Below are 57,671 nucleotides of genomic sequence, written 5' to 3' on the forward strand. Positions count from 1 at the left end.
GATTTTAACTTTTATGTACCTGAATCCCCCTACGAACCGATTCAAAATCGTTGTGGAGTAGCGACAAGCGGCAGGTTTGAGCCTGAGCATGGAAAAGGAACGGTTGCAAGAGCGATGATGTACTTTCTCATTCGGTACCCAAGAGCGATTAAGAGAGGGTTTTTGAAGCAAATCGATATTCCCTTGCTGATCGAGTGGCATAAACGTTTCCCGGTCACCCTTTATGAAAAACACCGAAACCAAGCAATCTTTCACATTCAAGGAAATCGCAATCCACTCATTGATTTCCCGGACCTTGTTGAAAAGGTACAGCTTCCCATTGACAGATGAACCGAAGTCCTATATGTTAAAAATAATAAAATACGGAAGGGTGACCCAATCACATGAAGTTCTAATCCTATTTTTCGAAAGCAACGAATTGAAGACCATTCCTGAACAGGCACGTGCTCTGTTTATTTAGGCTGTCTTCAATCCGGTTTTCAGAATAGGATTGGACTCATCATGGTTGACACCATCAATGTCGGCTTTTTTTGCTGTACATGTGCAGCCTCCTATTCTGAATGTAGATAGGAGGCTTTTTATGTCTCCAACCCTTAATAAAATGGAGATGATAGGATGCTATTGTTAGATGCACAAAACGTAAAGCTCTATATAAAGGACCGCTTATTATTTGATTTGGAGCGGCTGCAAATCCACAGCGGAGCACGAATTGGCTTAGTGGGCAAGAACGGAAGTGGCAAAACATCATTATTAGAAGTGCTGACAGGGCAGCGGACATGTGACAGTGGAACCATTCATACGTACGGCATATGCGAGCTTCTCCCCCAGCTCAAAAAGAAGGATTCTACGAAAAGTGGCGGCGAAATTACGCAGGAATATATTGTCGACGCACTGACCCGCAATCCAGAGCTTTTACTGGCAGATGAGCCAACTACTCATCTTGATACAGCACATATCGAATGGCTCGAAAAAAAGCTAGGAAATTGGCAAGGGGCTCTTCTTATCGTTTCACACGATCGGGAGTTTTTGGATGCGCTTTGTACGACGATTTGGGAGCTTCAGGATGGTCGGATTAAGGAATATATCGGTAATTACTCCGATTACGTAAGGCAAAAGGAGCTAGAGACAAAAAGCCATGAGGCAGCCTACGAGAAATATGAAAAGAAGAAAAAACAACTCGAAGAGGCCCTCATCCTAAAGGAAAAGAAAGCAGCAAGAGCTACGAAAAGCCCTAAGAAGGTCAGCCCCTCAGAGGCAAGAATTACCGGTGCCAAGCCCTATTTTGCCAAGAAGCAAAAGAAGCTACAGAAAACAGTTAAGGCCATCGAAACAAGAATCGAAAAGCTAGAGAAGGTGGAAAAGATCAGGGACACCCCTGCTCTGCAAATGGACTTACCGAACGAAGAAACATTTAAAGGGAAAATCGTCCTTCGTGCCGAAAAGATTGAAGGCCACGTTGGTCAACGGACCCTATGGTCTAAGGTGAGCTTCCTCGTTCGGGGTGGGGATAAGCTTGCGATTATCGGCCCAAATGGTAGCGGCAAAACAACGCTCTTGAAGAAAATCATCCATCAAACGGAAGGCATTACACTCTCCCCTGCGATGAAGTTTGGCTATTTCAGTCAAACGATTGATCAACTTAATACTAGTAAATCAATATTGGAAAATGTCCAAGAGACATCAAAGCAAACGGAAACCTTTATTCGAATTGTGTTGGCCAGGCTTCATTTTTTCCGTGAGGATGTCTATAAAAAGGTAGGAGTATTAAGCGGTGGCGAACGGGTCAAGGTTGCCTTGGCTAAGCTCTTCGTAAGCGACATCAATACCCTCATCCTTGATGAGCCGACAAATTTCCTTGATATTGAGGCGGTCGAAGCATTGGAATCCTTGCTACTGGAGTATTCGGGAACAATCCTCTTTGTCTCCCATGACCGACGATTTATTAGCAATATCGCAACGCGAATCCTAATCATTGAGGATGAAAGGATTCACCTATTTGAGGGCACCTACAATGAGTATAAAAATTATACGCCTGCCATTGAACGCAATTCAGCCGAGGACGAGAAACTCCTTATAGAAACCAAAATTTCTGAGGTGCTTAGTCGTCTCAGCATCGAGCCAACCGAAGAGCTCGAAAAGGAATTCCAACAGCTTCTAAAGAAGAAAAGAGCGTTAGAAAACCGTAGCTAATGGCTACGGTTTCGCTCTTAAATGATTTGCTGCCTACATTTCTGACCCATAAAATTCTCAATCGGCAATGGTTTACTAAAAAGAAAGCCTTGGACAGAATGACAATTCATCCTTCTAAGTAAATCCAGCTGGGTTTCCTTTTCTACTCCTTCAGCAACTATATTGAGATTAAGCTGATGCCCAAGCATAATCAGCATTTCAACAATTTTTTGGCTATTTACATCCTTCTCTATGCTTGATATAAAACTCCTGTCAATCTTTAATTCATCCACTGATAGATCCCTTATATACTGGAGTGAGGAATAGGATACACCAAAATCATCAATAGAAATACGGATTCCTAAGTTCTTTAAACGGTTCAACACTCCGATTGTATACTTCTTAATGAGAAACCTTTCTGTTATTTCGAGGGTAAGCTTATCGGGAGAAAAAGACAGCTCCTGAAGAAGCTTCTCGATTCGATCAGGAAAATCTTCCTTTGCAAGTTGCTGGGCTGATATATTAACAGACAGCCTTAAGTTCTCCATTCCGCTGTTGTGCAGCTCTTTAATCTGTTTAATGGATTGGGCTAACACCCAATTCTCCATTTCAAGAATGAAGCCCGTTTCCTCAGCGATACTCAAAAATGAAGCGGGTGACAGCACCCCATCAGTTGGGTGATTCCAACGAATAAGAGCCTCCAACCCAATCATTTCTTTCCTTAACCCATAGTAGGGCTGATAATAGAGCTCAAATTCTGATCTTTCCAGTGCCTTTTTTAGTTCTGATAGCAACGGATGAACTGCCGACCCTTGCAACTGTTTCCCGTCCTGATCATCATGAGAATAGTCTTGCAGGGGGATTTCCTTCTTTTGAGATAATGAAAACTCAATTGCAATTGTAGCCAACTGTTTAAAGAATTCAACCATCTCCATCAGCTCTGATGAAGGCTGATAAATCTCCTGAAAATAAAGGGTAAAGGTTCCCAATAACTCTTTTCTCGATGACAAAATAGGGGAGGAATAGCATGAACGGAATCCTACCTGAGCAGCGTGATCTCTGTATTTATTGAAAAGAATATCACTTTCAATATCTGGGATGATGATTGATTCCTTCCGAAAAGCAGCCGTTCCGTTTGCCCCCTCATAAGGACCTATCTGGAGAGGCTCGATCATTCCCGAATAAATTTGTACTATGGAAGACCCCACTGACTGCTCCAATACATTTTTCTTTCGATTGTAAAGCATGATCATTCCATGAGCATGTATGGAGCAATGCTTCTCGATACTAGATACGATATAAGATAAGACTTTCTTTACAGGTGCTCCTGTAGAAATCATTTGAATAATGATTGTCTGATCTTGAAATAATTTAGGATCCTTTATCATCATCATTCTCCCCCTATCACAGAAATACTCTTTGCATTTGACAATTTTATGAACATTTAACTGCTTCCATTGACATTATGACAATGATTAGAAACTATCACTATCGGGGAAAACCCTATTTTATAAGTTGGAAAACCCCGAAAGAGGCAATCGCCTGTACGATTCCCATCATTTCCTCGGAAGACCTATTAAAACAATTCCATTAGCTCGAATTTCAATTATTTTGATTTGTCCACAGAATTTTCCAACCTCTTTCACCATGTTTCTAGTATAATAGTGCCAAAGTTCTATCATGGAGGGGTTGTTTTGATTACTGTTTTGTTAGCAGATGATCATAGTATTGTAAGATCAGGGTTAAAGCATATTATCAATAGTCAATCAGATATGTCCGTTATCGATGAGGCAGAAAATGGAGAAGTAGCCGTTATTAAGGCGTTGGATCTGAAGCCTGATGTTGTCGTGATGGATTTGAATATGCCTAAGAAAAGCGGTCTTGTCGCCACGAAGCAAATCACAGAAGCGAATCAAGACATAAAGATTATCATTTTAACGATGCATGAAAATAAAGAATACCTGTATCGCGTTCTTCAAGCAGGAGCTTCAAGCTACCTGTTAAAAAGCTATAACGAGGACGATTTAGTGGATGCAATCCGGACTGTGCATCGAGGTGAAGCCTACTTATATCCTGATGCTACTAGACTTTTACTCGAGGATTATATGAAAAGGTCGAATGCAGCGGTTGAAGACAACCATGCAAAGCTGAGTGGAAGAGAACAGGAGATCCTTTCCTATCTCGCAAAAGGATATACAAACAAAGAAATTGCCGAAATCCTATATCTATCTATCAAAACGATCGAGGCACATAAATCCAAAATTATGGACAAGCTCGACTTAAAAACCCGTGTGGACTTAGTAAAATTCGCGATGAAAAATGGATATTTAGATTTTGAATGAATGAGAGGTGAACAAAATGGCTACTTCCATAAAAAGGAAAGAAGTTCAATACATTGTGGTAGCGGTCATTGCGTTGCTATTGCTGTTTCTCTTTCGTCTTTCAGTCATCAACTCTGCCATTCATATTCCTAATTCAAGTTACCTATTCATCCATACACTATTAGAGCTATTTAGTGTTTTTGTTTCTTTATCCATTTTTGTACAAGCGAGGGTCACATTTTCCGTCCATCCTACTTATTTTTTTCTTGGACTCGTCTTTTTGGTTGTGGGCTGCTTCGACTTATTCCATACCCTTACCTATAAAGGAATGCCTTATCATAATGATGATTTCTCTGTAGCACGTGCCACCTGGTTTTGGATCAGTGCAAGAGCTACAGAGAGCATTGGGGTGGCCCTATTTATTTTGAAGCCTAATAAGCTTGTTGGTAAGAATACGAAGGTTGGCATTGCCCTTGCCCTTCTTTTTCTATGTATTTGTTCCAGCATCATCTATTTTGCACCTCAGAGACTTCCTATTTTATTCATTGAGGGGACCGGTATTACCTCTCTGAAAATCACTCTTGAATACATCATTACAATTATTAACCTAACGACCTTTATTGTTCTCTTTAGAATTTATCAAAAGAAGCCTGACATTGATTCCCTCCGTTTCTTATTCGGAATCTTCTTGATTATGGTGGGAGAATTGTTCTTCACCCTTTATCGGCAGGTATATGACATTGAAAATCTGATTGGCCATGTTTTCAAAGCAGGCGGTTATCTTTATTTATATCGCTCCGTTTTTTATCCGCATATTCTACAGATCATTTCTAGTAAGGAAGCTGCGGATAATAAACGGGAAGAAGCCGAAAAAAAACTTAATGAAATTGAAAAAAATATGTCGCGGCAAATATTTGAAGCGCATGAAGAAGAAAGAAAGCGAGTCTCTAGAGAGCTTCATGATGGAATTGGACAATCCCTATATAGTATCTTAATCACTCTAAATACCCTCCAACGAGAGAAATCTGAGGATAAAAGGGAACCGATTTTTTCCACTATTCGCATGATTACAGAAAACGCAATGAAGGAAGTTAAAGAAATCGCTCATTCTCTCAGACCTAGCAGCTTGGATGATCTTGGATTTGTTCCCACACTTAGATCCTATTTAGAATCCTATCAACAAATCCATCAAATCCCTGTGAAATTTGAGATAACTGGAGTTGTGGGAAGATTAGAATCCGAAATTGAAACCGCCCTCTATCGCATTTGTCAGGAGGCATTAACGAATTCTGCTAAATATGCTGAACCTAGTCAAATTGAAGTGAAAATTGAGGTAGACAATGACGAGGTTCGGTTAGATATTAGCGATAATGGCAAGGGGTTTGCCGTCGAGGATTACTTAAGAAATTCCGCCCGAAAAGGAATTGGATTATTTAGCATAAGAGAGCGTGCAGAGGGTCTTGGGGGCTCTGCAAACATAGATTCATACATAAATGAGGGGACAACGATAACCGTCCATATACCAAGAGCTTGAATATAGGGAGTTCAATCAAAAAAATAGGGATTTCCCCTATTTTTTTTTGTAGTCAAGCAATGGATAATTGGAAGAAAAGGCGGTGGCAGAGTCCTAATGAAGGAAAGTACAAACAATGCAACTCTTCAAAATCAAGACCTGCTAGATCAAACTATCGCTGAAAACAAACAGTTGATGGAAGTTATCAAGCACAAGAATTTAGTTATAGAAAATTTGCTAGAGACGTATGAAGAAATAAGAAGATATCTATCCGAGAAAAATTTAGATTCTCTCGAACAATTGCTTTATAGCTTATTATTACTGATTCGAGCACTTGAGGGGGAGCCCATTTCAAATTCAACAAAGGACTATATGAAGACGTTGAAAAGCACAGCAAATGAGCAATTAAAACAACTCCGGCAAACCTCCACCTTTTTATTTCCGACTTGTTTAGCCGACCTTGGACCAGCCGGGTCCATCAGAGCTTTTTACAGCAATCTATCAAAGGAGAATATTATAAGAGTAAAGATCGCATTTCAGGGCCAGCTGCAACGATTTCCAGATAGAATAGAAATTCAATTATTTCGTGTGCTTCAACGAATCATCCGTACACTTGATGAACTCACCATTCCTCAAGCGACCATTATTTTTGAAAGAGATCGATTGAAAATCCAGCTTGATCAAGAGTCGATGACGATACTCAAGCAGTCGTCTGAACTAATCTATGTTCACCATCTAGTTGATAGTATGCAGGGAATGACATTCTCAACCTTTGATGAAAACGAGCTCCTTATCCAATTAGGATAAAAAAGGAGAATAACTATAGAGAGCGCCTATAGTTATTCTCCTTTTTCTAATAGGTTAATTTGTCAAGGCTATGATCCCAAATGATCATGAACTGCTACAAAGGCTTTTTTCCTATCCACTTACCTCTTGGGAAAGGATCAGCTCTTGTTCCTCATTCCATCCCTTGCAAACATCAACCCAATCCTTCGCATAGGAATATTCCTTCATTTCATCGCAGGTGAGTTCAATCGCAGAATTCGTGCTCCCACAGGCTGGAAAAAGAGTGTTGAAGCGCTTCATCGAAACGTCAAGATACACTTCCAATTCATTTGCCAGCCCAAAAGGACAAACACCACCTATCACATGGCCGGTTTGTTCAAGCACTTCATCTGGAGAGAGCATGCGTGCTTTAAATCCAAAGGTTTGGCGGAACTTCTTATTGTCAATTTTGGCATCCCCTGCAGCCACTACTAAGATCGCCTTGTCTCCCTCTCCCCGAAAGGATAAGGTTTTTGCAATTCTTGCTGGTATCACGCCAATCGTCTCTGCTGCCATTTCAACCGTTGCGCTCGATTGCTCAAACTCCATCACATCATTCTCACGATTCCATTTTTTAAAATGAGCTTTTACACTTTCAATCGACATGGTTGTCCTCCCTTATTTTTAGGATTATTGAGAACATCTTACCACGCTTTAATACAGTGAAGCAAAAAAGATACCTTTAAAACCTATCTATTTCCCAAACAGCCTACTTAAGAACCCTTTTTTGGGCTTGCTTTCAATCTCTGCTGGGGCTTGCTTGGTTGGCGCTGACTCTTCGATTTTGGAAGCTTGTCTGGTTGGCGTTGGCACCTCTTTTTTGGTAGATTGCTTGATTGGCGTTGCCACCTCTTTTTGGGGAGCTAACTCTTTAATAACCCCCTTCTCTTTTGCTTCCTTTAGCCAGCTAGGAAATTCATTTAGGAGGGCATCATAAAGCTGTTCATCTGAAATTGCATCAATATCCTCGATATGAATAAAATTTGCATTGTCGACAAAGCGCCCTTCTAGTGTATCTATCTTCTGTAAAAATTCGAAATTTCCGTTGCCTATCCCAACAAATTGCCAAAATAATGGTTTTGTGGCGGATGCTTCGATAATGGATTTTATCGTTTTTTTGCAGCCTCCATCATTAATAAAGACAACAAAAGCTGGGTCTTGACTATCATCCTCTTGCATATATTTTTTTAGAACATCCTTCATAACAGGAGGTTCATCGTTTCTGCCAAATTTATGTATTAAGTCATTCTCAAGAATAATTCGATTCACATAGCCTTCAAAATCCCTCTCGCTAACAGGCTTCAATCGCGAAAACTCATTATCATACACCCACACATCTAGCAAGCCATCATCATCAAATTGTGAAGCTACCGCCAAAATCCGCTCCACCACCCTTTGAACCGTCCCATTTTTATACAAGGTTCTCATCGATCCTGTGATATCTAAAACCAATCCCACTCTTGCTTTTACATGGGTAATCTGCTTCTTTTCTAACACGATTTTGACACTTTTCTTTTGTAAATCAATCGTAGCCATCTATGTCCCCTCCTTTTTCTTTCATTTTATCATAGGCAGACTCCATTATTGTAAATATTAGGGATTGGATATATGATGGAAATGACCTATTTTACTAGAAAGGAAGGAAGGTATGTTTCTAAAACCTCGTTTGGAATCAGATGAATTAAGAACTTATTATTATTTGGATGCCCGAATGAAATTAGACAGTAAAGATAAACAGCAGTTTATTAATTTAGTAAGAGGGTTTGAGGGGGAATCAGAATTTGATGGTCTACTTGAGCAGCTGGGTAATGAATATTTGATTATGAATGATTTATTGCTCGCAAAGCATAATACCTTTTTTCAAATTGATTCTTTGGTAATTTCTCACGATACGATTTACTTATTTGAAATCAAAAATTACGAGGGAGATTACTACATTGAGGGTGATAAGTGGTATTTATGCTCAGGAACAGAAATACAGAGCCCCTTAATTCAACTAAAACGCAATGAGACACTCCTCCGAAGATTCCTTCAACCCTACCAGCTATCCCACATTACTAAGGCCTTCCTAGTATTCATTAATCCCGAGTTCACCTTATACAAAGCCCCACGAGATGAAATGATTATTTTCCCGTCCCAGCTTAAACGCTTTATGAAGGGGCTTTCGCTAGGTAAACCTCAATTGATGGAAAATCAGTTGCAGCTAGCTAAAAAGATTCTAGCAGAGCATCAGGATAAGTCACCCTATACCCGTTTGCCCACTTACAAATATGAGCAGTTGCAAAAAGGAATCATATGTTGGAAGTGTAGAGCCATTGAGACCAAGATCGATGGAGGCCAATTGCTATGTAGTATATGTTCGGCTGTGGAAAATGCAGATTCAGCAATATTACGTAGTGTCGAAGAACTTAGATTACTTTTTCCAGAAAGGAAACTTACCACGAATGCGATTTATGAATGGTGCGGGGCGATGGTATCGAAAAAAACGATCAGGAGAGTAATGAAAGCGAATTATGAATTAACAGGTCATGGTCGAACCGCCCATTTCATTAAAAAATGATAGATTGAGGGTGCATATCCATAGTTTAATGACCATTGGGAGACTTTTTCCGCTCTAGCGGGAATCATTCTACCTGTTTGATGACTGCCGGGTTCCTTTTCCTGCTCGGACGGGAATCATTCTGCTTGTTTGATTCCTGCCAGACACCTTTCTCCGCCTGGACGGGAACCATTCTGCCTGTTTAATTCCCACTGGCTACCTTTCTCCGCTCGGACGGGAACCATTCTGCCTGTTTGATTCCCACTGGCTACCTTTCTCCGCTCGGATGGGAATCATTCTGCCTGTTTGATGACCGCTGGCTACCTTTTTCCGCTCTAAAAGGAACCATTCTACTAGTTTGATGACCGTTGAGATATACATTCTGCCTCAACGGTCATCATACTCACACGAACCCTTTATACATCCAAGTAAAAAACCTTATACCCAGCTTTCTGGCGTCATAAACACGATAATTACTAAGAAGACAAAAACAATTCCCAGCAATCCCAGCAGTTTGTAGATACCCTTTTTGGAAAGACCACCATGTTCTTTTCCTTCTTTTCTTGTGATTCCTAACGCAATGAATAATGCAATGATCGTAACAGCCAATATTATATAGCCTTCCAACTATTTCACACACCTTACCTAATAAATTTTTGAATAGACAACAAATGATAGAAAAACGGTACAGATCATCAAGCTTATTAAAATATTCAGCAATTCTAACGTCGTTAAGGAGATAACCTCAAACTGAATGCCCGTAAGAAAAAGGATAAAATAAACCATCATAGCGATCAGGGAGAAGAACATCCCTTTTTCTCGAATAAGCTTCATTCGTTCATCCTTTTCTTTAAATTGAGGGTAGAGATAGCTCATGCAAAAGCTCATGACCCCCATTGAAAGCGATGAATAGGCCATTGGTGCGGGTGAAGATTTAGCCATGATCCCAACAAATATTATAAACCCGCCAATTACGAAAAAGAATATACCAAATATGACAAATAATAGTCGATATTCCTTCATTCCCATTTCCTCCCTTTAACCTTTCTTATTCCCTTCATATATGAACAATTCTTCAATCGTCGTTTGAAACACATTTGCTAATTCAAATGCCAGCGGAAGCGAAGGCGAATATTTGCCTTTTTCAATCGATATAATAGTTTGGCGGGATACTCCAAGTATCTCTGCTAACCTATCCTGTGAGTACCCGTGTTTTTTTCGATATTCGACCAAGCGATTCTTCAAAAGACCTTCACCTCCAATTAATTACATTTTATATGTAAAGCTTCCTTTACGTCAAGTTTGTTTTACATTTATCTTTGAAATACACATTTGTTCCGATAATTTATCCCCATTCAAAGCATACTACCATTTGAGGTGAAAACTTATGTATAAACTGTTATCCCATAATGACTTAGATGGGGTTGGCTGTGGAATCCTAGCGAAACTCGCCTTCGGAAAGGACGTGAAGGTTCGCTACAACTCTATTGGAAGTCTTGATCGAGAGGTGGAATGGTTCTTTGAGAACGACAACCAAGAAACATTTCTCTTTATTACCGATCTCTCTGTCAACAAGGAAAACGAGAAAAGGCTCGAGCAATTTTCCCAATCGGGTAGGAAGGTTCAGCTTATCGATCATCATAAAACTTCTCTTCACTTTAACGATTATGACTGGGGTCATGTCATCGTAGAAGATTCCGAAGGCAAACTAACATCTGCAACTTCATTATTATATGAGTACTTAACAGCTCAAGGCTTTCTTCAGCCAACAAAGGCGATAGATGAATTTGTCGAGCTCATTAGACAATATGATACATGGGAATGGGAAACGAATAACAACCAGCAAGCACAAAGGCTTAATGCCCTTTTCTTTCTCGTCTCAATCGAAGAGTTCGAGGAAAAGATGCTGGAACGTCTGAAAACAGAGGAGCATTTCCATTTTGATGATTTTGAGAAAAAAATCCTCGATATGGAAGAGGAGAAAATTGAGAGATATATACGTCGAAAAAGAAGAGAACTCGTTCAAACAAAGATAAAAGGGCTTTTCGTTGGTGTCGTCTATGCAGAGTCATACATCTCCGAGCTTGGTAATGAACTAGGCAAGGAATACCCTCACTTAGATTATATTGCGATCCTTAACATCGGGGGAAAACGCATTGGTTTTCGAACCATCCATGACGATGTCGATGTATCAGAGATTGCAGCACAATTTGGTGGAGGAGGTCATGCAAAAGCAGCTGGTGCCTCAATGAACGAAGAGGCCTATAAGCTATTTGTTACGAATACATTCCATCTAGAGCCTCTTCGCGAGGATGCTAAACATAATCGTTACAACTTAAAGGATACCTCCTTTGGTACCTTGTATCAAAACAACAGTGGGGATAAATTCCTTCTTCAGCCGCTCAATGACCATGAATGGGTAATTGAAAAAAATAGATTCAAGCAGGATCAAACATTTCCTAGCTTTGCGGAAGGTGAAAAATTCTTAAAAAGATCAGAAAATGCTTGGCTAGTTCGGGACGACTTATTTGTCAGCTACCTACAAGAAGAAATAAAATTACGAAAATAAGCGACCCTTCCATCAGGTCGCTTATTTTCTTTAAGTCCGCCTAATTAATAAATACATAAAATATGGCGCCCCAATTAATGCTACCATTATCCCTGCTGCCACGCCATCGGGCTCAATAATATTCCGACCAATCGTATCTGCAACAATAAGAAGCCAGCCGCCAAGTAAAATAGCAACAGGGATAAAGAGCTGATTTCTTGGTCCGACAAGAGCTTTAGCGATATGCGGGGCCATTAAACCGATAAAGGAAATACCACCCGTAACCGAAACAGCAGAAGCAGCTAAAGCAACGGCCGTCAAAAGTAAGATGATGCGCTCCCGTTCAACCGCAACGCCGACACCAATGGCTACAGACTCACTCATGGCCAAAAGATTTAAACGGTTTGCTTTGTATAAAGTAAATGGAACTAATACCACTAGCCAAGGAAGAAGCGCCCAAATAAACGGCCAATCCGTGCCCCATATATTCCCATTCAACCATTTGGCAATAAAATCGACCTTATAAGGATCGACAGATGAAAAAATGATAATCATCGCTCCTGAAAGAGCCAAGGAAAAGCCAACTCCCACAAGCACTAACCGAACAGGCTGGAGCCCTGTTTTGCGACTATAGGATAACAAATAGATGAAGATAGCCGTTAATAATGCACCCACAAAAGCTATTATTGGAAGCAAATACACAAATGACCCTGCATCAATTGGCATAAAAAGATAAAAAATAGCCACTCCAATTCCTGCTCCAGAATTGATCCCAATAATCCCAGGGTCAGCCAAATCATTTCTAGTAATTCCTTGTAAAATAGCCCCTGATAATGCGAGAGCCATTCCAGCTAAAAAAGTTACAATTATTCTAGGCATTCGAATAGAAAATAAGACAAATTCCTCTTTGAATGTTCCTTGACCAAAGATGGTCGGAATCAATCGATCATAGGTAAGAGAGGAATAGCCTAGACCAATTCCAAACACGATCGTAGCCACGATCAGAATAGATAGCATAACTAGAACGATACGTTGTTTTTTAACAGCACTTGGGTGGATCATGTGAATGCCTTCCCTCCCTTTCTTACAATGAAAAGAAAAAAGGGTAAGCCCATAATCGATACAATTGCCGCAACTGGTGTTTCATATGGCGCACTAATGGTTCTCCCAATTGTATCTGCTAAAAGCATGAAGCTCCCCCCAGCTATAACGGACATGGGGATAATATAACGATAGTCCGTTCCAACGATCGCCCGCACAATATGAGGAACCATCAATCCGATGAACGCCATATTACCGATAAGAGCAACAGCTGCACCAGCAAGAATAATAATGACAATAAATAGGACCGCTTTTATTTGTGTCGTTTTTTGTCCAAGCCCCACTGCTACCTCTTCACTTAAGCTTAAAATTGTTAACTGTCGAGATAGTAAAAAAGAGATAGCGATGCCGATCAAAATAAAAGGAACAATGACTTGAAGCTGTCCCCATGTTGTTCCTACTAGACCGCCAGCCGTCCACATGGAAACATCCTTGGAAATTTTGAAATAAAGTCCAATTCCTTCTGCAATTGCAGTCAAAAAAGCGGAAACGGCTGCACCGGCCAAAACAATTCCAAAAGGGCTAAATCCTCCCTTTTTCACAGAGCCAAGGCCCAGCACCATCGTAGTCCCAACCCCAGCTCCAATAAAACAAGCGACCATAATTCCGAAATAATTCGCAGTGGGAATAAAGGCTATTGTAACAGCAAGCGCAGCATTTGCCCCTGCAGATAAACCAAGCAAACCTGGATCTGCAAGCGGATTTCTTGTAAGCCCCTGCATTATCGCACCTGCTATAGCTAATGCCGCACCGACAAATATCGCTGCCACCTCACGCGGTAAGCGTATTTCGCGAAGCATCGAAAGCTTTTCACCTGTTTCATTTGTTGTAAGAGCACGCCAAACATCTGCTATGTTCGTATCAGCTGCTCCAAAAATAATAGCAACAACAAACATAGCGGCAAACACAATCATTCCAACTATCATTTTCATCATAAATGGAACCGTTGATCGTTCTATTTTCATAGCTTCTCTTCTTTCCTTCTTTTAAATAGGGAAAAGAATTCCTTAGACGACAAGTCACTTGCTATTTAGAAAACTGTCCAAAAAGAAATCCAATTGATAATCTAATGTAACGGGATCATTAAAGTAGAACTCAGCTGCGTTCGCTTCAAATACGCGATTATTCTTGACAGCAGGAATGTTTTTATAGGTCTCGGTCTCTTTGAAGGAATTATCTGCACCATTAGAGCTTAGAACGATATAGTCTCCCGCATACTCAGGTAATACTTCAGGAGACAGAGCATAATAACCTTCCTTTAACGCCATTTCCTTCACCTTCTCAGGCATGGACAATTTCATTTCCTGATAAAGAATTCGGTTCATCGAGAAAAATGATTTCTGTCTCTTGTGCTAACGCCATGGCAATCCATACCCTTTGTCGTTGTCCACCAGATAACGCATCTACAGGACGGTACTTAAAATCCTTCGTTCCAGTTACTTCTAGGGCCCAATCGATAGACTCATAATCATCTTTCGTTAATCGCCCAAACCCTTTTTGATAGGGAAAACGGCCATAAGAAACAAGCTCGCCTACTGTCAATCCACTCGCACTTTCTGGTGTTTGCGGAAGGATCGCCATTTTCTTAGCTAGCTCCTTAGTATGTTTCCTTGCAATATTTTCTCCATCTAGGATAACGGCTCCATATTGGTGAGGAATAATACGTGTAATAGCCTTTAAAAGCGTTGATTTCCCACACCCATTCGCTCCAATGATTGTGGTAATTTTATGATCTGGTATCTCAACACTGAATTCTTTCACGATAAGATGTTCATCGTAACCAACACTTAAATCCTTTGTTTGTAGGAGAGCCATCATCTACCTCCATTCTAAAAATCATTATTAGTTTTAATTGATAATGATTTTCAATATCATTTATGAGATTAATATAAGTGGCTTTTTGTTTTTTGTCAATATTAAAAATTTATGATGTTTATGAACATTGAAAAAAATGCTTATTGCAAAAGTTGAATTTTAAAGATATATTTTATTGAGAATGATAATCAATCACATTAGAGGTGATCGGGTTGAACAAGGAAGATTTGTTTGATGTGACCATTATTGGCGGAGGTCCTGCTGGACTTTACTCTGCTTTTTATAGTGGTTTAAGAGAAATGAAAACGAAGATTATTGAATTTCAAGCAGAGCTTGGCGGAAAGCTACATGTTTATCCAGAGAAAATGATATGGGATGTAGGTGGCCTCACTCCCATACCTAGTGCAAAGCTACTTGAACAGCTTGTCAAGCAAGGATTAACCTTTCACCCCACAGTTGTGCTGAACGAAAAAGTGGTAGCCCTTTCTCAAAATAATGACGGTTATTTTGTCATTCAAGCGGCATCTGGACAAGAACATTACTCAAAAACGGTGATTGTTGCTGTCGGTGGAGGAATTCTAAAGCCCCAGAAGCTAAGTATTGAAGGAGCAGAGCGGTTTGAAATATCCAATCTAAATTATACTGTCAAATCGTTACAACGCTTTAAAAATAAGACCGTGCTCATTTCTGGTGGTGGCAATTCAGCGATTGACTGGGCGAATGAACTAGAACCAATTGCGAGTAAGGTCTTTTTAACCTATCGAAAAGAAAATCTCTCTGGACATGAAGCACAAGTCACTCAGCTGTTAAGTAGTTCTGTCCAATGTTTCTTTAACACCGAAATTTCAAAATTAATTGCAAGCGACACTCATGATTCTATTAAACAGGTTGAGCTAAAAAATCATGAAACAGGAGACGTTTCATACTTATCAATCGATGAGGTCATCATTAATCACGGTTACGAAATGGATTCGTCCCTTCTAAATAATAGTAAATTAGACATAGAAATGGTAAACGATTACTTTGTTGCAGGTAACGCCATGTGTGAATCCTCCGTTGCAGGACTTTTTGCTGCCGGTGATATTATTAGCTATGATGGAAAAGTCCACCTAATTGCTGGTGCTTTCCAAGATGCTGTCAATGCCGTTAACAAAGCGAAGCAATATATCAACCCAGAAGCCTCCAAAAGTGGAATGGTTTCTTCACATAATGAGGTCTTCAAGAAAAGAAATCGAGAACTAATTAAGCAGATGTTATTATAAACATAAAAGGGAAAGCGGTGATAGGGCACTCGTATTTGTTGTACCTATTAGCGCTTTTTATTTTTAATTTTCTAACCTAACAAAAACTAATGGTATAATATTCTTACAAAAATTCAAACAAATCATACATAAGGGGGAATGTCAAATTGAGTGACATAACTATAGAACAACAGATTCGCAAGGAAGTTGTACATCGGAAATTGACAAAAGCAGCTCTTGCGAAAAGAATGTTCTTCATTGTCTTCGGTGCTGTTTTTATGGCCATCGGGATTGAAGTATTTCTTGTTCCCAACACAATTATGGACGGCGGTATTGTTGGAATCTCCATTATCCTCGCCCATCTATCAGGAATTAAGCTAGGCTTATTCCTGTTCTTCCTGAACGTTCCTTTTTTCTATATTGGCTATAAGCAAATTGGAAAGACCTTTGCTTTCTCTACCATTCTAGGGATTACCATTATGTCCATTTCGACCACCTATCTGCATAAGATACCAGCCTTTACAGATGATATGCTGCTTGCTACCGTTTTCGGTGGGATTATTCTTGGTAGCGGCGTAGGGTTAGTCATTCGCTATGGCGGATGTCTTGATGGAACAGAGGTATTAGCCATTCTTCTTAACAAAAAACTTCCCTTCTCTGTTGGTGAGTTTATTATGTTCTTCAACATATTTATTTTTGGTTGGGGAGGATTTGTCTTTGGTTGGGATCGGGCGATGTACTCGATTCTCGCCTATGCCATTACCTTTAAGACGATTGACATTGTCATAGAAGGGATCGACCAATCGAAATCCGCTTGGATCATAAGTGAAGATCATCAGGAAATTGGCGAAGCGATTCTTGCCCGCTTAGGACGTGGAGTTACCTACTTAAAAGGGGAAGGTGCTTTTACCGGCGATGATAAAAAAGTAATTTTTTGCGTCATTACTCGATTGGAGGAAGCAAAACTAAAGCTCATCGTCGAGGAAATCGATCCCTCTGCCTTTCTTGCTGTCGCGGATATCGCAGAGGTACGTGGTGGAAGATTTAAAAAACGAGACATCCATTAAATCGTTTCTTTGGTTTTTCTATGAAGGAACAGGCATAATAGAGTATGTAATTATATCCAATTTATGATAGGAGGAAACGAAATGCCAACAAGCTTACAGGACACAACTACCCTACATAACGGTGTGAAAATGCCATGGTTTGGACTTGGAGTTTTCAAGGTAAAAGAAGGCTCAGAAGTCGTTGAAGCCGTAAAAGCAGCGATTAAACACGGCTATAAAAGCATTGACACTGCTGCCATTTACCAAAATGAAGAGGGCGTGGGGCAAGCCATTAGAGAATCTGGAGCTGCCAGAGAGGACTTGTTCATTACTTCAAAGGTTTGGAACTCTGACCAAGGCTATGAGTCCACTCTTAAAGCCTTTGACACTAGTCTTAATAAGCTCGGGCTTGATTATTTAGACTTGTATTTAATCCATTGGCCTGGCAAGAACAAGTACAAGGAAACATGGAAAGCCCTAGAGAAGCTATATAAGGATGGGCGTGTACGTGCCATCGGTGTGAGCAATTTCCATATCCATCATTTAGAGGATTTGTTATCTGATTGCGAAATCAAGCCAATGGTCAATCAGGTGGAATATCATCCACACTTAACGCAGGAAGAGCTACGAAGCTTCTGTCAAAAAGAGGGCATCCAACTAGAAGCATGGTCCCCGCTTAAACAAGGACAACTTTTGAGCGAGCCAACCATTAATGAAATTGCCGAGAAATATCAGAAATCTGCCGCGCAGATTATTTTACGCTGGGATTTACAGAACAAGGTTGTCACTATTCCAAAATCAATTAAGGAACACCGCATTATCGAAAATTCGGATATCTTTGATTTCGAATTATCGAGCGAAGACATGGAAAAAATCAGCGCACTTAACAAAAATGAACGAGTAGGCTCTAACCCAGATGAGATGAGCGTTGGATTTGAGGACTAAATAATGAAAAGGATGGTTAGAACAATCTAGCCATCCTTTTTATCGCTTTCTTCACAGATAACGGGTGGTTTTTATTTACGCAGTTGCTTAACTACCGTAATCCTTAAAGTCCAACATTTTTATTTTAAGTCATCTATCGAATCAATTTCCACATACTTGGGTACAACAAGTCCATTTTTCGTTCCTTGAAGATTTGGTCCAAGATCAACGATATCCTTTTTATAGGTATTATAATATTCAAGATGGGTGCTCGGTAGCCAAGCTGCTACCATTGCATCAGCACTTCCGTTCGCAACCCCCGCAAACATCGGTCCAACTTCAACCTGGCTCAGAGTCACATCGTATCCATTTTGTCTAAGGACCGTTCCAATGACATTTGTACTTGCTAGTTCAGTATCCCAGGCAACATAGACTAGTTTGATTGGTTCACCATTTCCGGATTGAGCTCCATTTGTCCATTCTGCTACTTTGTCTGGGTTTGCCGCTACCCATTTTTCAGCTGCTTCAGCTGGATCCATCCCTTTATGCACTTCAACCATAACAGCTTCCATATCACTTATATTCCAGGAGAATTGATCGAAAATTGTATAGGCACCAGGAGCATCCTGCTCAAGTCCCTTTCTTACAATAGTATTAATATGTTCAGCCCCACCAAAGGTATTATTCGGATCGTCAAGATATTTTAAATCGAATGCTTGAAACATCCAGTGTGGTGACCATCCGGTAACAATAATGGGTTTTTGGTTATCAATAGCCTTTTTTAATTCAGCAACCATTGCAGCTGAGGAGCCTTCAACAATTTTCCAATCATCCAACCCGTAATCGGTTAGTGAATTCTTGGCCTGTGCCATGATTCCTGCACCAGGTTCAATACCGATAATTTTATAATCTGTCTGGGCACCAATCCCATTAGCATTCTCATTCCCAGTATTGTCTTTTAAAAATACCAATACGATTGCGGTCACAACTACAAGCACAGCTAAAATTGAAAAAACAATTTTTCTCTTTAAAATCCCCTCATAAGCTGGCTTACGCAGGTTTTGTGTAATACGGTCGAGTATAATTGCGATAAAGACAATCGATAACCCCGCCTCAAAGCCTTGACCAACATTAATTTGGCTGACAGCCCGGTAAACATCTGCTCCAAGTCCAGGTGCTCCAACGAGAGAGGCTGTTACAACCATAGATAAAGCAAGCATGATACTTTGGTTAATTCCCGCCATAATTGTTGGAGTTGCTAGAGGTAATTGGACTTTGAACAATTTTTGACTGTTACTTGAACCAAATGCATCCGCTGCTTCGATTAAATCTTCAGGCACTTCCTGAATACCGAGATTAGTCATGCGAATTGTTGGTGCTATCGCAAAAATAAAGGATGCGATAATCCCTGGAACAATGCCAATTCCAAAGAATAGAATGGATGGAATTAAATAAACAAATGCGGGCATAGTTTGCATGAAATCTAAAATAGGCGTTACAATGTTTTGTACAGTTTTTCTTTGTGCACACCATATTCCTATCGGGATCCCAATTGTGATTGTTAACAATCCAGATAATAAAACAATAGCGAGGGTTTGGATACTTGAATCCCAATAACCAAGATTATCAATCAGCAGTAAGCTAATTAACGCAAATATACCTAATGGCCATCGGCTGGTATATGTAACCAATAATCCTAGGATACAGATTAATACGATTGGGGGACCTACACTTAATACATCAATTATGATATTTAATAGACCTTCGATTAAGCTCGTTAAAAAGGAAAAAAAGGCGGAAAAAGTAACGGTTACCCATCCGACTAGAGAATCTATCCACTCTCCAAGTGGAATTTTTGGTATATTCATTTAATTAATCACTCTCCAAGTCGTTCAAAGAATCTTTATTTCCGGCTAAAGCACCAATGACGGCACCACGAATAACAACGCCTTTTATTCGGTTCTCTTCGTCAACAACTGATATCGGCAAGCTTGAGGTTGCCATCACATCCATTAAATCTGCAAGGAACGTATCTTCTGCAACAGTTGGAATGTCGGTCGTCATGACTTCCGAAATGGACTGGTTTGTACTTATTCCCTGTCGCGCTTGTTCTGCGGTCAATGCTCCCAATAACTTCAGTTTGCGATCTACCACAAATATGCTGGAATATCCTTGTTTCCTCATAATTTCCAGCGCGACTCTTGGTCCTCTGTCCACACCAATTCTTTCCGCTCGTTTCATCACATGTGATGCGGTTAATACTTTCGACAGATCGACGTCTTCAACAAACTTCTCAACAAATTCATTTGCAGGATTCATCATAATTTGCTCAGGGGTTCCTAGTTGAATGACACTGCCGTCTTTCATTAAGGCAATTCGATCCCCAATCCGCAATGCTTCATCTAGGTCATGGGTGATAAAAATAATTGTTTTCTTGTACTTTTCTTGAATTTCAATTAACTCATCCTGCATGTCTTTACGAATTAAAGGATCAAGGGCACTGAAAGCTTCATCCATTAATAAAATATCTGTTTCGCTTGCAAGAGCTCGAGCAAGGCCGACCCTCTGCTGCATTCCTCCGCTCAGCTGAGATGGCAATTGATTTTCGTAGCCTTTTAATCCGACAACTTCCAGGGCATTCATCGCTTTTTCTCTGCGCTCATCTGGAGACACATTCTTTATTTCGAGGCCAAACTCGGTGTTTTCTAAGATCGTTTTATGAGGAAATAGTGCAAAATTTTGAAAGACCATACTGATTTTATTTTGTCTGACTTCTCTTAGTCTGGAAGCGTTCATCTTAACAATATCCTCACCTTTTATCAAAATCTCTCCGATAGTAGGATCGATCAATCTGTTAAACATGCGGATTAAGGTTGATTTGCCACTTCCGGATAAGCCCATAATGACAAAAATTTCGCCAGGATAAATACTGAAATTTACATTATTAACTCCGACTGTCTGCCTAGTCTCTTTCAAAATTTCTCTTTTTGTTTTGCCCTGTTTCAATAAATTAATAGCAGATTTAGGAGATTTGCCAAAAATCTTTGAGACATTCCTGACTTCTACATATGGATTCATCAAGTCACCTCATTCAATAAATTGCCCTTAACACACTTAGTTTTCCCTGAATTCTATTTTTATATGATCATTAATGCCCATTCCTTATGAGCCTAGTGTTAATATCTTCTAAGGTCGCCTTATTCCCTTTCTGCTCTATAATGAAACTGAAAAAGACGTTTTGTCCCGGGACAAAACGTCTTTTATATTCTAGATTTCATACACCCTTGCTTCGTATGGGGCAAGCTCAAATGTTTCCACTTCCTCGTGATCACTCACTTCAAGGTTTGCTAGTTTTAGATTCGATCGTACATAACGAATACCATTTATCTTATCCACGATAACCGAATCAGACGAGAGGTTACAAAGAACGAGCATTCTCTGTTCTCCAAGTGTTCGAGTGTAAGCAAATAGAGAAGGATGATCCGCAAGAACGAGGTCATAGACACCGTATATGAATATGGTATTTTCCTTACGTAAGCGAATTAATTTTTTATAGTAGTTTAAGATCGAGTTTGGGTCCATTTCCTGGCTTTCTACATTGATCTCTTTGTAGTTTGGATTCACCCCTAACCAGGGTGTTCCTCTTGTAAAGCCCGCATTTTCTTCCGCCGACCATTGCATCGGTGTCCGAGAATTATCACGACTGGTCGACCAAATGATTTCCATTGCTTGCTCATGCGACTTCCCCTGAGCAAGCAGATCCCTATACAAGCCCTTCGTTGAAACATCATTGTAGTCTTCAATCGACGGATACTTTACATTTGTCATTCCAAGCTCTTGACCTTGATAAATAAAAGGAGTCCCTTGCATCAAGAAATACATGGTTGCCAAAGATGTCGCACTTTCACGCCAATACTGCCTATCATTTCCCCAAGTAGAAACAGAGCGAGCCTTATCATGATTCTCTATAAAAAGGGCATTCCAGCCACTTGCTTCCAATGCTTTTTGCCATCGTGTTAGCACGCGTTTGAGCTCAGGAATATCGAGCACTTTTGTTTCAGCATCCCATAATCCCAAATGCTCAAATTGAAAAATCATATTGAATTTTCCATAGTCTGCGTCCACCCATTCATGTATCTCATCGGTTCCAACCCCATTTGCTTCACCGACTGTCATAATGTCATACTTAGCAAAGCATTCCTGCTTTAATTCTTCTAAAAATGGCATAATGCCTTTGACATTCATATACTTTTCCCACGCAGGGATAAAGGTTAATCCAGTTGAATTATCTATGTTGGCAAAGGTTGTATCCTTTTTAATATGGCTGATCGCATCGACACGGAATCCATCGATCCCTTTGTCAAGCCACCAATTAACCATCTTGTATAATGCCTGTCGCACCTCTTTATTCTCCCAGTTCAAATCAGGCTGTTTCTTTGAGAATAGATGCAAATAATACTGTCCTGTCTTCTCATCAAACTCCCATGCAGAGCCACCAAAAATACTACCCCAATTATTCGGCTCTTGCCCATTCACACCATCCCGCCAAATATACCAATCTCGCTTTGCACTCATTTTGGAGGAACGGGATTCTACAAACCAAGGGTGCTCATCACTTGTGTGATTGATGACTAGATCAATGATCAGCTTCATTCCCCGAGAATGGACTTCTTCGAGCAGCTGATCAAATTCTTCCATTGTTCCAAATTCATCCATAATTTCCTGATAGTCGCTAATATCATACCCATTATCATCATTAGGCGACTTATATACAGGACTCAACCATACTACATCAATACCGATATCCTTTAAATAATCCAATCTAGATATCAACCCTCGTAAATCACCAATTCCATCGCCGTTCGAATCTTGAAAACTACGAGGATAGACTTGATATGCAACAGCTTCTTTCCACCAAACCTTCTCCATTTTATTCCCTCTTTTTCTTTGTTGTTATCCTTTTACACGATTCACGTTCTATGATTTTCGTTGGTACAAAATAGTGTTCAACCGCCGCTTCAGAATCCTGGATTTTTTCCAACAGAAGATTGGTTGCCTCAAGACCTAGCTCAACAATTGAGATATCAACTGAAGTAAGCGGTGGCTTCACATAAGCTGATAAAGCATGGTTATTAAAGCCTATGATGGAAACATCCCCTGGAACCTGCACGGAAAGCCCCTCTAAGTACCTTATCACTTCATAGGCAACTAAATCGTCGTGAGCGACAATAGCTGTCGGCGGTTCGTTAAGCTCCATTAACTGATGAACAGCCTTCATACCATTTGTCTTTATAACATCATTGCGAATAAAATAATCCTCTGAATAAGATAGTCCTAACTTTTCTAACGCCTTTTGATAACCATTCAAACGATCGATTGATACGACAAAGTCCAAGTTGCCTCCAATAAAAGCAATTTTTCGATGACCTAAGTTGTACAGATACTCTACAACCTCATGAGTGATTCTTTCATTATCATTATCGATATACGAAATTTCATCCTCATATTGATACGGACGTCCCACCATCGTAAATGGGAAATTCTCATCCTTTAAATATTTCATCGTCCGATCTCCAACACGGGAATATAGTAGAATAATTCCATCCACCTTTTTCCCTTGCACCATGGACACAACTTCTTGAAAGATTTCCTCTTCCGTACCACCTGTGGAAAAGTAAATACCATACTTACTAGCATGAGCACTCACACATATTCCCCGAATTACTTCTGGAAAGAACGGATTCTGGAAGGCCAATGAAGTAGAATCTGACATAATTACACCGATTGTTTGTGTGGTTTTTGCAGCAAGGTTCCTAGCTTGAAAGTTAGGATAGTACCCCAACTGATTCATTACTTCGCGAACCCTGCGCTTCGTCTGTTCACTAATCCTTGGGCTATCTGCAATAACACGCGAAACAGTTGACGGTGATACATTTGCTTCTCGTGCGACATCAATAATTGTAACCGCCACTGGGATTCCCCTTTCCTTGCAAGTTTATTTAACCGCACCCTCAGATACTCCCTTAATGATTTCTCGTTGGGCAAAGAAGTATAGGATGATAATCGGAATGATCGCTAATGTAAGTCCCGCTAAGGCAAGATGCCACTGTTTTGTATATTCTCCAAAGAAAAAGAACATTTTCAGAGGAATGGTCTCCATTCCTTGCTGATTAATCACTAAGGACGGAAGCAAGTAATCATTCCAAATCCAAATCGTATTCAAAATTCCAACAGTCACCGTGATCGGCTTAAGTATAGGGAAAATAATATGCCAAAAAATTTGAAACCTATTTGCCCCATCTATTGTAGCAGCTTCATCTAATGAACGTGGTATAGAATTTAAAGCACCATGGTATAAAAATATTGAAAGACTAGCTCCAAAACCAAGATACATAAAGATTAAACCAGTCCGGTTAAGCATTTCGATTTTACCAAAAATTGTAATAAGTGGAATCATAACCGATTGGAAAGGGATAAGCATTGCAGCAACAAATAAATAGAAAATAACGGAACTTAATTTGCTCTTGCTACGTGAAAGTGCGTAAGCTGCCATAGCCGAGAAAACAATGATGATCACGACACTCATTACAGTAATGAATATTGAGTTCGCGAATGTTTTAAGAAAATCAAGCTCTGTAAATGCCTGTACATAGTTATCAAATGTCAAAGAACTCGGTGGCTTTAATGTATCCTCGAAAATTTCCCGTTTTGATTTGAGGGAATTAACAATCATTAAATAAAATGGGGATAACCAAAGAAGGGCTAATAGGATCCCCAATATTTCAAGCGGAATTAAATACGGCTTTCGCATTACATTTCCACCTCACGTTTCTTGTTCACATAGACCTGTAGCAAAGCAATAACAGCCACGATAATGAAGAAAATGATCGCTTTTGCTTGTGCATACGCCATATCATAACGGCTAAAGGCTGTTCTAAATATATCCATTGCGACCATTTGTGTCGAGTCATATGGCCCCCCACCCGTTAACGATAGGTTCTGATCATAAAGCTTAAAAGTATTGGATAGTGTCAAAAACATGCTGACTGTAAAAGCAGGTGCGACGAGAGGAAATACAATATGACGAAATCTTTGGAATACGTTGGCCCCATCGATTTCAGCAGCTTCAATAAGCTCCTTTGAGACACCCTCTAAGTAAGCGATATAGATGACCATGATATATCCTGACATCTGCCAGCTCATTAAGATAACAAGACCCCAGAACCCTGTGCTTGAAGTAGATAACCAACCTTGTAGACTCTCAATCCCAAAGAGAGAGCCTATACCATCAAACGCCTTCGTAAAAATAAATTGCCAAATAAAACCCAGAATTAAGCCACCAATTAGATTTGGCATAAAGAAAATAGTTCGCATGAATTTATTTGTTTTTAATTTTGCGGTTACGAGTAGGGCAAGAGATAGTCCTATCACATTAATCAAGACAATGGAGACAATCGAGAACTTGGTTGTAAACCAAAGCGAATCTAGAAATCTTTCATCCTGGAACAGCGCAGTATAATTCTCAAATCCGACAAAGCCATTTGCTGAAATCCCATTCCAATCGGTAAAGGAGTAATAGACACCTAGCAGCAAAGGAGCTATCACAACTAATATAAGCGCAACCAACACAGGCATTAAGAAGAGCCAGTACGATAAATCCCGTATGCGCATGTTCAACCCTCCATACTTACAAAAAATGTACTTCCCACCTACGTCATTTTTACCCTTTTGATAAAACAAAGTAGCACGAATGCTACTTTGTTTTATCTACGTATTCTCTATTTCCGCCCTGCTTCCCAAGCCTTTTTCGATGCGTCAATAACTTCTTCCCATGTTGCTTCATCGCTTAAGTATTTCTGAATTTGAACACCAAGCTCATTTTCTCCCCATGAGGTTGGATAACCCATGAATGTCCAGCCGATTGTTTTTCCTTTTTCTGAATACTCATAAACATCCTTTGAAAGTGGATCTGATATTTTAGAAGAATCATATCCTTCATATGCAGGGATAAAGTTGAAATCACTTACTACTGCTTCTTTACCAGTTTCGGAGGTATATAACCAGTCTAAGAACGCTTTTGCTTCTTTTACTACTGCCTCATCAGCATTGCTGTTAACTCCCCAATACATTGGGATTCCTACAGGAATACGATCTCCTTCATAGCCTTCTACAGGAATTGGAAGGATACCAATGCCATTTTTAGCAAATTCTTCATCAATACCAGCAATAGAACCATATACCCAGTTCCCTTGTTGAATCATTGCAACCTTTTGAAGTGAGAATAATTCTTCTACTTGCTTAGAATAATCTAGACTTACAGTTGGCTGTACAGAGTATTTATTTTGAAGGTCTAATACCTTCTTGAACGCATCCCCATATTTAAATTCGACTGTTTTTGAATCAAATGCAGTTAGAACGTTTTGATCAAACTCTGGCGCTAAGAAAGCATTGGATAAATGCAAGCCAGTTACCCATTTTTCCTTCCCTGGTAAAGCAAATACTGCTTCAAGACCCAGTTCATCCTTCTTACTGTCTATTTCCTTTACAGCTGCTTCTAATGAAGCAAAATCTACGATCGATGCAGGGTCAATTCCTGCTTTTTCAAAAACATTCTTGTTATAGATCAAACCATAACCTTCTTGGTTGAATGGAAGACCTAATACTTCCCCATCAACTGTCACACCAGCTAATGTACCATCTAAAGCAAGACCTGCTGCTTCAGTATCTGATAAATCAGCTAATTTATCCTTCCAATCCGCCACATCCTGTGGTCCCCCGATATTATAAATTGCCGGCTCATTGCCAGATGCAAATTTGGAACGAAGAGCTGCACCGTAATCTTCCCCGCCCCCAACAGTAGTAATATTAATTTTCACACTGTCATGCTCTGCTTCATATGCTTTCGCAATTGCTTCAAACTGATCCTTAAACTCTACTTTAAATTGAAAAATATCAATTGTTACCTGTTCTCCCTTTGCTTCACCGCCTGTTTTGCCAGCTGATTCCTTTTCTTTCTTATCAGAGCTACAGCCAGCTAAAAACCCAGCCAAAACTAAAAACAAAGCTATTAACCCAACTTGCCACTTGCCTTTCATTGTTTTCCCTCCACCTTTAAAATATTTAAATAGTTTATTGCGAAAACGTTTGCGCAAATCTCAAAAAAGAAGAGCAAAGCTTGGGAAAGCGTTTGCACAACTTTAATGTACCCTCATCCTAGCATAGAGCATGGAAAATAACAAGTATTTATTTTATCCACAATTCTGTGTTTTTATCAAAAAAGTGAACACGTTCCAAATGGGATTTTTTTCACCAATTAGAAAGTCCCCTTCTGGAAAGCAAGCACGAATGCTTCATAGGGACGCACTCTTATCATATCCTTTTCCAAAATGGGTTCATCATAGTTTGCAATCTTGAGTGTCCACTGATTATTTTCTCCATCAACATGGCATTCGCTCCAATTAATATCATGAGATACCATCGAATAATTGGCTACAACTAGCCATTCTTCCTCATCCATTTGCCGTTTGTATACAAAGAGCTGGGGATGGTCAGGCAACAACAACTGGAAACGTCCCTCTGTAATAATGTCATATTTTTTTCTTAGCTGGATGAGCCTTTGATAAGTATAAAAAATAGATTGAGGATCAGATAAGGCTGCCTCTGCGTTGATATAAGATGTATTTTCATTCAGCTTAAGCCAAGGGGTCCCAGACGTAAATCCTCCATTCTTTGTCCATTGCATTGGGGTTCGTGCATTATCGCGACCCTTTGCATAAATGCTCGACATTATCGTCTCATGGGCAATGCCTTGCCCCCTTTTTTCTTTATACATATTGATAGTTTCGATATCCTGATAGTCATCGATATGTTGAAATTTAACATTGGTCATACCCAATTCCTCACCTTGATATATATAAGGTGTGCCTTGGAGCATATGAAGACTAATAGCCAACATTTTAGCAGACAATTCTCGGTATTCTCCATCATTTCCAAACCGAGAGACGACCCGCGGCTGGTCATGGTTATTCCAATAGAGACTATTCCAACCAACTTGGTGTAAACCATGCTGCCACTTCTCTAGATTTCGCTTTAGAGCTACTAAATCAAATGGCCGTAAATCCCATTTTTCATATGGCCCACTATCTAAATTCATATGTTCGAAAGTAAAAACCATATTTAATTCATGATTTTGGGGATCCGTATAAATTTGAGCATCTTTTGTTGAGGCCCCTGGAGTTTCTCCCACCGTTAACACATCATAATGGCTTAAGACCTCATCATGCATTTCACGTAAATAGGTATGAATTTTAGGACCGTTGATGTAATACGGACTACCATCACCATACAACTGCCCAGGATGTATCTTTCCATTTGGCAAGGCTTCGTCCTTTGAAATGAAGTTGATAACATCCATTCGGAAGCCGCCTATCCCTTTATCTAACCAAAACTTCATCATGTCGTAAATTTCTTTTCTTAAAGGCTCATGTGCCCAATTCAAATCTGGTTGCTTCTTTGAGAACAAATGCAGGTAATATGAGTTTGTGGTTCCATCCTTTTTCCAGGCTGGTCCAGAAAAAATTGAACCCCAATTATTTGGCGGTTCTCCATTCTCATCATCTCTCCAAATATAGTAATCTCTGTACTTGGAATCCTTGGAAGACTTAGATTCTACAAACCAGGAATGTTCATCCGATGTATGATTAACAACAAGGTCCATCACAACTCGAATATTTCTTTTCATTGCCTCATAAATTAATTCTTCAAAGTCATCCATAGTTCCAAATTCTTGCATGATCTCCCGATAATTTCGAATATCGTAGCCGTTGTCATCATTGGGAGAATCATAGATTGGACTTAACCAAATGACTTCAATACCTAACATTTCTAGATAATCAAGTTTCGAAATAATTCCTTGCAAGTCACCGATGCCATCCCCATTGGAGTCCATAAAACTCCTTGGGTAGATTTGATAGACGACACTTCGCTTCCACCAGGGTTCTTTTTTCCTCATCCCTGTTCACCCCCTATTTGCATTCATTTTAAACTTTACGCACTTTTTGTGCAAGCGCTTGCATAATTTTTCTTTGCTCATACAATAGAAAATCCTTTTTACTTTACTCAATAACTTTGCCAAATTTTCCATCTTTTCAGTTAAGCATTCGTGACAAAAGTTAGAATCCATTTTAAGATAAAATCAATAAGGATACTAAGGGGTGAGGAGTTTATGCAGGTGAAGGTGTTTGCAAATCTTCGAGATATTTGTGGTGGTGTTTCTATAGAGGTGAATCCGGATGGAAACCAGGTGATAGATGTTCTAGATAAAATGGTCGAAATGTATCCGGAAATAGATGAAGAAATATTTACGACAGACAAGAAGCTTAAGCCGTTTGTCCATGTTTATATTAATGGAAAGAATATTATCCATTCGGAAGATCTTCAGACGGTGGTCAAAGAAACCGATCAAATGGCGTTATTCCCACCTGTCGCAGGTGGTTGAATGGTAAGCTGTGAGCTTGAGTTTCGTGGGATAAATAGTAAACATTTAAAAATGTATCTGGAAGAGCTCGGAGGCAATCCAATCACCGACAAGCCTCCCCATCTTTATGAGGGGAAAAACTGGAGTGGAGAGGTTTTAAGCGAAGGAGAACTAGTCCTAACTCCTGTTTTCAAAGTTAACACAGTGCTAATTCGTTTCTCTGCAACAGATGAAAAGATCTTGAAGGAAATAGTAAAAAAATACCGATTAAAGACAACAAGAATTGGTGGTTAGGGGAAAAGTTGTTTGTTTTCGTTAAGTTTTATTAAGTTATAAAATAAAATATACCGATTGTTCACAAAATATTCACAAATTAAGACCCAAGTACCTATTCCTGTACTTGGGTCTTTGTTATGATTATTTTAAGTTATTTAAATATCTCTTTTATATCTTTTCTGTTGCGGAGCTGCTACCTTCAGAAAGAATGCCGAGCTCAATCAGCTTTTCTGTTGGTACCACTCCATTTTTCCAACCTCTAGCCTGATAATATTCATCAAGCATGATATCCATCCGGCTGACAGAACCTGCACTATTTCCAGATGCCGGCTCTTCCGTGAAACGTTTCGGTAAGAAATCATCTTCACGCTTATTAAAGCCAGCCAAATTATTATAGTAACGCTCTAAATTATAGATACGTTCCCCAGCAAGCATCACATCATCAGCAGTTAGTGTATTTCCGGTCATCGTGCTATATTGCTCGGCATAATGCTCCGCATTCTCGGAGAAGGATGAGAATTTACAAATATTCATAGAGTCAGAGAAAGCAAGCATATCTTGGAATACCTTTAGAAGCTCGCCTTTTCCTTCAGGTGCAAGGCGATCCGTTGGCTCTGGGATCCCTGCAATTTCACTGGCAACAGTATACCCCCGTAAATGGCAGGCACCACGGTTACTAGTCGCATATCCAAGACCAATTCCTTGAATTCCACGCGGGTCGTAAGCTGGGATCGATTGCCCTTTCACAGACATCGAAAGCTCTGGATGGCCCCATGCTGCTGTTGCATGTGCTGGACCTTCAGCAAGAATACCACCTAGACCTTCACGGAAAGCAATTTTTCTCGTCAAATCAATCATTGCATCCGCATCGCCCCACTTGAGTGTTTCATCAATGTATCCTTTCTCACTTGCTTCCATTGACACAGAGAAGGCATGGCCAAGCTCGATCGTATCCAGACCATATTCGTTGCAAAGGTCAATTAGATAGGCAATCGCCTCAGCATCAGACAGCAAACAATTTGATCCGAGTGACCAGGAAGATTCGAACTCAAAGCTTTCTACTCGAGTCTTATACTTTCCATCTGCTACTTCTACCTCAATCTTACAGCCAACTGGACAGGCATGACAGGTGTTGTTGGCTATGCGCAAATTCTTATGAACATATTCACCGCTATGCTTCTCAGCTTCTTCCCAATGCGTATATTGTGAGTTCTTTGTAGGAAGAGCCCCTACTTCATTGATCAGGTTTGTTAAGACATTCGTTCCATATACGGATAATCCACCTTTGTTTGGTGCGGTTAATCCTCCCTCAAGAATCGCCTTAACTGCCTTACTGTTTGCTTTGTTATACTCCTCCTTGTGCTTCGGTACTGGCATATTGCCTTTTTGCGAGGCCTTAATGACAATTGCTTTTAAAAGCTTCGAACCAGCAATCGCCCCGGTACCACCTCGACCAGCAGCACGATCGTGCTCATTGATGAAGCTAGCAAAGCGAACCTTATTCTCTCCCGCCTGGCCAATGGTTAGCACGCTTAAATCCTTCTCACCATATTGATCCTGCATTGCTTTAACCATTTCCCTTGTACTCTTGCCCCATAGTGCAGTAGCATCACGAAGCTCGGCCTGACCATTTTCAATGAACAGATACACTGGCTTATCACTTTTCCCTTTGAAAATAAGGTTGTCTATTCCTGCCCATTTTAGCCTTGCAGCCGTCCAGCCACCGATATGAGAATCGGTTACCGTGCCAGTGAGAGGCGATTTGGTTACAACCGCTAGGCGCCCACTCATCGAAGAGCGTGAACCAGTGACAGGACCAGTCATGAAGCAGAGTAAGTTGTCTTCAGAAAAGGGTTCTACCTTCGGGCCATTATCTAACATGTATTTCACCCCGAGCCCTCGACCGCCAATGTACTTTTTGGCATCCTCTTCATTGATTTCCCTGTAATCAATAGTTCCATTGGTCAAATCCACAACAACTTCTTTGTTTAAGAAACCACCAAGATTCATCTTTTGTTCCCACCTCTTTCAAATTGATTAAATGCCCCTCAACATATTATAATTCTCTAAAAACTATGAAAATTCCTTTATTTTGTTAATAACCAATAATTATTTGCTTCTATTTCGATGAGGGGAGATTTTAACATGGAATTAAGCCGCTATTCTCGACAAATGCTCTTTAAACCGATTGGAGAGGACGGTCAAAAAAAACTACTAAGGAAAAAGGCTGCTATCGTAGGAATGGGGGCACTTGGAACTGTGGTTGCGAATCATTTGGTCCGTGCAGGTGTCGGCCATGTTCGGATAATTGACCGGGACTTAGTCGAATTATCTAATCTCCAACGGCAATCCCTTTTTGATGAGGAGGACGCTGCCGGTAACCTGCCAAAGGTCATTGCGGCGGAAAGAAGGCTTGGAAAAATAAACTCTATGGTAATGATAGAGCCCATTATCGCTGACCTAAATTTAGATAATGCTGAAGAGCTTCTCAGCGGGTTCGATGTGATTATAGATGGGACTGATAATTTCCCAACACGTTACTTGATTAATGATGTCTCCCTCAAGCTTGGTATTCCATGGGTTTTTGGTGCCGCAGTTTCTTCCAGAGGAATGCATGCCGTCTTCATCCCTGGAAAAACCCCTTGCTACCGGTGCCTATTCCCAGAAATCCAAACCGGTCTGGGTGAAACATGTGATACAGTTGGTGTCCTTGCTCCGATCACAGATATCATTGGTTCCTTTGAAGCTGTCGAAGCTCTAAAAATCCTAATAGACGCTGAACCCAACCCCCATCTTGAGCAATTTGACATCTGGTACAATTCCAATTTGCAGATGGATGTTTCTGCTGGGAGAAATCCTGAATGTCCAGCCTGTGTACACCATCAGTTTGAATTTCTTGATCGCTCCTCCGATTTACAAACATCCTATGCGGTTTTATGCGGTCGGGATACCATACAAATTAACCCGAGGCATACAAAGGAATTTCACTTATCTGCAATTGCCAAAAGGCTCAGCGAAAGTGGAAAAACGATCATCAACCCTTTCTTGCTTCGCTTTTCACCTAATGAGCACATTACAATGGTTTTCTTTAAGGATGGACGTGTTCTGATCCACGGGGTTAGTGATATAACAGAAGCAAAGTCGTACTATGCGAAATATATGGGTGGCTAGAAGTTTATCAGTATACCTTTTTATCATAATAAGAATATTTTTCGAGGATAGTGTTCAAGCTATCCTCTTTTATATTGTCCATCTCCTTTTCCCTAGAAGATAATATTCCCTCCATCAAAATATTATAATAATTCATATTTATCACTTTACTATGACTGGAAAAATCTTATAATAGAATAATGAGTAACTATCAAACAAGTAATTTTTCATATGCGCTATAAAAGGAGAACTCATATTGAATAAATCGATCATCCAACATGAATTCAAAATGATTACAAGAAGCCAAAAAAATATCCTATTTATTCTCGCTTTACTGGTTTTAGTCATCAGCTACTGTATGTTTGTCCTTCCGGAAAAACAAACCCCTGATTCATTTAATCCTATCCAAACAAAGCAAGAGCTAGAAGAGCTTGCCGCAGTTCAGACAGCAAAGGAAGCCCGTGGGGAAGCCGGCTTTTCGCCCATGTCTGGCCGATTCATTTATGCTGAAAATGAGTACCAAATGAAAATTCGAAGCAAGCTACTTAGAGCATTTGAAGATGAGAATTTCGTTCGCTTTACCCATCTAAGAATGAAGGACTTTGCTTATAACGGGGTCAGTCCGAACGACATGACCATCTTTAATTCCCCCTTCCCTGGAAAGGACAGCATTCATTTATTTAATCAAACAATCCTTCGTTATCAGGGATACTTAAACGAGGGTCTACCCATTACCTATGAACTGCTCGAGCAAAAAACTGCCCTGCAAACCATCCAGAATTTACTTCTGAGCTCTGTCGTATTAGGTATCTTCTTTTGTGCCATTTATTTTAGCTGTGACATGTTGACGAAGGACCGTCAAAATCGGACCATTCTACAAGGCCTGCCTATTTCATGGTACCGCTTAATCAACATTAAGTCATTGGTCGCTTTTTGCTATACATTCGTTGTGTTAGCTGCCATTCTTGTCCTAGCCACTATCATTCTTGCGATTCAAAATGGGTTCGGATCCTTTTCCATTCGCGTTCCAATCCAGATCCCCAATCAAGCGGGTGTGTTTGGACAGAATCAATATGAGACCATTTCACTAGCAAAGTTTTTCTTGATGTCCCTAGGGCTTATCCCCATTCTTATTTATCTTTTTATTCGGTTTAATGCAATTTGGAGCCTTCTCTTCAAAAATACTTGGCTTGTACTAATGGTAAGCACCGGCTTTCTCTTTTGTGAACGAGTTTATTTTTCTAGAAGCTTAAGAGATTTATTTGGAATTGAGATTAGTCATTTCCCGCAGACATTCTTTGAGGTTGGTAAAGTCATCACTGGCGAAAAAAATTATCTTATTAACTCGCAAACCATTACCTATGAAAAAGGAATTCTCGTTTTCTTAATAACAGTACTCGTTATAGAAATCATTCTTTTTGTCGTTTCCCGCATGGTTGATAGACGCCGTTTTTATCAGGGGATTTAAGTAGAGGGCTGTACTTGTGTTTTGCTCAAATCCATACCTATAAATTTATCAGAGCAAGCAGAAAGGAACTAAAAGATGTTCTGGAATTATACTAGATTTGAAACAAAGCTATTGCTTCACAATCGAAAAAGCTGGTTTATTGCTGTGTTTTTACTGCTCTTTTTCCTCGTATTCTTTATATATGATAGCAGGGCTCAACCCCAGACATTAATTGAGCAAAAAAGAGTAGAAAAAGAAGAAATGAATATCATTTTTGAAAATGTAGAATACATGGGAGAAGAGCTTCCGGTGATGGCCAAAATCCATGAAAATCTTCTGAAGCAATCGTCTTTAATAAATTTCCAAGTCTATTATTTAGGCATTGGCGATGATAGCGAGCAATATATCGAAAATGGCTTGGAGCTCAATCAGCTGCGCCTTCAGGTTCATGAGCTCGGTAATAAAGGAATCCCAAAGCACCTCATTAAATCGAAGGAAGAGATTCTGAAGGAGGATGCTCTGCTTCATTATATGAAAGAGCATCAGATGACCATTGAAGAGAGCTCCTTTCTAACTAATCACTTTTTTACCAATGCCCTGAATAGGATGAGCGGGCTCTTGCTTCTCATCATCATCCTAATTTGCGGCAGTGAGCTACTACTCTATGAAAAGGTGCACGAAACGATAACGAAGGGCTTTCCCCTCTCCTTCTTCAAAAAGGTTGGAGGAAAGATTACTGTTTATTTCTGCTATATTTATGTCCTACTCATTATGGGGTTTTTAATAGGGATGGGCTATATCGTTACGAAGCTACAAGCGAAGGATTTTTCTTTTCCAATCTTAATCTATAAAAATCATGAATATATAGCTGTTTCAATTTGGCAGTACCTGATTTATATATTTGTAGGAATGGCTCTAGTTACGGTGCTGATCCTTATCTTTTCCATCTTGCTGAACATGCTATTTCAAAACGCATTTGCCAATCTATTGGTAGGAATCGGAATCTATTTTCTGCCAGACCTAGTTCATTCACCTCTGCTCTCTCCGATAAAATACATAGACATTGCTAGTTGTTTATCTGGAGATTTAGCCGTACAGCTCGGGAGCCCCTCCCTTGATTGGGGGAATGCCATGGTATGGCTGGCAGGCATCACTTTCCTATTAATCGGCTGCATCTATGCTATCAATCAGTACATGTATATTAGAAAACCGAAGGACAAACCCCTTCTAAAACCGTTTTAGAAAGCCACAATCCGTACGAAAACAACCTTTAGAAATGAGGCAAAGCATGCTTAAATTGAAGGATATTTCCGTTATATATAAGGATAAAACTGTTTTAAATAAGCTTTCATTAACCGCTGAAAAAGGGGAAATCATCGGTCTGGTTGCCCCGAATGGCACAGGAAAAACAACCTTATTCAATGTGATTGCTAATTTCTTAAAGCCGAATTCAGGCTCTGTTACATTTTTAGATCAATTAGAGTACAAAACAGAAAAAGACGAGCTCTCGATTCGAAAAATCCTCGTCAGCTTTCCTGACCAGGGTGATTTATTCGATGAATTAACCGGTGTTGACCACTTGAATTTATACGCCAGTATGTGGAAAGGAACGACTCGGCATATTCCAGAAGTTATCGAGCAGCTAAGGATGACAGGGTATGTTAAGAAAAAGGTTCGCACCTACTCATTGGGGATGCGGCAGCGCTTATGCTTTGCCATGATGATGGCTGCGGATACACCCATTATGCTGATGGACGAAGTCATGAATGGGCTCGATATCTCCAATGTTGCCCTTATTTCTCAACAGTTAATGAAGATGAAACAGGAAGAAAAGCTTATATTTGTTGCTTCACATTTATTAGAAAATCTCGATTTATACGCTGATCGGGTCCTGTATTTAAAGGCTGGAGGGATCATTCATCAGCAGAGCCTAGATGAATCAACCGCTCTTTATATAAAAATTGATATAGACCGTGAGCAGTATGAAAGGCTTTCACAGGAATATAAGCTACCCGATGACCATCTTTTTATTGCTAATCATTTGTGCTGTATCCCGATTGATCAGATGGATGAAGATGAACAATCAAAGTGGATCGAACGGTTCCTTGCGTCGAAAGTGAAGGAGTTAACCGTAGGACCTCTCGGAACCATGGAGCTGTATGAAAAATTCTACGTTGAAATGTAAAGGGTACGTTAGATAGGGAGGCACAGGATCGATGAAAAAGGTTATCTGCTTCATGATGATTAGCTTGCTTTTTTTCACAGGCTGCCAGCCTCAGCCCTCTGAAAAGGTACTTAGCTATCAAACAAATTATGAGATTACGGGCGATGAAAAGGAGAAGCTACTGGAAAATATGAGTGAATCCATTTATGACTCCATCGATAGAACGAATGCCATGGCGAAGGAAATGGTGGTTGATGCTATTTACAAAGAGGGGAAGGACATTACGGTTCCCGAAGGCAGGTACCAAATCAGTGGCCAATTGAGCGGAAACGTCTACATTCGAGATGAAAACGGAGGCTTGCTGCTCCATGAATTGATCGCGCCACCTCCTCTAGGAATTGAAACAATCACGGTCGATCTGAACGGTTCTCATATCATCCATGTGAACAGCTTCGAGCAGGTGTTTATTACTCCCGTCGAAACAAAGGTCTCAACCGATTTAAGCACGGGCATTTGGGAGGTTGGCAAAGATATTAAGGAAGGCACCTACGTTGTGACAGGCGATGATTTAGGATATTTGCAAATATTCGAGAAGGGGCAATCCCCTCATATTTATGAGGTCATTGGCGGGGATAGTGGAACAAAGATTGACGTGCTGTTGAAAAAGGGCCAGAAGTTAAAAATAACCGGAACAACTCAGCTTCATTTTGGTCTTAAGCAATGAATTCAAAGAGGGAAGCCTAGCGCTTCCCTTTCTTCTTGGCGATGTTGATGTTCACTCATGGCGGTAGAACAAGCTATAACAGGACCTTCTTAAAACTGGATCCTCCCCAGCTCTTTATAAGCCTTATCTCTAACCCAGTTATGTGATTGCCAGGCGTCGCTTTTGATGTATTCTCGGTCTTCCTTCTGCTGCTCGAGGAGTTCCTTCAAACCTGGAACATGAGGATCTTTCTTATAAAGCTCTATTAATCCAAGCGTTCCCGTTGCGGACATGCTGTCTAAATAATGAATATCAATTTTTCCCGTTTTCTCATAGCGAGTGAGATTTTGCTCCACAACAAACTGGTCAAGATTGACAACATTGATCCCTACATAATAAAGCAGTGCGGCAATAAAGTAAAAATGGAACAATGACAGCTTCTCCAGCCAAATTTTTACCAGTGTATAGGCGAAAATCACCATAAGGAAAATCATAAAAGAATGGGCTAGAACCCTTGTAAATGTGAAGCCGTAAGCATCCTCATACATCGTTAACCTCATAAACGCTGAGACAAGAAGCACACCGCTTGCTAATACTAGAATCGTCAAGGCGAAGCGAATGGCCTGCTTTAATGCTCCCTGAACGTTTTTGGTGAAGCTAATGACTCCGGTCGTAACCGAAAGATTGATTAAAGTCACGAACAGCAATTCAAAAAACCCACGACGCGCATATTCCGCATAGGTGTAGCCATCCTCAAGGGTGCCACTGAAAAAGTATTTAAACTGGACAGCCACGAACAGAAGATACACCACATTCATGAGTAATAGAACCGTTAATGTAATAATCCCATCTACTGAAATCGGCTTCAGCGTCCCTTCTGTGTGCGGAAGCTTTTTTTGCTTAAGTGCCTGCATGAATCCAAAGAATCCAAATGTATAAAGAAGAATAATACATAAGCGGATGATATATTCCACCCTAAAGGTTAGTAAATTCGGTAAGATATTCAGGATTCTTGCAAATTGTGTGTCCGCTTCTATGAGAAGATTGAGAACGATGAACAAAATCGGTACGGAAATGACCATCCCTATTAGGATTTTTTTCACAACATCATACTTTTTGGGATTGCTATTCTGTTTGAATTTATTTGTTAATTGGCTGGAAAAACGAACACTGTAAAGAAATCCATCCCCAAGCCGCTTAAAAATATAACCAATAAAAGGAATGCTGCTCCACTCGATCTTTTTCGGTAATGTTACAAGTGCCAGATGAAAAATAACAAGTGACGGAATGACAAGCAGATTCAATGTGTAAAAAAGGACCGAATCAGACAGATAATAGCTTGCTGAAAGTATCCAAACGGCAATTAACACGAGATATCCCAGCCTTTGATGCGAGAAGGAGAATGAGCGAAATCGCCAAAAGAACAGCATATAAAATACGACGATAAAGACAAAATAGGAAATACCAATTTGATCTCTGAAAAAGGCTTCCTCCGCCACAATCCCGACGATTAGACATAGAAAGAGAAAGAGCCAATCTATTTTTTCCACTTTAATTTCCATTATCTTTGTACCTCCATTGTAATTCTACCTATATAGAAATTCTATGTATATTGGTAAAAAAAAGCTCATATCGAAGCTTTTTTCCCCCATTTGTAGCTGATAAGACAAACCGGATATAAAAGAACGGTAAAAAGAATGCATATGACGATAAAGGCTTCAGACAATAACGGGTGGAACCATTCACGAGGAATGATTCGAAATACGGTTAAGAACATCAAGGTTAAGTTTGGAATTAATGCTAGTAGGAAAGTTTTCTTCAGTATTCTCTTTCCCCGATGGCCAAAGCCTCTGCCAATTTCATAGCCGAGTAACGCCCAGAAGAACAAATATATCATTGCGATTAAAATCGGAATGGAGGTCAAATAATTCCATAGCTTAGCAAGCCAACCCCAATCAAACAGATTATGGGCAAGGGTTAGGACCGCACCCCCTCCGAAAAAAAGAATGTTAACAGCAATGAACAACCATTTCATGTTGCTAGGCGTGACGGAGAGCTCTTCCCTCCACATTTCTGCTATTTCTTCAGGATTGCCAAATCTTTTGTAAATCTCTTCCCTTATGGCAGCTTCATCATCAAGCTTAAATAAGGTGATCAGAAGTTCATCAAGATGGGCTTCATATTCCTGTAGAATCGATTCTTTTTCTTCATGATTTCCTAGGCGCTTGCTAAGTTCTGTTAAAAATTCATTCTTCAGCTGTTCCATGATTTTTTCTTCCCATCATCTTGTTCATGATCGAAACAAAATCGTTCCATTCACGAGTTCTCTCAAGAAGAATTTCTCTTCCCGCCTCAGTAATACGATAATACTTCCGCGCTGGACCCTTCTCCTGCGCCTGCCAATAGCATTCAATATATTCCTGCTTTTCGAGCTTATGAAGAGCCGGATACAGAGTTCCTTCCTTTAGGGAAAACTCATTGCTGCTGCGCCTTTCTAGCTCCTTGACAAGCTCATAGCCATACATATCCCGCTCATTCAACAGCTGCAGCAATAACAGTGAAGTACTCCCCTTTACCAATTCGCGATTAAACATTCTCTCACCTACCTAGATTTATTAGGTATGTAGAAATTCTACACCCATAAAACACAAAAGTAAAGAGGGACTTTAAAAAATCCCTCTTCATTAGCGGTTTGATTTTGAAGTGTCCACCCCAGGTAGAAAATGTCCACCAATGGTACCAGGTACCATTGTCCATATGGGACGGACAAATTGGGTCAAATGTCCACGGATGGTACCAGGTACCTAATTTTCTTCTTCCCATTTGGCGATTTCTTCGCGGACTCGAGGGGCGACCTCTGTGCCTAGGAGTTCAATGGCTTTCATGACATCGGCGTGTGGCATCGTTCCAAGTGGTACATGGAGCATGAAACGGGTGATGCCGACATTTTTGCGGAGATGGATAATCTTTTGCGCCACGGTTTCTGGATCGCCCACATAAAGTGCGCCTTCTGGGCTTCTCGCCGCATCAAATGTCGCTCGATCATAATGGCCCCAGCCCCGTTCCCTTCCAATAACGTTCATGGCATACTGTGTTGGCGGGAAGAATTTTTCACAGGCAATCTTTTCACTCTCGGCAATAAAACCATGGGAGTGTGACGCAACAGGGAGCTTCGATACATCATGGCCTGCCTCTGCTGCCGCCCTCTTATATAATTTCACAAGCGGGGCAAATTGGGTCGGTCTACCACCGATGATCGCCAATACAAGCGGTAGACCAAGCTGTCCTGCTCGAACAACGGATTGTGGAGTACCACCGCTTCCAATCCAAACTGGCAGAGGGTTCTGTACGGGACGTGGATAGATGCCCAAATTATTGATCGCTGGGCGATGATTGCCGCTCCAGGTTACTTTTTCTGATTGGCAAATTTTTAACAGCAAATCTAGTTTTTCATCAAATAATTCATTGTAATCATCTAAATCATAGCCAAACAGCGGGAATGATTCGATAAAGGAGCCACGTCCTGCCATGATTTCTGCGCGACCATTTGATATCCCATCGAGTGTGGCGAAGTCCTGAAACACCCGTACCGGGTCATCGGAGGAAAGCACCGATACGGCACTCGTTAACCGAATTCTTTTTGTTTGGGATGCAGCGGCGGCAAGTAGAACTGCTGGAGAAGAAGCTGCATAGTCCTTTCGATGATGCTCTCCCACCCCATATACGTCCAACCCCACCTGGTCCGCTAGGATAATTTCCTCTACCACCTCACGCAATCTCTCTGCATGACTAATCACTTTCCCTGTCTTGACGTCCGGGGTTGTCTCAACAAACGTGCTAATTCCGATCTCCATGAACCATTCCTCCTTGCATACTGATTATGGAGGATATTATATACCACTTGATGGAAAAGTACCCACAGATCTGCCCAAAGCCTTACCCTAGTCGACCCTATTCAATACTCCCCTTCCCATTGGTCGTCAGTCTATTTGATTTTCCTTTGTTGAATCAGTCCATGGACAATTGGAAGAAAGGTCCCAACAAGAGCCAGCGGGAGGAACCACTTTCCAAAACCATTTCCCCACTCCATAGCAATCGATATGGATTCATAGAGTATGAGTGAGAATAGGATAAGACAAATATTTTTTAGTCTGTTAAGAAGCTTGCGACTATGTAAATAAAACTGTTCTGTGTTTGATTCATTTAATCGTGCAGGATAGTTATGCATCTCAGGGAATCTTTCAAAAATCTGCATCAAAATAGCAGTAAATAGCCCTACCCCTGGCAAGATAAATAACTCTATTTTTGATCCCCAACGGTCCACCTCACCGGCTGCATTATAATGACTAGGTACCTGTTCTGGAAGGCTGCTCCACACAAACACGAGTAAAATGATTGACCCGATGAAGAACATATATCCGATAATATCCCAAATCCACTCACCCTTAGTTTTAGGAATTTCTATCTTCTCCCGTCCCCACGAATTAACCATGCTTCATCACTTCCTTGCTTTTCTCTATTTCTATTTTATACGAGCAAAGCCTATCACTTGTTTCACTTTTTTTGTTTTGCTAGCAAGTGCTATCATTTTGCTAGCGGCCGCTATTCGTTTGATAGCAATTGCTAACAAAAAGGACCAACTCCCATCACCTGATTAGAGTTGGTCCTTACCTAATAAAACAGCCTTTATTTGCTACAAATAATAAAAACATAGCAAGTGATTTAGAAATGGACTCCCAACTGCACTTGGGAGGGATCTATTTCTACTTAATACTTAAACTTGGAAATTAATTGGTTTAATTCTTCTGCCATAGAGGAAAGAGATTTTGCTGATGCAGTGATTTCCTCCATCGAAGCTAGTTGTTCCTCTGTAGAAGCTGCCACTTCTTCTGACGTTGCGGCATTATTTTGCGCAACTGTGGATAGTTCATTTGCAGTAATAGTAATCTCCTGAATAGCTGCTGATATCCTTTGTGACATTGAAGAAATTTCCTCCATTTCTGGAGTAATTTCTTTCGTACTATCTAGTATTAAATTGAATTTCTCTATCGCTTCATGAGATACTTCTACCCCAGCCTGCACATCATCCATAACACGAGCCATAATCTGAACGGAGCTTTCCGTATCCTCTTGGATTCCTTGAACAATTTCGTGAATCTGTTTTGCAGAGCTTTGAGATTGTTCAGCAAGCTTTCTTACCTCATCAGCTACAACCGCAAAACCCTTGCCATGTTCCCCGGCCCTTGCTGCTTCAATTGCTGCATTCAAAGCAAGAAGATTGGTTTGATCCGCAATTCCCGTAATCACATCTAGTATCGACCTTACTTCCTTAGAGCGTTCAGACAAAGATTTAATCATCGTATTCGATTCCGTAACAGAATGATGAATAGAATTCATTTGAGTCACTGTATTGGCAACTGCTTGCCCACCTATTTCCGCTTGTCTTGTCGTATGATGAGCAAGTTCCGCAACATGCATAGAATGGTCCGCTATAAGAGATATACTCTCAGAAGTTTTAGCCAAGAACTGTGCGTTTTGATCCAACCCATTCGTCTGATTCTCCGCACCACTTGCCACCTCTTGAATGGATGCAGATACTTGCTCTGTAGCACTTGTTGTCTGCTCCGCGCTGGCAGTTAGTTCTTCTGCCGAAGCCGCAACTTGTTCTGCATGCTGATCTACCTCTTGAACTAGACCACTGAGGCTCTCCTGCATTTCATTAAAGGCTTTTCCTAACTGACCAATTTCATCAGTGGAATGAATCTCAATATGCTCTGTTAAATCCCCCTGACTAATCGTTATGGCCTTTTCTTTTAGAGCTCTAATCGGTTTAATAATGGATTTTATGATAAATAAGACCATTAAGGCACCAATAACCAATGCAACCACAATGACGATCACAGTGTTATGAAAAATTGATTCAGCGGCATCACTGATCTCTGAAGAATAAAGATTTCCTCCTATTTTCCATCCTGTCATTTCATTGGTGACAAATCCCATGATTTTATTTTTTCCAGCTAATTCATAGCTAAATTGTCCTTTTTCTTTCTCAAACATTTTATTGTAAAAGCTTTCTTCAGCTTTATCCCCAGCATTACTCGTAGGGTGAGCTATGTATGTTCTATTTTTATCTAAAATAAGTGCGTATCCCTCTTTACCAATCTTTACTTGATTTGTGAGCTTTTGTAGGTAACTTAAATCGAGATCAACACCTATAACTCCTGAACCGTCTTTCAACATTTTAGATAATGTTACGACCATATCCCCTGTACTAGCTGAAATATAAGGTTCCGATATCACTACTTCCCCTTTTCTCTCCATCGCCTCTTTATACCAATCTCTTTTTCTTGGATCATAATCGACTGGCATATCCGTTTTTGGTTCTTGCACAAATAAGCCTTCTTGCGTACCAACATATATAATTTGAGCTTCCTGGTGCAAATTTACATACTGATTCAATATTCCACGTAATTCAGGACTACTTTCCCCTTCAAACAATGCTGCTACGGTTTCGGACAATACATCTATATCATGAATTTTGGGCTCGATGGTGTTATCAATCGTCAAATTTAATAAATCAAGATTTTCTCCAATTCCAGCTAATACCTCATGTTCCACTGCATCTTTGGCTGTCATATAAGAGATTAATCCAATACTAATGGCGGGAATAACGAGTATAAAGGCAAATGCTAATATTAATTTTACTTTCATATTTCTAAAGAAGTTTTTCACTATGAGGACCTCTTATCTATTTTAAAATTTTTTTGATAAAGTCTAAAATACTACAAACCTATAAACGTTTCGGCTTTGAAATAATGACGATTTTTTCTGATCACCTGATCATTTAATATCACCTTCTCTTTTGATGACTGCCACAACCGGATCATCCAGTACATCTCTTTAACAGAAGATAAAAAAAAGACTATTCTCCGTATCATTGAATAGCCAAGGGTTTTAACGTAATCATAATTAAGAAAGTTAGGCACCAGAGTGTCTTGCTAATTAATTTATTGGTTTATCATTCACCTTTAGCCTTACAACAGAGTTGTGATCATGATAATTTTTTTCTTAAAATAACCTACTTTACAATTCTAAATAATTAACAGTTACAAATTATAAACCTTATTACCTAATATTTCAAGCAATTTTCTACAAATATTAGCAAATTTCTACATGTTAAATATAGTAAAAACTAGGTGGGTGTTGGGGTGTAGAGCATATAAATAGGATTTTCTTAATTGATTGTCCTATGTTCCACTGTTCGACACTTTTTCTATGTTTTTCCCGGTTGGCAATACGTTAGCAATATCTTTTTAGTAAAATAGCTATAAGAACAAGAAAGGACGCAATACAATGGACAAAAGGATTTTAATTATTGAAGATGAGGAATCGATTGTTGATATATTAGCTTATGCATTACGAAAAGAAGGATTTTCTGTGCTTTCAGCATCTACGGGAAAAGCTGCAATAGCTAGATTTCAAGGCTCCGAGATTGATCTAGTTATTAGTAACTACGGGATGTTCACTAACGGGAGCAGCAAATACGCAAAAAACAGTCACGATTAATGAAAATGTGCAGCTGGAAAGCTCCTTAGCCTGTTGTACACGAGAAATCGGTTAAGCTACCAGTAGAAGCGGATTACACAGGGTTTCATGGGGAGAAAATTTATTACAATCAAAATGACGAAACATACATGATAGATGCACGGACACTTGCAGAAACGAAGCTTGCGGAAAAACCCTTTTTTGCCATATCAGAAAATGGGAATCGTGCTCTTTCATTAGTGAATGAGAAAGTATATGTACTTGATTTTGAATCTGGTACAGAGAAGCTAATTGGAAACGGCACCGAGACGTATGAATATTATTTTGCTGATGCTGTGGGAAAAGAAGTCATACATGTGGAGAGCGGTGAAGAAATTGTCGTACATGTCATCCGTGTTGACTCATCTGAAGTAAATACTTGGAAAATGAAGGACTGGTTCGAAACCAATAATTTCACCTTAACCTCGATAAAAAAGGATGATGAAGGAATATATGTCGCAGCAGAATCAAAGGAAGATGGCTATGGACTATACCATCTCGACTATAACGGGAATATTAAAACCATTTCTACATTAGAAAATATTGATTCGTTGGATACTTATGACTTTATTGGAACAGACAAAATTATTTTTAATGATATTTACAAAGGGAACTCAGGAATTTTTATGATCGATTTAGCATCCGATGAAGTTACACAGCTCGTTGAAGGTGGGAAGGATGAAGAAGGGATCTGGGTGCCATTCTACAAGCTATCACCTGATCATAGTAAAATCTTATTTGATACACCCGTTCAGGTCGGAAATGAATATAAAACAAATGTCTATATGGCCGAACTAGTCAATGATAAGCTTGAAAACACCGTTCGAATCTTAGAAAATGCTGAATTATATGCGGTCATCTCCTATACAGGAGCTTGGAGCTCCGATTCCCAAACTGCCTATATCAGCACTTCTACAAAACCTGGCGATAGCATGATAAATACCATTGAAGTCTTTAGCCTTAAATTGTGAGACGAGGGGTCTTGGCCCCTCGTCATCCAATGGTCTCCTATTCTAGACTTAATACAATGGCACCCTCCATTTTTCCTTCACTTCATGGTAACGAGTGACAGAAATAAGATGTAAGGTTAATTCCTCTGGAATTTCTTCTAGATTATAGATGCGGAGTTCAGTCGTTGTTTTATAGCGACCATTTTTGTCTTTTTCATCTAGGATGGAGCCGCTATGAAAGGCTTCGTAGGACTGGCCCTGATCATCTACCATGATCCATGCACCCAAATCAGAGGATTTCGCTTCCTTCCCACCCTCCATTTCAATTTTTAAAAAGGAATCCTTTTCAATTGGAATGACGGACTTCCGGAGTGAATAATCACTTTCAATATTGACATCTTTAATGGTCAAATAATTTCCTTCGTATTCAAATGTTAATGGCTTCTTTTTTAAATCCTTTGGCTTAATTTTGATTGAGAAATCAGATGGTACTGTTTTAATGACGCCATCTAAAACAAAGGTTAGTTTTGCATCAGCTTTTTGTGGAATAAAGGACTCATTCCACTTCATCTGCCCAAACTGTTCCCCGTCTTCACCCGTTCCTTGAATCAAACCCAAATCACTAGTATGTCCTTTTCCTTCTAGAAAGGCATTATGATAATAAATCGGCTTGGAGTCTTGATTTTCGAGATGATACTGAATCGCCGTTCCATAATGACCGAAGCTATGAACATTACTTTTTCCAAAAGCCTTCTCAAGCTGCTTAGTCTGCTCCTCTATGCCTTGCTTTTCTTTGTCGGTAAAGCCTGTTTCATAAATAATTTCATTGGAGGAAGGGGCAAATCGGACCTCTTTCATGTTAACAGTAACTCCATGTGCACTTGTTTGAACATCGTTCAACGCAATCGTCTTCGTTGATTGGAGACTCTTTTTTAAGTCAACAGGGATCTCTAACTCCCAATTACCTTTTACCCCGTTTATTTTCGTTAGTTGGATTTTGATTATAAGGTCTTCTATCCCTGTTTGATCTCGTATGGAGAGCTCGATCAACCCATAATCATCTTCCGTTCCAGACCAACCCATACTGGAAATTTCAAGCCTCTTTCTTTCTGGATCAAGAGCATAGATTTCATTATTGGAATCAGCAAAGTCTAAATAGACTTTTTGTGGTTTACCATTCTGATTGAGCACTTGATAAGAGAACGCAATCCTCGAAGTATCAGCAACAACATCCTCCACCTTGAAGGTTAACTTTTGATCCGTCACTTCTAGGTCGACCCGTTCTGCAAAACCAGCATCTGAAGCCATTCTTAATCCTTCATCCACTTGTTCTGTTGCGAATAGGCCACCGATCCAGTCCGCAAAGCTTGGGCTTAATGATGCAGTTAAACCAAAGGCAAGGACAACAACCGCCGCTGGAAGGATCATTCTTTTCCAGATTATTTTTTCCGGTTGACTTTCTGTTCATAAGGCTCGAGTCGCTCCAACACACCAGAGGCAAAATCATTAGGTAAAGAAGGGGTTTGCAGCGTTTCCTTCAGAAACTCTTCCTCGGCTTCAAAGGCTTTGACCACATGAATACAGTCAAGACAGCCTTTTAAATGCATATGTATTTGAGCATATTCTTCCTCTGATAAAAGGTTATCCGCATACCGCGAAAGCTTATCGACCGTTGGACAATTCATGGAAATACCCTCCTTCTTTTTTTACCTGTTCTCTCATTTTTTTCTTGGCTCGAAACAGCTTGTTACGAACATTGGCAAGAGAAAGATCCACCATCTCACTTATTTCGCTGTAGCTCAATTCGTTGACATATCTCAGAAGAATAATCATTCGTTCATCCTCTGGCAAAGTCGCAATCAACCGTTCTAATTGTCTATTCTTCTCTTTTTTCAGAAAAACAATTTCGGGATGATTCGTCGTGATCGCTGTTGTTTCACTCACCTCTACCTGTTTCATGGAATAGCGCTTCTTTCGGAATTCGTCCATACAATGATTGATGGCGACCCGATACAGCCAACTAGAAAATGAACCCTTTTGCTCATACTTCCCTAGTTGATGATAAACCTTAATAAATGCCTCTTGCACCAAATCCTGTGCATCTTGGGGATTTTTTGTCATGCGTAAAATAGTCGCATATAAGGGATTCTTGTATTTATTGATAATATGGGCATAGGCCTGCTTGTTTCCAGCAAGCACTTCTTCGATCCACTGCAAATCCTCTTCCATGGGGCCCCTCCTATTTTGTACTTTGTCAATTATAACGGGTCTGGAAGAGGAAAAATTTCAGCTATCCAAAAAAATGTTTTGAAATTTTACACATTATCCTAGACTAGAGCAATTTCAGGTCATATTTTTTAATAAAATCCTTTACCCTCGGAATACTCATCTTAATGTATTCCCCGGGGTCCTCACTTACTGTAAGGATATAGTTGAGGAAATTCACTCTTCTCGCCGTCATGAACAAATCCAGATCAAAATCAGTGAATGGAGGCAACGGACGTACCTGTTCATACCCTTGAAGGAACAGACCTTTTACCTCCTCAAAATCAAAATCATCTTCATAAGCATAATAGTACAATGCGATTGCTATATCGTGAATGGGTAAGCCCAGCAAGGCTTCTTCAAAGTCCAGAACACTAAGCCTATCTCCAGATACTCGCACATTCCACGGGTTAAGATCCGCATGAATAAGTTGGAGCTGCTCTGCATTTTTTTGATAATAGGATGCCAATCCTTCATTTAGTAGAGGAATAATCGCGTCCATTACCTCATGATATTCCGAAGAGAGAATGGGTTCATACTCTGCATTCTTATAAATGGCGCTCTCTCCGTTATAGTAAAAAACCTTATCCCATTTTTTCGGTGAAAGATGTTCAGGAATCCTAAGTCCATAAGTAGCCTCATGTAGTTTGGCTATTAGCTCACCAAGCTGAATAAAGCGCTCCCTATTTTCATTGCCATCTAAATCCTCTCCCTCCAGCCATGTGTAGAGAGCGAGTCGTTTGGGTTGTTCTGTAGCTTTCGATTCTACAACTTGAACAAAGCTTCCGTCCATTGCAGGTAATACAGAAGGAAGTAATACTAGATTTTTCTCAGCTATATGATTCATGAGAAATACCTCTGCAAGATTATCCTCAATTGTGCTCGATTCCTCTTCGAAAATTTTTAAAACAAATTGATTCCCTGAATGGTCCTCGACCCGATAAAGCATATTTGTGGCTTCAACTAGAAATGAAACATCCTTTACTTTCAAGTCATATCGAGCTAGTGCTAATTTTGCTACCTCTAAAAAGGATTCCGCCCCGTGATTGGTTGTCATAACTATTCTCCTCTTTATCTGCACCATTATTTAGAAAATTCATGAATTATACATGGATTTATTATACAACTCCTGTTTATGATTGCTATAGATTATTTGAAAGGAAGTGGAATATGTTATTAAAAGCTCGCACCGAACCGCAGGAATTAAGAATTTGGAGATGCTTAAATGGAAGAATGGAATTGTCGTCTGAGGAAAAGCAGCAATACTTGAATTTGAAGAAAGGTTTTGAAGGTGAATGTAAGTTTGATACCTTAATAGCCAGTCAGGAAAGTAAATTTCTTATTTTGCATGACTTATTACTCGAATGTAATAATAACACATTTCAAATCGACTCCTTATTGATAACAGAGGAAATGCTGATACCTTTCGAAGTAAAAAATTATGAAGGAGATTTTTATTACCAAGATGACAATTTTTATACGTGTTCAAGCAATAGGGAAATTACTAATCCTCTCCATCAATTAAATCGGGTTGAAACCTTACTCCGCCAATATCTTCAAAAACTTGGGCTCCATTTTTCCATTAAAGGGTTTCTTGTGTTTATTCACGCGCATTTTTTCTTATACCAGGCACCTCGAAATGAGAAAATTATTTTCTCACCCCAATTGGATCAGCTTCGAAAAAATTTAACCTCCCTCCCATCAAGACTTAGTAATCAACATCAAAAGCTTGCAGATTTACTGATTAAAGGACATATTTCTAATTACTCTCATAAAAAACTACCGAACTATCAATATGACTGGCTTAAAAAAGGAATAACTTGTGAAGTTTGTCTCTCATTTCTTACTGCTATCAGCTCAAGAAAGATGGGTTGCCCTAAATGTCGGAGTCACGAAAAAACTGAGGATGCTATCGTTCGAAGTATTGAGGAATTTAGATTACTTTTTCCCAAGAAAAAAATAACAACAAATATCATTTATGATTGGTGTAAAGACGTTAAGTCGAAGAAAATGATCCAAAGGATATTAAAGCAAAATTACAAAACCATCGGACGAGGGCAATGGTCTTATTATGAATAGATTTGATCTACTCACATAAAATATCTTTTACTCTTTTCTTTGAAAACAATGATAAGATTGAAAACGCTTTGATCTTGATTGACACTCTTATAAGCGACAAAGGGTCTTATTGTCTACCGAGCAACAGGGATTTCCCTTTTGCTCGGGCGACAATCACCTTGATTGACTACCGAACGAATGGATTTCCCTTTTACTCGGGCGACAATCACCGCGATTGACTACCGGACGAACGGATTTCCCTTTTGCTCGGGCGACAATCGTCCATGGATACCTTCAATTTTCCATCGAAACAGTCGCTTTCGATGCAATTGTACTCTCTAGGCTCCTTCTGAACGGAAAGGAGTAGATTAAAAAGTAAAAAACCCCGCAAGACATCACCATCCTGCAGGGCATGACAAACATATACTTAGTTTTCCTTAACTTCTTTACGGTTCTTCTTCAACATCTTCGATAGAACTTCATAGACAATTGGCACAATGATGAGGGTTAATAATGTTGAGCTTGCTAAACCACCAATAACAGTGACTGCAAGACCCTTCGAAATTAATCCACCGCCAGCGGCCCCGAAAATCATCGGCACAAGCGCACCGATCGTTGCAATCGCCGTCATTAAGATTGGACGTAAGCGTGTTGCACCCGCTTCAAGGATCGCTTCGCGCATTTCCATTCCGCTATGCTCCATACGCACAATCCGGTCAACAAGCACGATCGCATTCGTGACGATAATACCGATTAACATGAGGAGCCCCATCATAACCGATACGGAAATCGTTTCGCCTGCAAGATATAGGCCGACGAAGGATCCAATAACCGCAAACGGTAACGAGAATAGAATCGCAAATGGCGCAAGTCCTTCCCCAAATGTCACTACTAGAATGAAGTAGACAATCGCAACTGCTGCAAGCATCGCAACTCCAAGCTGAGTAAAGGTTTCGTTCATATCCGCTTGGACACCAGCTATTCCCATGCTTACTCCTTTTGGCAAATCCAACTTATCGATTTCTTTTTCAATTTCAGAAGATGCCTTCGTGACATCCTTATCGATGATGGTTCCAGAAACAGTTGCATAGTACTCTCCCTTGCTGCGCGCAAGTGTATTTAAGGTTGTTCCTTTTTCAACTGTTACAAGCTCTGAAAGCGGCATGGTCGTACCCAAAGCTGTCGGAACTGGCGTTTTTAACATTTCATCAATATTCTTCGGCTGAACTGTTTTTTCATGCTGTACAATTACTTCAATTTCATTGCCGTCTTTTTCAACAGTCGTCAGCACTTCTTTCGTATGGTTTGGAGCTAACATCATGATGATTTGCCCCGTTGTTAGTCCATACTGCAGAAGCTCATCCTGTTCAACCTTAAAGGTATATTCCACATAAGCATCCTCTGTGCTAGAAGTAACATCTTCAAGGCGCTTATTATCTTTCATAACATCCTCAACCATTTTTACAGACTTATTGAGTTTCTTTAAATCTTCACTGTAAAAAGTGTAGCTGAGTTCATTAGAAGACATAGACATAGCCGAGAAGTTCTGGCTCTTCCACTCTCCGCTTTGATCAATATTGAATACATGATCCTCAATTTCTTTGCGGACTTCAGGGAAGTTCTCCATATCTGGATCAAAGATGAGGTACATGAGCGCACCACCTGTTCCACCGCCCATCATGGCTGACATGGGATCTGCACTGTCTTTGTCCGTAATGGAAATTTGTACAATATCAATATCATCTCGTTTAAGCATTTCTTTTTCAACTGCTTCAACATTTGCTAATGTATCTTCCTTCAGTTCGCCTGTCGCTGGCGTATAGGTCAAATACATTACTTTTTCCTCTTCGCTGCCCATGAAGCTAAAGCCGATTAATGGTGTTAACGCTAAGCTTCCCGCTAATAAAACAATTGCGATGAGGGAGGTGATAACCTTGTGGTTAAGGGCTTTTTCAAGAATTCCCTTGTACCAACTTGCTAACTTGCCAGCCTCTTTATGATGACCTTCCTGTTTCTCACCATAAAGCTTCTTCTTGAATAAGAAGTGAGATAATGCTGGAACAATCGTGATCGCAACGATTAACGAAGCTCCAAGTGCAAATGACATCGTTAATGCAAACGGCATGAACAGCTCTCCGACCATTCCACCGACAAAAATAAGTGGAGCAAATACCGCAACCGTTACTAATGTCGAAGATAAAATCGGTTTGAACATTTCGATTGTCGCTTCACGGATAAGAGCACGTCCAGTTAACTTCTCTTCTTTTAAGTGAAGACGGCGATAAATATTTTCCACGACGACGATCGAGTCATCGATAACCCGACCGATTGCCACCGTGATGGCACCCAAGGTCATAATATTAAGTGTGATATCCATCCAGTGCAAAATCATTAATGCCATAAAAATAGAAACTGGAATGGAGATGATGGAAATAATGGTCGATTTGAAATCACGTAAGAATAGCAAAATGATTAATACGGCGATTAATCCACCGAATACAGCTTTTTCGACCATCGTCATAACGGAATCCTCAATTGGTTTTCCTTGGTCAAGAGACACATCGACGATAAGACCATCAATCTTTTTCTCTTGTTCCTTCATTAATTCCTTTACTTTGTTCACAACATCAACCGTGTTGGCTTCTTGACCCTTCACAATTTGGATTGCGATGGCATCTTCTCCATTAGTTCGCGAAATAGATTGAACCTTGCCTACTACTTCAACCTTGGCAATATCGCTAAGCTTTACAAAAGGGGATGGTTGTGTTGCTGAAGGAGTTACAGGAATAAGCATGTTTTTCAGTTCATCCGCAGTCATAAATTTCCCGTCTACCGAAACAGCCTGTTCTCCCTCTTTAAATTCGTACAGACCTAACGAAACAGCAAGGTCGCTTGCTTGAATCATTTCCTTAACCTTATCTTCTGTTAGGCCAAGTTCAGCCAGCTTTGCATCATCGTATGTAAGCTCAACCTCTTCTATATGCTGACCTGTTATCGTTGCCGATGCGACGCCATCGAGTTTTTCAATCTTTGGAAGCAGAACATCCTCTACTGTGGAGGTTAATTCAACAATATCCTCTTTGGAGCTACTTACACTTAATGCCACAACCGGCATCATGTTCATATTAATGGCTGTAATAACTGGCTTTTGAGCTCCTTCCGGCAAATCCACTGCATCTAAGGCTGCATCAAGTGCTCGTTTCGCTTCATCCATATCAATTCCATACTCATACTCAACCTGAAGGCTCGACATATTCGAGTATGAATTCGAATAAACTGCCTTTACATCTTCTAAGTTCTCCACTGCCTTCTCAATCGGCATAGAGACCTCTTCCATGACACGCTCAGGAGTGGCACCAGGATATACATCCATGACCATTAAGTATGGGATCGAAATATTCGGAATTGTTTCCATGTTCATCCGTGTCCCTGAGTAAATTCCAGAGGCCGTGATGATGATGGTCAATAACCATACGGCTAATTTATTTTTCAATACAAAATTGACAAGACCCTTCACTATGACACCTACCCTTAATTGACTTATGAAACTCATTTACTTATAATAATGACTAATTGGTCATTTGTCAATAAAATAACCTGGGAGCGAAATAATCAATGGTTAAAAGACAATTAATTATAGAAAAGGCCTTAGAGCTCTTTGCTAAGCAAGGTTTCGAAGCAACATCAGTGCAACAAATAACGGAGTATTGTGGGATATCTAAAGGGGCCTTTTATCTATCATTCAAATCCAAAGAAGAGCTTATTCTATCTTTAATCGAACATTCCATGAGTCAATTTATTTCTGAAATTGACTATGCAGTCAACAATATGCAAAATGATCGTCCTTTGTATTCATTTTTCTATAGAACTTTCATTGGCCTACTGAAGCATTCTAATATGGCCAAGCTCTTTATTAAAGATCAAGGTTATTCTTTTAGCGACGAGCTCTTTTTGAAGATTCGTTATTATGACAGCTTAACTGATAGGATCATTTTAGAAATGCTCGAGAAGCTATATGGGGAAGAGATAGAGGCGACAAAGTATGATTTGATGTATTGTATCAAAGGATTCATACAAACTTATTCTGGTATGTTCTTATTTAACGAAGCACCATTAGATGTCTCATTGTTATCGCAAACCCTTGTAGAAAAAACAGACATATTGGCGAAACATTCAACATTATCCTTTATTTCAAAGGATATGATGGAGGTCTATGAACATCCACAAATCGCAAAGGAGACCCTCCTTGAAATGCTGGAACAGAAAATAAATGAAATCGATGAACCGATTGAAAAGGAATCATTAGTCTTACTTAAGCAGCACCTTATAGAACCATCATTAAGCCCTGCCATTGTAAAAGGGTTAATCGAAAATATTCGAAATCACCCTCATTGTAAATGGCTTACTTACTTGCTTCGGAAAGAAATTTTGAATGATTGGCCAGACGGAACAGCTCCTTTGTCCTAGAGAAACAAGGCTCGAGCTTCTTTCCCAGGGACACGGACCACTCCCCGTGTCCTCATACCCTTTATTCTCTCAGCCTAATTTTTATTTCAACCGTATAATCCTCTTGTTCATTTGGAGAATAACTAGTCGGCATGAAAAGCTCATAGATATCTCCAGTTACTTTTAATTGATATTGATCTACATAGTTCAATAACTTTTTCAAATTTGAAAAATAGATGTCTGGTGAAAACGTAAAAATGATACCAACATATGTCCCTGCTGGTATTTTTGTAACTTCCATTTCATTTGAAAGAGTAATAATTCGTTTATCTGTCAACAAGGGTGTAAATAGATGTGTATATTTTATTTCATCCACAAGTTCATAACCTTGATAGGCGTAAATCCCACCATAACTGTTATCTATAATCCCCTCTTCCTCTTCTATAATTCTTTTTAACTTGCTGTATGACGCATTCAAAAGGTCAAGGGGGGATAAATTATTTGAGGTGGCTTGTAATATCAGCATCTCATCCTCTTCTAAGATAACAACCTCTCCAAACGCTGGATAATTTAGCTGTCTCCGCACTCGTTTTTTTACACGAGAAACATTCTGTTGAATTTCCTTTAGTCGCGAGAGCTTATTCTCAATGATTAGCTCTTGTTCATTTAGAAAGTCCATTAACTCTTCTGCTTTAAGAGCCTGGACCTTCATAATGTCTTCAAGCGAGGTTCCAATATATTTAAGTGACTTAATTAAGTCTAAATGATACAGCTGTGAATCATGATAATATCTATATTTCGTGGTAGGCTCTACATAAACAGGTTTAAATAAACCAATTTTGTCATAGTAGCGCAGAGTCTGAACAGAGACATTCGCAAGCTTAGCTACCTCTCCAATAGAATAATAAGTATCCTTCATCCATAACACGTCCCTTGAATGAGCAAAATTAAGATTAAGAACCTTCTCCCGATAGTTTCCCTTTTGTGGCAGGTTTTTCAATCATATGATTTGGGACTTTCCAAATAAGAGAAAGAACAATTCCAACCACTAAAAAGACGACAGCAATATAAAATGGATAGTTTAAATTGATATCAAACAATATGCCACCGACAATCGGGCCAAATACATTGCCGATACTTGTAAACATCGAGTTCATTCCCCCAACAAATCCCTGCTCATCCCCTGCGATTTTCGATAAATACGACGTGATCGCTGGCCTCAGCAAGTCAAATCCAACAAATATCACAAATGTCACGAGAAGAATGCTCCAATACGTGTGAACAATCGTCATCAAAAAGACAAGAACGGCTGAAAAAATAAGGCAGTAGCGCACTAGATTTATTTCGCCTAGAAGCAAGGTTAAGCGGTCAAAAATAAGTACCTGTGCAATTGCCCCAATAATCGCTCCGCCTGTAATGGCAATGGCAATATCCTTAGGTGTAAAGCTAAATTTATGGTCAACAAATAGGGAGAATAATGATTCAAAGGATGCGAGCCCAAAGGATAAGATTAAAATAATCATAAAAGCAATAAAATACATCGGGGCAAAAATTCGTTTCAAGCCCTGCTTTTGCTCGTTTGCTCCCTCGTTTTGATTCCGCTCTGGTTCCCTTAGAGTAAATTGCGATAAAATCGCCGCTACTAAGGCGAGGAAGGCAGCAGAGAAGAATGGAATTCGGGTACCGATTTCAGCTAGAAATCCACCGATTCCAGGGCCAATAATAAAACCAGTTGAAATGGCAGCCGACATATAACCCAATGCTTTAGGACGTGTCTCTACTGTCGTGATGTCAGCAATAAAAGCTGTGACGGCAGGCATAATGAATGCTGCACTAATTCCACCTAGAATTCTGGAAATAAAAAGAATCTCCACCGTTTTCCCTATTCCAAATAAGAATTCTGAGAAACTAAAGAAGAGCAACCCAATAATAATCATTTTTTTCCGACCAAATAAATCTGCCCACCTACCTGCAATCGGAGATAACAGCAATTGGGCGATAGCAAAGGCCGCAACCATATAACCGACTACAGCTCCCGTTATATTCAGTTCATTCATAATCGTCGGCATTACAGGTATAACAAGACCAATCCCTAAAAATGCAATAAATAAATTGATGAGTAAAATCGCCAAAGTTGTATTATAACTCTTCATGTCATTCTCCATCTCACTTTCCTTCAAACATTATAACCAATACTATAAACCCTATAGCTACTATAGAGTCAAGAAAAAAGGGACTGGAGGTTTGGTACCTTTGACCATTATTCATGAGCCAAACTTCACATTTTATACTAAGAGAAAGCGGGGTAGAGATTCCTACTCCGCTTTCTCTTTATTATGGAAATTAGACAAGGATGAAGTTACCCCTGTCCCTACACCTGCAGTGATTTAGCTTGCATTTGGTACATTTGCTCGTATATGCCACCTTGGGCGAGAAGTTCTTCGTGTGTACCTTGTTCTTTGATGATGCCACGCTCGAGAACGAGGATTCGGTCAGCATTTTTAATAGTAGATAGACGGTGAGCAATGATGAACGTGGTACGTCCCTTCTTCAATACGTCCATTGCATGCTGAATAATTTCCTCTGTCTCTGTGTCAATGTTAGAGGTGGCCTCATCCAAAATCAGGATTGCTGGGTCATATGCTAGTGCTCTTGCAAATGAGACAAGCTGTCTCTGACCTGAGGAGAGGGTGCTTCCCTTCTCAATAACGGGTTCATCCATCCCTTTTTCCAGATTCTTTAGGACGCGATCTGCACCAACAGCTTTTAGCGCTGCCTCAACCTTTTCCCTTGTGATGCTTGGATCATCCAGGCTGACGTTAGAGGCAATCGTCCCGGTGAACAAATACGGATCCTGGAGCACGATTCCCATATGCTGACGAATGGTTTGTCTAGGAACCGTGGTCACATCGATGCCATCAATATATATCTTTCCTTTAGACGGATCGTAGAAACGGAATAGCAAATTCATAATGGAGCTCTTTCCAGACCCTGTATGTCCGACAAGAGCTACGGTTTCACCGCGATTGGCTTTGAAGGAGAGATTTTTCAAGACGTAGTCATCATTTTTATAGGCAAAAGAGACATCTTCAAACACGACATGACCTGTG

At 40.0% G+C, this 57,671-nt stretch carries 53 protein-coding genes and 2 pseudogenes (2 of these 55 cut by a window edge); 21 read left to right on the forward strand and 34 right to left on the reverse strand.

The features are described from left to right. Nucleotides 1-330: the 3' portion of an endonuclease I family protein gene (locus tag J2S07_RS09890; RefSeq protein ID WP_307150231.1), read on the forward strand. The gene continues 618 nt to the left of window position 1, outside the view; the window shows 330 of its 948 coding nt (coding positions 619-948); the start codon falls outside the window, past its left edge; its stop codon occupies nt 328-330. A 285-nt stretch (nt 331-615) separates the two neighbouring features. Next, nucleotides 616-2,190: a Vga family ABC-F type ribosomal protection protein gene (locus J2S07_RS09895; RefSeq protein WP_307150232.1), complete on the forward strand. Its 1,575-nt coding sequence runs from the start codon at nt 616-618 to the stop codon at nt 2,188-2,190. A gap of 17 nt (nt 2,191-2,207) precedes the next feature. Here J2S07_RS09895 and J2S07_RS09900 read toward each other — a convergent pair whose 3' ends face one another. Then, on the reverse strand, nt 2,208-3,560 hold the full coding sequence (locus tag J2S07_RS09900; RefSeq protein WP_307150233.1) for a sensor domain-containing phosphodiesterase: 1,353 nt from the start codon (nt 3,558-3,560) through the stop codon (nt 2,208-2,210). 303 nt (nt 3,561-3,863) lie between these two features. Here J2S07_RS09900 and J2S07_RS09905 point away from each other — a divergent pair, with 303 nt between their 5' ends. From J2S07_RS09905 to J2S07_RS09915, 3 genes are all read left to right on the forward strand, one after another. Then, nucleotides 3,864-4,511 (forward strand): response regulator, encoded by a 648-nt coding sequence (locus tag J2S07_RS09905; protein WP_307150234.1) that lies wholly within the window; start codon nt 3,864-3,866, stop codon nt 4,509-4,511. Between the two features lie 16 nt (nt 4,512-4,527). Then, on the forward strand, nt 4,528-6,024 hold the full coding sequence (locus J2S07_RS09910; protein ID WP_307150235.1) for a sensor histidine kinase: 1,497 nt from the start codon (nt 4,528-4,530) through the stop codon (nt 6,022-6,024). Between the two features lie 96 nt (nt 6,025-6,120). Continuing rightward, the gene (locus J2S07_RS09915; RefSeq protein WP_307150236.1) at nt 6,121-6,810 is read left to right on the forward strand and encodes a sensor histidine kinase; all 690 of its coding nucleotides are present in this window, start codon (nt 6,121-6,123) and stop codon (nt 6,808-6,810) included. Nucleotides 6,811-6,921: 111 nt separating this feature from the next. Here the strand turns inward: J2S07_RS09915 and J2S07_RS09920 are convergent, their stop codons facing one another. Both J2S07_RS09920 and J2S07_RS09925 read right to left on the reverse strand, forming a co-directional pair. Next, nucleotides 6,922-7,434, reverse strand: a complete 513-nt coding sequence (locus tag J2S07_RS09920) for a YbaK/EbsC family protein (RefSeq protein WP_307150237.1) — start codon at nt 7,432-7,434, stop codon at nt 6,922-6,924. Between the two features lie 87 nt (nt 7,435-7,521). Continuing rightward, complete coding sequence (locus J2S07_RS09925; RefSeq protein ID WP_370872813.1) at nt 7,522-8,364, reverse strand: vWA domain-containing protein; 843 nt, start codon at nt 8,362-8,364, stop codon at nt 7,522-7,524. Between the two features lie 175 nt (nt 8,365-8,539). Between J2S07_RS09925 and J2S07_RS09930 the strand changes: the two genes are divergently transcribed. Continuing rightward, on the forward strand, nt 8,540-9,388 hold the full coding sequence (locus J2S07_RS09930) for a nuclease-related domain-containing protein (protein WP_307150238.1): 849 nt from the start codon (nt 8,540-8,542) through the stop codon (nt 9,386-9,388). A gap of 195 nt (nt 9,389-9,583) precedes the next feature. Here the strand turns inward: J2S07_RS09930 and J2S07_RS09935 are convergent, their stop codons facing one another. Genes J2S07_RS09935 through J2S07_RS09950 form a run of 4 tightly spaced genes read right to left on the reverse strand, consistent with a single transcriptional unit; the run spans nt 9,584 to nt 10,612 of the window. Next, on the reverse strand, nt 9,584-9,748 hold the full coding sequence (locus tag J2S07_RS09935) for a hypothetical protein (RefSeq protein WP_307150239.1): 165 nt from the start codon (nt 9,746-9,748) through the stop codon (nt 9,584-9,586). Between the two features lie 57 nt (nt 9,749-9,805). Continuing rightward, nucleotides 9,806-9,994 (reverse strand): hypothetical protein, encoded by a 189-nt coding sequence (locus J2S07_RS09940; RefSeq protein ID WP_307150240.1) that lies wholly within the window; start codon nt 9,992-9,994, stop codon nt 9,806-9,808. Nucleotides 9,995-10,012: 18 nt separating this feature from the next. Beyond that, nucleotides 10,013-10,390, reverse strand: a complete 378-nt coding sequence (locus tag J2S07_RS09945; RefSeq protein ID WP_307150241.1) for a permease — start codon at nt 10,388-10,390, stop codon at nt 10,013-10,015. 15 nt (nt 10,391-10,405) lie between these two features. Beyond that, nucleotides 10,406-10,612 (reverse strand): helix-turn-helix transcriptional regulator, encoded by a 207-nt coding sequence (locus J2S07_RS09950; RefSeq protein WP_307150242.1) that lies wholly within the window; start codon nt 10,610-10,612, stop codon nt 10,406-10,408. 142 nt (nt 10,613-10,754) lie between these two features. On the opposite strand from J2S07_RS09950, the gene J2S07_RS09955 reads away from it, so the two are divergent. Then, a complete protein-coding gene (locus J2S07_RS09955) occupies nt 10,755-11,936 on the forward strand; it encodes a DHH family phosphoesterase (protein ID WP_307150243.1) in 1,182 nt (393 codons plus the stop codon). Nucleotides 11,937-11,966: 30 nt separating this feature from the next. Here the strand turns inward: J2S07_RS09955 and J2S07_RS09960 are convergent, their stop codons facing one another. The 4 genes and pseudogenes from J2S07_RS09960 to J2S07_RS09975 form a co-directional block, all read right to left on the reverse strand. Next, nucleotides 11,967-12,977: a FecCD family ABC transporter permease gene (locus J2S07_RS09960; RefSeq protein WP_307150244.1), complete on the reverse strand. Its 1,011-nt coding sequence runs from the start codon at nt 12,975-12,977 to the stop codon at nt 11,967-11,969. Continuing rightward, the gene (locus J2S07_RS09965; RefSeq protein ID WP_307150245.1) at nt 12,974-13,981 is read right to left on the reverse strand and encodes a FecCD family ABC transporter permease; all 1,008 of its coding nucleotides are present in this window, start codon (nt 13,979-13,981) and stop codon (nt 12,974-12,976) included. The genes J2S07_RS09960 and J2S07_RS09965 overlap by 4 nt, the downstream gene beginning before the upstream one ends. Nucleotides 13,982-14,035: 54 nt before the next feature. Beyond that, nucleotides 14,036-14,332 (reverse strand): annotated as a pseudogene (locus J2S07_RS09970) (ABC transporter substrate-binding protein); the annotation flags it as partial. Next, nucleotides 14,328-14,831, reverse strand: a pseudogene (locus J2S07_RS09975) (ABC transporter ATP-binding protein); the annotation flags it as partial. The pseudogenes J2S07_RS09970 and J2S07_RS09975, both read right to left, overlap by 5 nt. A 212-nt stretch (nt 14,832-15,043) precedes the next feature. Here J2S07_RS09975 and J2S07_RS09980 point away from each other — a divergent pair. From J2S07_RS09980 to pgoN, 3 genes are all read left to right on the forward strand, one after another. Then, nucleotides 15,044-16,093 (forward strand): NAD(P)/FAD-dependent oxidoreductase, encoded by a 1,050-nt coding sequence (locus J2S07_RS09980; RefSeq protein WP_307150246.1) that lies wholly within the window; start codon nt 15,044-15,046, stop codon nt 16,091-16,093. Nucleotides 16,094-16,248: 155 nt separating this feature from the next. Then, on the forward strand, nt 16,249-17,139 hold the full coding sequence (locus J2S07_RS09985) for a YitT family protein (protein WP_370872816.1): 891 nt from the start codon (nt 16,249-16,251) through the stop codon (nt 17,137-17,139). Nucleotides 17,140-17,220: 81 nt separating this feature from the next. Next, nucleotides 17,221-18,063: a glyoxal/methylglyoxal reductase gene (pgoN, locus tag J2S07_RS09990; protein ID WP_307150247.1), complete on the forward strand. Its 843-nt coding sequence runs from the start codon at nt 17,221-17,223 to the stop codon at nt 18,061-18,063. Nucleotides 18,064-18,182: 119 nt separating this feature from the next. Here pgoN and J2S07_RS09995 read toward each other — a convergent pair whose 3' ends face one another. From J2S07_RS09995 to J2S07_RS10030, 8 genes are all read right to left on the reverse strand, one after another. Beyond that, nucleotides 18,183-19,910 (reverse strand): glycine betaine ABC transporter substrate-binding protein, encoded by a 1,728-nt coding sequence (locus J2S07_RS09995; protein WP_307150248.1) that lies wholly within the window; start codon nt 19,908-19,910, stop codon nt 18,183-18,185. A gap of 4 nt (nt 19,911-19,914) precedes the next feature. Next, nucleotides 19,915-21,120, reverse strand: a complete 1,206-nt coding sequence (locus tag J2S07_RS10000) for a quaternary amine ABC transporter ATP-binding protein (RefSeq protein WP_307150249.1) — start codon at nt 21,118-21,120, stop codon at nt 19,915-19,917. 189 nt (nt 21,121-21,309) lie between these two features. Then, nucleotides 21,310-22,971 (reverse strand): glycoside hydrolase family 13 protein, encoded by a 1,662-nt coding sequence (locus J2S07_RS10005; RefSeq protein WP_307150250.1) that lies wholly within the window; start codon nt 22,969-22,971, stop codon nt 21,310-21,312. A 1-nt stretch (nt 22,972) separates the two neighbouring features. Then, nucleotides 22,973-24,013, reverse strand: coding sequence for a LacI family DNA-binding transcriptional regulator (locus J2S07_RS10010; protein WP_307150251.1), 1,041 nt, complete (start codon nt 24,011-24,013; stop codon nt 22,973-22,975). Nucleotides 24,014-24,037: 24 nt separating this feature from the next. Continuing rightward, nucleotides 24,038-24,853, reverse strand: a complete 816-nt coding sequence (locus J2S07_RS10015) for a carbohydrate ABC transporter permease (RefSeq protein WP_307150252.1) — start codon at nt 24,851-24,853, stop codon at nt 24,038-24,040. Continuing rightward, nucleotides 24,853-25,713, reverse strand: coding sequence for a carbohydrate ABC transporter permease (locus J2S07_RS10020; RefSeq protein WP_307150253.1), 861 nt, complete (start codon nt 25,711-25,713; stop codon nt 24,853-24,855). The genes J2S07_RS10015 and J2S07_RS10020 overlap by 1 nt, the downstream gene beginning before the upstream one ends. A 107-nt stretch (nt 25,714-25,820) precedes the next feature. Beyond that, nucleotides 25,821-27,137, reverse strand: coding sequence for an ABC transporter substrate-binding protein (locus J2S07_RS10025; protein ID WP_307150254.1), 1,317 nt, complete (start codon nt 27,135-27,137; stop codon nt 25,821-25,823). A gap of 218 nt (nt 27,138-27,355) precedes the next feature. Further along, nucleotides 27,356-29,053, reverse strand: a complete 1,698-nt coding sequence (locus J2S07_RS10030; protein WP_307150255.1) for a glycoside hydrolase family 13 protein — start codon at nt 29,051-29,053, stop codon at nt 27,356-27,358. A gap of 213 nt (nt 29,054-29,266) precedes the next feature. On the opposite strand from J2S07_RS10030, the gene J2S07_RS10035 reads away from it, so the two are divergent. Both J2S07_RS10035 and J2S07_RS10040 read left to right on the forward strand, forming a co-directional pair. Then, nucleotides 29,267-29,539, forward strand: coding sequence for a ubiquitin-like small modifier protein 1 (locus tag J2S07_RS10035; RefSeq protein ID WP_307150256.1), 273 nt, complete (start codon nt 29,267-29,269; stop codon nt 29,537-29,539). Further along, nucleotides 29,540-29,812 carry a MoaD-like domain-containing protein gene (locus J2S07_RS10040; protein WP_307150257.1) on the forward strand — a complete coding sequence of 91 codons (273 nt, stop codon included), beginning with the start codon at nt 29,540-29,542 and terminating at the stop codon, nt 29,810-29,812. Between the two features lie 150 nt (nt 29,813-29,962). Here the strand turns inward: J2S07_RS10040 and J2S07_RS10045 are convergent, their stop codons facing one another. After that, entirely contained in the window at nt 29,963-31,804 is a 1,842-nt protein-coding gene (locus J2S07_RS10045) for an aldehyde ferredoxin oxidoreductase family protein (protein WP_307150258.1), read from the reverse strand. 135 nt (nt 31,805-31,939) lie between these two features. On the opposite strand from J2S07_RS10045, the gene J2S07_RS10050 reads away from it, so the two are divergent. The 5 genes from J2S07_RS10050 to J2S07_RS10070 all read left to right on the forward strand — a co-directional run bounded on the left by J2S07_RS10050 (nt 31,940) and on the right by J2S07_RS10070 (nt 37,279). Continuing rightward, nucleotides 31,940-32,965, forward strand: coding sequence for a ThiF family adenylyltransferase (locus tag J2S07_RS10050; RefSeq protein ID WP_307150259.1), 1,026 nt, complete (start codon nt 31,940-31,942; stop codon nt 32,963-32,965). Nucleotides 32,966-33,200: 235 nt separating this feature from the next. Further along, a complete protein-coding gene (locus J2S07_RS10055; RefSeq protein WP_307150260.1) occupies nt 33,201-34,412 on the forward strand; it encodes a hypothetical protein in 1,212 nt (403 codons plus the stop codon). Between the two features lie 75 nt (nt 34,413-34,487). Then, nucleotides 34,488-35,633: a hypothetical protein gene (locus J2S07_RS10060; protein ID WP_307150261.1), complete on the forward strand. Its 1,146-nt coding sequence runs from the start codon at nt 34,488-34,490 to the stop codon at nt 35,631-35,633. A gap of 46 nt (nt 35,634-35,679) precedes the next feature. Next, nucleotides 35,680-36,576: an ABC transporter ATP-binding protein gene (locus tag J2S07_RS10065; protein WP_307150262.1), complete on the forward strand. Its 897-nt coding sequence runs from the start codon at nt 35,680-35,682 to the stop codon at nt 36,574-36,576. A 31-nt stretch (nt 36,577-36,607) separates the two neighbouring features. Further along, nucleotides 36,608-37,279 carry a hypothetical protein gene (locus J2S07_RS10070; protein ID WP_307150263.1) on the forward strand — a complete coding sequence of 224 codons (672 nt, stop codon included), beginning with the start codon at nt 36,608-36,610 and terminating at the stop codon, nt 37,277-37,279. A gap of 89 nt (nt 37,280-37,368) precedes the next feature. Here the strand turns inward: J2S07_RS10070 and J2S07_RS10075 are convergent, their stop codons facing one another. The 6 genes from J2S07_RS10075 to J2S07_RS10100 form a co-directional block, all read right to left on the reverse strand. Beyond that, nucleotides 37,369-38,820: a DUF4153 domain-containing protein gene (locus J2S07_RS10075; RefSeq protein ID WP_307150264.1), complete on the reverse strand. Its 1,452-nt coding sequence runs from the start codon at nt 38,818-38,820 to the stop codon at nt 37,369-37,371. Between the two features lie 65 nt (nt 38,821-38,885). Further along, a complete protein-coding gene (locus tag J2S07_RS10080; protein WP_307150265.1) occupies nt 38,886-39,524 on the reverse strand; it encodes an HAAS signaling domain-containing protein in 639 nt (212 codons plus the stop codon). Next, nucleotides 39,505-39,852 (reverse strand): PadR family transcriptional regulator, encoded by a 348-nt coding sequence (locus J2S07_RS10085; protein WP_307150266.1) that lies wholly within the window; start codon nt 39,850-39,852, stop codon nt 39,505-39,507. The genes J2S07_RS10080 and J2S07_RS10085 overlap by 20 nt, the downstream gene beginning before the upstream one ends. 210 nt (nt 39,853-40,062) lie before the next feature. Then, a complete protein-coding gene (locus tag J2S07_RS10090; protein WP_307150267.1) occupies nt 40,063-41,112 on the reverse strand; it encodes an LLM class flavin-dependent oxidoreductase in 1,050 nt (349 codons plus the stop codon). Between the two features lie 131 nt (nt 41,113-41,243). After that, entirely contained in the window at nt 41,244-41,750 is a 507-nt protein-coding gene (locus tag J2S07_RS10095) for a DUF1648 domain-containing protein (protein WP_307150268.1), read from the reverse strand. A 275-nt stretch (nt 41,751-42,025) separates the two neighbouring features. Further along, a complete protein-coding gene (locus J2S07_RS10100) occupies nt 42,026-43,990 on the reverse strand; it encodes a methyl-accepting chemotaxis protein (RefSeq protein WP_370872814.1) in 1,965 nt (654 codons plus the stop codon). A 621-nt stretch (nt 43,991-44,611) separates the two neighbouring features. On the opposite strand from J2S07_RS10100, the gene J2S07_RS10105 reads away from it, so the two are divergent. Next, nucleotides 44,612-44,824: a response regulator transcription factor gene (locus J2S07_RS10105; protein ID WP_307150269.1), complete on the forward strand. Its 213-nt coding sequence runs from the start codon at nt 44,612-44,614 to the stop codon at nt 44,822-44,824. 128 nt (nt 44,825-44,952) lie between these two features. Further along, the gene (locus J2S07_RS10110; RefSeq protein ID WP_307150270.1) at nt 44,953-45,813 is read left to right on the forward strand and encodes a TolB-like translocation protein; all 861 of its coding nucleotides are present in this window, start codon (nt 44,953-44,955) and stop codon (nt 45,811-45,813) included. A gap of 48 nt (nt 45,814-45,861) precedes the next feature. Here J2S07_RS10110 and J2S07_RS10115 read toward each other — a convergent pair whose 3' ends face one another. The 4 genes from J2S07_RS10115 to J2S07_RS10130 all read right to left on the reverse strand — a co-directional run bounded on the left by J2S07_RS10115 (nt 45,862) and on the right by J2S07_RS10130 (nt 49,114). Then, on the reverse strand, nt 45,862-47,220 hold the full coding sequence (locus J2S07_RS10115) for a DUF4179 domain-containing protein (protein WP_307150271.1): 1,359 nt from the start codon (nt 47,218-47,220) through the stop codon (nt 45,862-45,864). A gap of 11 nt (nt 47,221-47,231) precedes the next feature. Beyond that, entirely contained in the window at nt 47,232-47,477 is a 246-nt protein-coding gene (locus J2S07_RS10120) for an anti-sigma factor family protein (protein ID WP_307150272.1), read from the reverse strand. Next, nucleotides 47,455-48,021, reverse strand: coding sequence for an RNA polymerase sigma factor (locus J2S07_RS10125; RefSeq protein WP_307150273.1), 567 nt, complete (start codon nt 48,019-48,021; stop codon nt 47,455-47,457). Before J2S07_RS10125 ends, J2S07_RS10120 begins: the two co-directional genes overlap by 23 nt. A gap of 103 nt (nt 48,022-48,124) precedes the next feature. Beyond that, entirely contained in the window at nt 48,125-49,114 is a 990-nt protein-coding gene (locus J2S07_RS10130; RefSeq protein ID WP_307150274.1) for a phosphotransferase enzyme family protein, read from the reverse strand. 41 nt (nt 49,115-49,155) lie between these two features. Here J2S07_RS10130 and J2S07_RS10135 point away from each other — a divergent pair, with 41 nt between their 5' ends. Beyond that, nucleotides 49,156-50,136 (forward strand): nuclease-related domain-containing protein, encoded by a 981-nt coding sequence (locus J2S07_RS10135; RefSeq protein ID WP_307150275.1) that lies wholly within the window; start codon nt 49,156-49,158, stop codon nt 50,134-50,136. A gap of 406 nt (nt 50,137-50,542) precedes the next feature. Here J2S07_RS10135 and J2S07_RS10140 read toward each other — a convergent pair whose 3' ends face one another. Then, entirely contained in the window at nt 50,543-53,632 is a 3,090-nt protein-coding gene (locus J2S07_RS10140; protein WP_307150276.1) for an efflux RND transporter permease subunit, read from the reverse strand. Between the two features lie 98 nt (nt 53,633-53,730). Here J2S07_RS10140 and J2S07_RS10145 point away from each other — a divergent pair, with 98 nt between their 5' ends. Further along, nucleotides 53,731-54,582: a TetR/AcrR family transcriptional regulator gene (locus tag J2S07_RS10145; protein ID WP_307150277.1), complete on the forward strand. Its 852-nt coding sequence runs from the start codon at nt 53,731-53,733 to the stop codon at nt 54,580-54,582. A 61-nt stretch (nt 54,583-54,643) separates the two neighbouring features. Here J2S07_RS10145 and J2S07_RS10150 read toward each other — a convergent pair whose 3' ends face one another. From J2S07_RS10150 to J2S07_RS10160, 3 genes are all read right to left on the reverse strand, one after another. Further along, nucleotides 54,644-55,480, reverse strand: a complete 837-nt coding sequence (locus tag J2S07_RS10150) for a MerR family transcriptional regulator (RefSeq protein WP_307150278.1) — start codon at nt 55,478-55,480, stop codon at nt 54,644-54,646. Between the two features lie 34 nt (nt 55,481-55,514). Continuing rightward, a complete protein-coding gene (gene norA / locus J2S07_RS10155) occupies nt 55,515-56,714 on the reverse strand; it encodes a multidrug efflux MFS transporter NorA (RefSeq protein ID WP_307150279.1) in 1,200 nt (399 codons plus the stop codon). Between the two features lie 218 nt (nt 56,715-56,932). Further along, nucleotides 56,933-57,671, reverse strand: partial view of an ABC transporter ATP-binding protein gene (locus tag J2S07_RS10160; protein WP_307150280.1) — the 3' end only. Its footprint extends 998 nt past the window's final position; only the last 739 of its 1,737 coding nucleotides appear in the window; the start codon falls outside the window, past its right edge — the gene reads right to left on this strand; the stop codon is at nt 56,933-56,935.

Source organism: Anoxybacillus andreesenii, from assembly GCF_030813005.1.
Lineage (GTDB): Bacteria > Bacillota > Bacilli > Bacillales > Cytobacillaceae > Robertmurraya > Robertmurraya andreesenii.

Excerpts from the sequence above, each read along its gene's own strand:
- J2S07_RS09895 (WP_307150232.1), top strand. The coding sequence starts at position 616 with ATGCTATTGTTAGATGCACAAAACGTAAAGCTCTATATAAAGGACCGC.
- J2S07_RS09900 (WP_307150233.1), bottom strand. The coding sequence starts at position 3,560 with ATGATGATAAAGGATCCTAAATTATTTCAAGATCAGACAATCATTATT.
- J2S07_RS09910 (WP_307150235.1), top strand. The coding sequence starts at position 4,528 with ATGGCTACTTCCATAAAAAGGAAAGAAGTTCAATACATTGTGGTAGCG.
- J2S07_RS09915 (WP_307150236.1), top strand. The coding sequence starts at position 6,121 with ATGAAGGAAAGTACAAACAATGCAACTCTTCAAAATCAAGACCTGCTA.
- J2S07_RS09920 (WP_307150237.1), bottom strand. The coding sequence starts at position 7,434 with ATGTCGATTGAAAGTGTAAAAGCTCATTTTAAAAAATGGAATCGTGAG.
- J2S07_RS09925 (WP_370872813.1), bottom strand. The coding sequence starts at position 8,364 with ATGGCTACGATTGATTTACAAAAGAAAAGTGTCAAAATCGTGTTAGAA.
- J2S07_RS09930 (WP_307150238.1), top strand. The coding sequence starts at position 8,540 with ATGAAATTAGACAGTAAAGATAAACAGCAGTTTATTAATTTAGTAAGA.
- J2S07_RS09935 (WP_307150239.1), bottom strand. The coding sequence starts at position 9,748 with ATGTATATCTCAACGGTCATCAAACTAGTAGAATGGTTCCTTTTAGAG.
- J2S07_RS09945 (WP_307150241.1), bottom strand. The coding sequence starts at position 10,390 with ATGAAGGAATATCGACTATTATTTGTCATATTTGGTATATTCTTTTTC.
- J2S07_RS09955 (WP_307150243.1), top strand. The coding sequence starts at position 10,755 with ATGTATAAACTGTTATCCCATAATGACTTAGATGGGGTTGGCTGTGGA.
- J2S07_RS09960 (WP_307150244.1), bottom strand. The coding sequence starts at position 12,977 with ATGATCCACCCAAGTGCTGTTAAAAAACAACGTATCGTTCTAGTTATG.
- J2S07_RS09965 (WP_307150245.1), bottom strand. The coding sequence starts at position 13,981 with ATGAAAATAGAACGATCAACGGTTCCATTTATGATGAAAATGATAGTT.
- pgoN (WP_307150247.1), top strand. The coding sequence starts at position 17,221 with ATGCCAACAAGCTTACAGGACACAACTACCCTACATAACGGTGTGAAA.
- J2S07_RS09995 (WP_307150248.1), bottom strand. The coding sequence starts at position 19,910 with ATGAATATACCAAAAATTCCACTTGGAGAGTGGATAGATTCTCTAGTC.
- J2S07_RS10000 (WP_307150249.1), bottom strand. The coding sequence starts at position 21,120 with ATGAATCCATATGTAGAAGTCAGGAATGTCTCAAAGATTTTTGGCAAA.
- J2S07_RS10005 (WP_307150250.1), bottom strand. The coding sequence starts at position 22,971 with ATGGAGAAGGTTTGGTGGAAAGAAGCTGTTGCATATCAAGTCTATCCT.
- J2S07_RS10015 (WP_307150252.1), bottom strand. The coding sequence starts at position 24,853 with ATGCGAAAGCCGTATTTAATTCCGCTTGAAATATTGGGGATCCTATTA.
- J2S07_RS10020 (WP_307150253.1), bottom strand. The coding sequence starts at position 25,713 with ATGCGCATACGGGATTTATCGTACTGGCTCTTCTTAATGCCTGTGTTG.
- J2S07_RS10025 (WP_307150254.1), bottom strand. The coding sequence starts at position 27,137 with ATGAAAGGCAAGTGGCAAGTTGGGTTAATAGCTTTGTTTTTAGTTTTG.
- J2S07_RS10030 (WP_307150255.1), bottom strand. The coding sequence starts at position 29,053 with ATGAGGAAAAAAGAACCCTGGTGGAAGCGAAGTGTCGTCTATCAAATC.
- J2S07_RS10035 (WP_307150256.1), top strand. The coding sequence starts at position 29,267 with ATGCAGGTGAAGGTGTTTGCAAATCTTCGAGATATTTGTGGTGGTGTT.
- J2S07_RS10040 (WP_307150257.1), top strand. The coding sequence starts at position 29,540 with ATGGTAAGCTGTGAGCTTGAGTTTCGTGGGATAAATAGTAAACATTTA.
- J2S07_RS10045 (WP_307150258.1), bottom strand. The coding sequence starts at position 31,804 with ATGAATCTTGGTGGTTTCTTAAACAAAGAAGTTGTTGTGGATTTGACC.
- J2S07_RS10050 (WP_307150259.1), top strand. The coding sequence starts at position 31,940 with ATGGAATTAAGCCGCTATTCTCGACAAATGCTCTTTAAACCGATTGGA.
- J2S07_RS10060 (WP_307150261.1), top strand. The coding sequence starts at position 34,488 with ATGTTCTGGAATTATACTAGATTTGAAACAAAGCTATTGCTTCACAAT.
- J2S07_RS10065 (WP_307150262.1), top strand. The coding sequence starts at position 35,680 with ATGCTTAAATTGAAGGATATTTCCGTTATATATAAGGATAAAACTGTT.
- J2S07_RS10070 (WP_307150263.1), top strand. The coding sequence starts at position 36,608 with ATGAAAAAGGTTATCTGCTTCATGATGATTAGCTTGCTTTTTTTCACA.
- J2S07_RS10075 (WP_307150264.1), bottom strand. The coding sequence starts at position 38,820 with ATGGAAATTAAAGTGGAAAAAATAGATTGGCTCTTTCTCTTTCTATGT.
- J2S07_RS10080 (WP_307150265.1), bottom strand. The coding sequence starts at position 39,524 with ATGGAACAGCTGAAGAATGAATTTTTAACAGAACTTAGCAAGCGCCTA.
- J2S07_RS10085 (WP_307150266.1), bottom strand. The coding sequence starts at position 39,852 with ATGTTTAATCGCGAATTGGTAAAGGGGAGTACTTCACTGTTATTGCTG.
- J2S07_RS10090 (WP_307150267.1), bottom strand. The coding sequence starts at position 41,112 with ATGGAGATCGGAATTAGCACGTTTGTTGAGACAACCCCGGACGTCAAG.
- J2S07_RS10095 (WP_307150268.1), bottom strand. The coding sequence starts at position 41,750 with ATGGTTAATTCGTGGGGACGGGAGAAGATAGAAATTCCTAAAACTAAG.
- J2S07_RS10105 (WP_307150269.1), top strand. The coding sequence starts at position 44,612 with ATGGACAAAAGGATTTTAATTATTGAAGATGAGGAATCGATTGTTGAT.
- J2S07_RS10110 (WP_307150270.1), top strand. The coding sequence starts at position 44,953 with ATGATAGATGCACGGACACTTGCAGAAACGAAGCTTGCGGAAAAACCC.
- J2S07_RS10115 (WP_307150271.1), bottom strand. The coding sequence starts at position 47,220 with ATGATCCTTCCAGCGGCGGTTGTTGTCCTTGCCTTTGGTTTAACTGCA.
- J2S07_RS10120 (WP_307150272.1), bottom strand. The coding sequence starts at position 47,477 with ATGAATTGTCCAACGGTCGATAAGCTTTCGCGGTATGCGGATAACCTT.
- J2S07_RS10125 (WP_307150273.1), bottom strand. The coding sequence starts at position 48,021 with ATGGAAGAGGATTTGCAGTGGATCGAAGAAGTGCTTGCTGGAAACAAG.
- J2S07_RS10130 (WP_307150274.1), bottom strand. The coding sequence starts at position 49,114 with ATGACAACCAATCACGGGGCGGAATCCTTTTTAGAGGTAGCAAAATTA.
- J2S07_RS10135 (WP_307150275.1), top strand. The coding sequence starts at position 49,156 with ATGAATTATACATGGATTTATTATACAACTCCTGTTTATGATTGCTAT.
- J2S07_RS10145 (WP_307150277.1), top strand. The coding sequence starts at position 53,731 with ATGGTTAAAAGACAATTAATTATAGAAAAGGCCTTAGAGCTCTTTGCT.
- J2S07_RS10150 (WP_307150278.1), bottom strand. The coding sequence starts at position 55,480 with ATGAAGGATACTTATTATTCTATTGGAGAGGTAGCTAAGCTTGCGAAT.
- norA (WP_307150279.1), bottom strand. The coding sequence starts at position 56,714 with ATGAAGAGTTATAATACAACTTTGGCGATTTTACTCATCAATTTATTT.